General features: G+C 58.3%; 52 protein-coding genes (2 of these 52 cut by a window edge). 21 read left to right on the top strand and 31 right to left on the bottom strand.

Going from position 1 to position 56,749, the window contains the following annotated elements; translation table 11 throughout:
- The 3 genes from minD to VF694_RS05955 form a co-directional block, all read left to right on the top strand.
- Positions 1–468 carry the 3' portion of a septum site-determining protein MinD gene (gene minD / locus VF694_RS05965; protein WP_003803585.1) on the top strand. The gene continues 348 nt to the left of window position 1, outside the view, so 468 of the gene's 816 nt are visible here — the last part of the coding sequence; the start codon falls outside the window, past its left edge; its stop codon occupies positions 466–468.
- A gap of 1 nt (position 469) precedes the next feature.
- On the top strand, positions 470–748 hold the full coding sequence (minE, locus tag VF694_RS05960; RefSeq protein WP_003803586.1) for a cell division topological specificity factor MinE: 279 nt from the start codon (positions 470–472) through the stop codon (positions 746–748).
- A 258-nt stretch (positions 749–1,006) separates the two neighbouring features.
- Positions 1,007–2,155, top strand: a complete 1,149-nt coding sequence (locus VF694_RS05955) for an aromatic ring-hydroxylating oxygenase subunit alpha (protein ID WP_003803587.1) — start codon at positions 1,007–1,009, stop codon at positions 2,153–2,155.
- Positions 2,156–2,271: 116 nt separating this feature from the next.
- On the opposite strand, the gene VF694_RS05950 is transcribed toward VF694_RS05955, so the two are convergent.
- The 3 genes from VF694_RS05950 to ettA all read right to left on the bottom strand — a co-directional run bounded on the left by VF694_RS05950 (position 2,272) and on the right by ettA (position 4,845).
- The gene (locus VF694_RS05950) at positions 2,272–2,499 is read right to left on the bottom strand and encodes a glycine zipper 2TM domain-containing protein (protein WP_003803588.1); all 228 of its coding nucleotides are present in this window, start codon (positions 2,497–2,499) and stop codon (positions 2,272–2,274) included.
- Between the two features lie 113 nt (positions 2,500–2,612).
- Entirely contained in the window at positions 2,613–3,161 is a 549-nt protein-coding gene (locus VF694_RS05945; protein WP_003803589.1) for an isochorismatase family protein, read from the bottom strand.
- 10 nt (positions 3,162–3,171) lie between these two features.
- Positions 3,172–4,845 carry an energy-dependent translational throttle protein EttA gene (gene ettA / locus VF694_RS05940; RefSeq protein ID WP_003803590.1) on the bottom strand — a complete coding sequence of 558 codons (1,674 nt, stop codon included), beginning with the start codon at positions 4,843–4,845 and terminating at the stop codon, positions 3,172–3,174.
- A 162-nt stretch (positions 4,846–5,007) separates the two neighbouring features.
- Here ettA and VF694_RS05935 point away from each other — a divergent pair, with 162 nt between their 5' ends.
- Positions 5,008–5,535, top strand: a complete 528-nt coding sequence (locus tag VF694_RS05935) for a hypothetical protein (protein WP_440163912.1) — start codon at positions 5,008–5,010, stop codon at positions 5,533–5,535.
- 6 nt (positions 5,536–5,541) lie between these two features.
- Here VF694_RS05935 and VF694_RS05930 read toward each other — a convergent pair whose 3' ends face one another.
- Positions 5,542–6,465, bottom strand: coding sequence for a glycosyltransferase family 2 protein (locus VF694_RS05930; RefSeq protein ID WP_003803593.1), 924 nt, complete (start codon positions 6,463–6,465; stop codon positions 5,542–5,544).
- 258 nt (positions 6,466–6,723) lie between these two features.
- The gene (locus VF694_RS05925; protein WP_003803595.1) at positions 6,724–6,852 is read right to left on the bottom strand and encodes a hypothetical protein; all 129 of its coding nucleotides are present in this window, start codon (positions 6,850–6,852) and stop codon (positions 6,724–6,726) included.
- A gap of 225 nt (positions 6,853–7,077) precedes the next feature.
- Between VF694_RS05925 and uvrA the strand changes: the two genes are divergently transcribed.
- The 3 genes from uvrA to VF694_RS05910 are packed head-to-tail and all read left to right on the top strand — an operon-like array spanning position 7,078 to position 14,529.
- The gene (gene uvrA, locus VF694_RS05920; RefSeq protein WP_440163911.1) at positions 7,078–12,783 is read left to right on the top strand and encodes an excinuclease ABC subunit UvrA; all 5,706 of its coding nucleotides are present in this window, start codon (positions 7,078–7,080) and stop codon (positions 12,781–12,783) included.
- Positions 12,756–13,868: an aminodeoxychorismate synthase component I gene (gene pabB, locus VF694_RS05915; protein WP_003803597.1), complete on the top strand. Its 1,113-nt coding sequence runs from the start codon at positions 12,756–12,758 to the stop codon at positions 13,866–13,868. The genes uvrA and pabB overlap by 28 nt, the downstream gene beginning before the upstream one ends.
- Before the next feature lie 10 nt (positions 13,869–13,878).
- Positions 13,879–14,529, top strand: coding sequence for an aminotransferase class IV (locus tag VF694_RS05910; protein WP_003803598.1), 651 nt, complete (start codon positions 13,879–13,881; stop codon positions 14,527–14,529).
- Here the strand turns inward: VF694_RS05910 and VF694_RS05905 are convergent.
- Positions 14,506–15,306 (bottom strand): tRNA threonylcarbamoyladenosine dehydratase, encoded by an 801-nt coding sequence (locus VF694_RS05905; RefSeq protein WP_003803599.1) that lies wholly within the window; start codon positions 15,304–15,306, stop codon positions 14,506–14,508. The two genes, VF694_RS05910 and VF694_RS05905, sit on opposite strands and share 24 nt — an antisense overlap.
- Before the next feature lie 376 nt (positions 15,307–15,682).
- Between VF694_RS05905 and VF694_RS05900 the strand changes: the two genes are divergently transcribed.
- The 5 genes from VF694_RS05900 to purU all read left to right on the top strand — a co-directional run bounded on the left by VF694_RS05900 (position 15,683) and on the right by purU (position 19,631).
- Positions 15,683–16,354: a gamma-glutamylcyclotransferase gene (locus VF694_RS05900; protein WP_003803600.1), complete on the top strand. Its 672-nt coding sequence runs from the start codon at positions 15,683–15,685 to the stop codon at positions 16,352–16,354.
- 9 nt (positions 16,355–16,363) lie between these two features.
- Entirely contained in the window at positions 16,364–16,996 is a 633-nt protein-coding gene (pdxH, locus tag VF694_RS05895; RefSeq protein ID WP_440163910.1) for a pyridoxamine 5'-phosphate oxidase, read from the top strand.
- Between the two features lie 39 nt (positions 16,997–17,035).
- Positions 17,036–17,548 (top strand): flavin reductase family protein, encoded by a 513-nt coding sequence (locus VF694_RS05890; protein ID WP_003803602.1) that lies wholly within the window; start codon positions 17,036–17,038, stop codon positions 17,546–17,548.
- A gap of 87 nt (positions 17,549–17,635) precedes the next feature.
- A complete protein-coding gene (locus tag VF694_RS05885; RefSeq protein WP_440163908.1) occupies positions 17,636–18,751 on the top strand; it encodes an NAD(P)/FAD-dependent oxidoreductase in 1,116 nt (371 codons plus the stop codon).
- 25 nt (positions 18,752–18,776) lie between these two features.
- Positions 18,777–19,631 (top strand): formyltetrahydrofolate deformylase, encoded by an 855-nt coding sequence (gene purU, locus VF694_RS05880; RefSeq protein WP_201024875.1) that lies wholly within the window; start codon positions 18,777–18,779, stop codon positions 19,629–19,631.
- A gap of 306 nt (positions 19,632–19,937) precedes the next feature.
- On the opposite strand, the gene ggt is transcribed toward purU, so the two are convergent.
- Together ggt and VF694_RS05870 are read right to left on the bottom strand one after the other, a co-directional pair.
- Complete coding sequence (gene ggt, locus VF694_RS05875) at positions 19,938–21,683, bottom strand: gamma-glutamyltransferase (RefSeq protein ID WP_059318678.1); 1,746 nt, start codon at positions 21,681–21,683, stop codon at positions 19,938–19,940.
- On the bottom strand, positions 21,680–22,561 hold the full coding sequence (locus tag VF694_RS05870) for a LysR substrate-binding domain-containing protein (RefSeq protein WP_440163906.1): 882 nt from the start codon (positions 22,559–22,561) through the stop codon (positions 21,680–21,682). The genes ggt and VF694_RS05870 overlap by 4 nt, the downstream gene beginning before the upstream one ends.
- Before the next feature lie 290 nt (positions 22,562–22,851).
- Here VF694_RS05870 and VF694_RS05865 point away from each other — a divergent pair, with 290 nt between their 5' ends.
- Positions 22,852–24,045 carry an acyl-CoA dehydrogenase gene (locus VF694_RS05865; protein ID WP_003803610.1) on the top strand — a complete coding sequence of 398 codons (1,194 nt, stop codon included), beginning with the start codon at positions 22,852–22,854 and terminating at the stop codon, positions 24,043–24,045.
- A gap of 208 nt (positions 24,046–24,253) precedes the next feature.
- Here the strand turns inward: VF694_RS05865 and VF694_RS05860 are convergent, their stop codons facing one another.
- A complete protein-coding gene (locus VF694_RS05860; RefSeq protein ID WP_039943847.1) occupies positions 24,254–24,700 on the bottom strand; it encodes a MaoC family dehydratase in 447 nt (148 codons plus the stop codon).
- A gap of 218 nt (positions 24,701–24,918) precedes the next feature.
- Between VF694_RS05860 and VF694_RS05855 the strand changes: the two genes are divergently transcribed.
- On the top strand, positions 24,919–25,758 hold the full coding sequence (locus VF694_RS05855; protein WP_003803616.1) for an alpha/beta fold hydrolase: 840 nt from the start codon (positions 24,919–24,921) through the stop codon (positions 25,756–25,758).
- Positions 25,759–25,794: 36 nt separating this feature from the next.
- Here VF694_RS05855 and VF694_RS05850 read toward each other — a convergent pair whose 3' ends face one another.
- From VF694_RS05850 to purE, 3 genes are read right to left on the bottom strand one after another with little or no spacing between them, the layout of a single operon-like run.
- Positions 25,795–26,823, bottom strand: a complete 1,029-nt coding sequence (locus VF694_RS05850; protein ID WP_003803618.1) for an L-threonylcarbamoyladenylate synthase — start codon at positions 26,821–26,823, stop codon at positions 25,795–25,797.
- Positions 26,816–27,997, bottom strand: coding sequence for a 5-(carboxyamino)imidazole ribonucleotide synthase (locus VF694_RS05845; RefSeq protein ID WP_039943851.1), 1,182 nt, complete (start codon positions 27,995–27,997; stop codon positions 26,816–26,818). The genes VF694_RS05850 and VF694_RS05845 overlap by 8 nt, the downstream gene beginning before the upstream one ends.
- A 15-nt stretch (positions 27,998–28,012) precedes the next feature.
- Complete coding sequence (gene purE / locus VF694_RS05840) at positions 28,013–28,525, bottom strand: 5-(carboxyamino)imidazole ribonucleotide mutase (protein ID WP_003803624.1); 513 nt, start codon at positions 28,523–28,525, stop codon at positions 28,013–28,015.
- Positions 28,526–28,578: 53 nt separating this feature from the next.
- Here purE and VF694_RS05835 point away from each other — a divergent pair, with 53 nt between their 5' ends.
- Complete coding sequence (locus tag VF694_RS05835; RefSeq protein WP_157784356.1) at positions 28,579–28,737, top strand: hypothetical protein; 159 nt, start codon at positions 28,579–28,581, stop codon at positions 28,735–28,737.
- Between the two features lie 30 nt (positions 28,738–28,767).
- Here the strand turns inward: VF694_RS05835 and VF694_RS05830 are convergent, their stop codons facing one another.
- From VF694_RS05830 to VF694_RS05810, 5 genes are all read right to left on the bottom strand, one after another.
- Positions 28,768–29,649 carry a phosphoribosylaminoimidazolesuccinocarboxamide synthase gene (locus VF694_RS05830; protein WP_003803629.1) on the bottom strand — a complete coding sequence of 294 codons (882 nt, stop codon included), beginning with the start codon at positions 29,647–29,649 and terminating at the stop codon, positions 28,768–28,770.
- Between the two features lie 139 nt (positions 29,650–29,788).
- On the bottom strand, positions 29,789–30,853 hold the full coding sequence (fba, locus tag VF694_RS05825) for a class II fructose-bisphosphate aldolase (RefSeq protein ID WP_003803631.1): 1,065 nt from the start codon (positions 30,851–30,853) through the stop codon (positions 29,789–29,791).
- Between the two features lie 81 nt (positions 30,854–30,934).
- On the bottom strand, positions 30,935–31,564 hold the full coding sequence (gene mog, locus VF694_RS05820) for a molybdopterin adenylyltransferase (RefSeq protein ID WP_003803632.1): 630 nt from the start codon (positions 31,562–31,564) through the stop codon (positions 30,935–30,937).
- Between the two features lie 80 nt (positions 31,565–31,644).
- Positions 31,645–32,403 carry an SDR family oxidoreductase gene (locus tag VF694_RS05815; protein WP_003803634.1) on the bottom strand — a complete coding sequence of 253 codons (759 nt, stop codon included), beginning with the start codon at positions 32,401–32,403 and terminating at the stop codon, positions 31,645–31,647.
- A gap of 142 nt (positions 32,404–32,545) precedes the next feature.
- Complete coding sequence (locus tag VF694_RS05810) at positions 32,546–33,988, bottom strand: aldehyde dehydrogenase family protein (RefSeq protein ID WP_440163905.1); 1,443 nt, start codon at positions 33,986–33,988, stop codon at positions 32,546–32,548.
- Positions 33,989–34,063: 75 nt separating this feature from the next.
- Between VF694_RS05810 and VF694_RS05805 the strand changes: the two genes are divergently transcribed.
- Complete coding sequence (locus VF694_RS05805) at positions 34,064–34,906, top strand: NAD-dependent epimerase/dehydratase family protein (RefSeq protein WP_003803639.1); 843 nt, start codon at positions 34,064–34,066, stop codon at positions 34,904–34,906.
- A 110-nt stretch (positions 34,907–35,016) separates the two neighbouring features.
- Here the strand turns inward: VF694_RS05805 and VF694_RS05800 are convergent, their stop codons facing one another.
- From VF694_RS05800 to tkt, 3 genes are all read right to left on the bottom strand, one after another.
- The gene (locus tag VF694_RS05800) at positions 35,017–36,207 is read right to left on the bottom strand and encodes a phosphoglycerate kinase (protein ID WP_051010456.1); all 1,191 of its coding nucleotides are present in this window, start codon (positions 36,205–36,207) and stop codon (positions 35,017–35,019) included.
- Positions 36,208–36,269: 62 nt separating this feature from the next.
- A complete protein-coding gene (gap, locus tag VF694_RS05795; protein ID WP_003803641.1) occupies positions 36,270–37,283 on the bottom strand; it encodes a type I glyceraldehyde-3-phosphate dehydrogenase in 1,014 nt (337 codons plus the stop codon).
- A 12-nt stretch (positions 37,284–37,295) separates the two neighbouring features.
- The gene (gene tkt / locus VF694_RS05790; protein WP_003803642.1) at positions 37,296–39,341 is read right to left on the bottom strand and encodes a transketolase; all 2,046 of its coding nucleotides are present in this window, start codon (positions 39,339–39,341) and stop codon (positions 37,296–37,298) included.
- A gap of 195 nt (positions 39,342–39,536) precedes the next feature.
- Here tkt and VF694_RS05785 point away from each other — a divergent pair, with 195 nt between their 5' ends.
- On the top strand, positions 39,537–40,265 hold the full coding sequence (locus VF694_RS05785) for a 16S rRNA (uracil(1498)-N(3))-methyltransferase (protein WP_003803644.1): 729 nt from the start codon (positions 39,537–39,539) through the stop codon (positions 40,263–40,265).
- Between the two features lie 3 nt (positions 40,266–40,268).
- Here VF694_RS05785 and VF694_RS05780 read toward each other — a convergent pair whose 3' ends face one another.
- From VF694_RS05780 to VF694_RS05765, 4 genes are all read right to left on the bottom strand, one after another.
- On the bottom strand, positions 40,269–40,736 hold the full coding sequence (locus VF694_RS05780; RefSeq protein ID WP_003803646.1) for a barstar family protein: 468 nt from the start codon (positions 40,734–40,736) through the stop codon (positions 40,269–40,271).
- Positions 40,736–41,932 (bottom strand): patatin-like phospholipase family protein, encoded by a 1,197-nt coding sequence (locus tag VF694_RS05775; protein ID WP_003803648.1) that lies wholly within the window; start codon positions 41,930–41,932, stop codon positions 40,736–40,738. Before VF694_RS05775 ends, VF694_RS05780 begins: the two co-directional genes overlap by 1 nt.
- Before the next feature lie 8 nt (positions 41,933–41,940).
- On the bottom strand, positions 41,941–44,235 hold the full coding sequence (locus tag VF694_RS05770; protein ID WP_003803650.1) for an NADP-dependent malic enzyme: 2,295 nt from the start codon (positions 44,233–44,235) through the stop codon (positions 41,941–41,943).
- A gap of 227 nt (positions 44,236–44,462) precedes the next feature.
- On the bottom strand, positions 44,463–45,362 hold the full coding sequence (locus tag VF694_RS05765; RefSeq protein WP_003803651.1) for a hypothetical protein: 900 nt from the start codon (positions 45,360–45,362) through the stop codon (positions 44,463–44,465).
- 142 nt (positions 45,363–45,504) lie between these two features.
- On the opposite strand from VF694_RS05765, the gene VF694_RS05760 reads away from it, so the two are divergent.
- Positions 45,505–46,665, top strand: a complete 1,161-nt coding sequence (locus VF694_RS05760; RefSeq protein WP_003803653.1) for a pyridoxal phosphate-dependent aminotransferase — start codon at positions 45,505–45,507, stop codon at positions 46,663–46,665.
- Positions 46,666–46,725: 60 nt separating this feature from the next.
- On the opposite strand, the gene VF694_RS05755 is transcribed toward VF694_RS05760, so the two are convergent.
- Positions 46,726–47,565: a lytic transglycosylase domain-containing protein gene (locus tag VF694_RS05755; RefSeq protein ID WP_003803654.1), complete on the bottom strand. Its 840-nt coding sequence runs from the start codon at positions 47,563–47,565 to the stop codon at positions 46,726–46,728.
- 95 nt (positions 47,566–47,660) lie between these two features.
- On the opposite strand from VF694_RS05755, the gene ubiD reads away from it, so the two are divergent.
- Positions 47,661–49,205, top strand: a complete 1,545-nt coding sequence (gene ubiD, locus VF694_RS05750; protein ID WP_003803656.1) for a 4-hydroxy-3-polyprenylbenzoate decarboxylase — start codon at positions 47,661–47,663, stop codon at positions 49,203–49,205.
- 143 nt (positions 49,206–49,348) lie between these two features.
- On the opposite strand, the gene gloA is transcribed toward ubiD, so the two are convergent.
- Positions 49,349–49,756, bottom strand: a complete 408-nt coding sequence (gloA, locus tag VF694_RS05745) for a lactoylglutathione lyase (protein ID WP_240208985.1) — start codon at positions 49,754–49,756, stop codon at positions 49,349–49,351.
- A gap of 92 nt (positions 49,757–49,848) precedes the next feature.
- Positions 49,849–50,772 carry a LysR family transcriptional regulator gene (locus tag VF694_RS05740; RefSeq protein WP_230406254.1) on the bottom strand — a complete coding sequence of 308 codons (924 nt, stop codon included), beginning with the start codon at positions 50,770–50,772 and terminating at the stop codon, positions 49,849–49,851.
- 317 nt (positions 50,773–51,089) lie between these two features.
- On the opposite strand from VF694_RS05740, the gene VF694_RS05735 reads away from it, so the two are divergent.
- Positions 51,090–52,469, top strand: a complete 1,380-nt coding sequence (locus tag VF694_RS05735; RefSeq protein ID WP_003803661.1) for an MFS transporter — start codon at positions 51,090–51,092, stop codon at positions 52,467–52,469.
- Positions 52,470–52,711: 242 nt separating this feature from the next.
- Positions 52,712–53,146 carry a hypothetical protein gene (locus tag VF694_RS05730; protein ID WP_003803663.1) on the top strand — a complete coding sequence of 145 codons (435 nt, stop codon included), beginning with the start codon at positions 52,712–52,714 and terminating at the stop codon, positions 53,144–53,146.
- A gap of 66 nt (positions 53,147–53,212) precedes the next feature.
- On the opposite strand, the gene VF694_RS05725 is transcribed toward VF694_RS05730, so the two are convergent.
- The 4 genes in view from VF694_RS05725 to VF694_RS05710 are tightly spaced (at most 47 nt apart) and all read right to left on the bottom strand, a layout consistent with a single transcriptional unit that may run on beyond the window.
- Positions 53,213–54,523 (bottom strand): amidase, encoded by a 1,311-nt coding sequence (locus VF694_RS05725; protein WP_440163902.1) that lies wholly within the window; start codon positions 54,521–54,523, stop codon positions 53,213–53,215.
- Positions 54,504–55,676, bottom strand: coding sequence for an oxamate carbamoyltransferase subunit AllG family protein (locus VF694_RS05720; protein ID WP_440163900.1), 1,173 nt, complete (start codon positions 55,674–55,676; stop codon positions 54,504–54,506). Before VF694_RS05720 ends, VF694_RS05725 begins: the two co-directional genes overlap by 20 nt.
- A gap of 9 nt (positions 55,677–55,685) precedes the next feature.
- Positions 55,686–56,300, bottom strand: a complete 615-nt coding sequence (locus VF694_RS05715; protein ID WP_003803670.1) for a hypothetical protein — start codon at positions 56,298–56,300, stop codon at positions 55,686–55,688.
- Between the two features lie 47 nt (positions 56,301–56,347).
- Positions 56,348–56,749 carry the end of an NAD-dependent epimerase/dehydratase family protein gene (locus VF694_RS05710; protein WP_003803672.1) on the bottom strand. The gene runs 471 nt beyond the window's last position, so 402 of the gene's 873 nt are visible here — the last part of the coding sequence; its start codon lies beyond the right edge, outside the window; its stop codon occupies positions 56,348–56,350.

The following is a 56,749-nucleotide window of genomic DNA, read 5'->3' as shown; positions in this document are numbered from 1 at the left end:
ATTGTCTGCGACTCGCCTGCCGGTATCGAAACCGGCGCACTGATGGCCTCCTATTTTGCGGACGATGCCCTGGTAGTGACCAACCCGGAAGTATCCTCGGTGCGCGACTCGGATCGCATTCTGGGGATTTTGGCGGCCAAATCGCGACGTGGTGAGCAAGGCAAAGAACCGATCAAAGAATACTTGCTGTTGACCCGCTACAGCCCCAAACGTGTCTCGGATGGTGAAATGCTGTCCCTGCAAGACGTCGAAGATATCTTGCGTATCAAACTGATTGGCGTGACCCCGGAATCGGAAACCGTACTGCAAGCGTCCAACCAAGGAGTACCTGTTATCCATATCAAGGAAAGTGATGTGTCCCAAGCCTATCAGGACATCGTAGATCGTTACCTGGGTGAAGAGAAACCGTTGCGTTTTGTGGATTACGAAAAGCCAGGTCTGTTCAAGCGCCTGTTCGGAGGAAAGTAATATGTCTTTCCTGTCCTTCCTGCTCGGTCACAAGAAAACGTCGGCAACGGTCGCCAAAGACCGTCTGCAACTAATCCTCATCAACGAACGCGGTCAAGGTGGGGTTGCACCTGACTACTTGCCCCGCTTGCAAAAAGAGCTGGTGGAAGTCATTTCACGTTACGTGAAGATTAATCCCGATGACATCAAGGTGAACCTTGATCGCCAGGACTCGCTGGAAGTGCTGGAAGTCAAAATCGAAATGCCGCAGATCGATGCCAGTGCCATGGAAAACAAATAAAGCGCACCCGGCACACACCATCTTGCTGCTTGAAATGGCCATCCCCTGGGATGGCCATTTTCTTGGCTGTCTGCTTCGCACGGCAACGCGCGTAAAACCCGCCAAACGCCGTCCATCTTGCGGCTAGGTGGCTAATAGATAAGGTACAATTTCGCCTTGGTAATCGGCCAGTTCCGATTTTTCTTCGCGCCAGAGATGGTGGTTAAGGCCATCAAACGCCCATCCAGGCCTGGCTTATTGACCTATGCGGAGGGAATCATGACCGATCTCGGTCAGATGAAACGTCTTGTGCCCGCTCACCCCCAGCTTCCTGTTAGCGCCTATTTCGACCACGCTTTGTTTGAACGTGAACAAGAGCGCATTTTTCAACAGTCCGCCTTGTATGTCGGCCATGAAAAGCTCGTTCCCGAACCCGGCGACTGGCGCACCCTGATTCAGGAAAATGCTGCCCGTACCCTGATACGCAGCCAACACGGCGTAGAACTGCTCTCGAACGTCTGCAGGCATCGCCAGGCGCTGATGCTGGGTGGCATGCCCGGCCAGCCCAATCAGGCCAGCCACGGCTCCCTGAGCAGTACAGGCGGCCATATTGTCTGCCCCCTGCACAACTGGACCTACAGTGCCCAGGGTGATTTACTGGCCGCGCCCCGATTCAAGGACAAACCTTGTCTGAACCTGGAACGCTATCCTTTACGCGATTGCCACGGCCTCTTGTTTGAAGGGTCACGGGATCCGGCCCGGGATATGGCGGCCTTGTTCAGCCGGCCAGAATTCGACTTTCAGGACTACGTGCTCGATCATGTCGAAATTCACCAGTGCAACTACAACTGGAAGACCTTTATCGAGGTCTATCTGGAGGACTATCACGTCGCCCCGTTCCATCCCGGCCTGGGCCAGTTCGTCACCTGTGACGATCTGGAATGGGAGTTCAGTGACTGGTACAGCTTGCAGCGTGTGGGCATACACCAGGCCCTGGCCCATCCCGGTTCGCCCACCTACCGCCAATGGCACGACAGTCTGCTGGCTTACCGCCAAGGCGAAGCGCCAGATTTCGGTGCTGTCTGGGTCACTTATTTCCCCACCCACATGATCGAGATCTATCCCCATGTACTGGTACTGTCCACCCTGTACCCAAAGGGCCCACAGGAGACCTTGAATGTGGTGGAGTTTTACTATCCCGAAGAGATCGTGGCTTTTGAACGGGACTTTGTGCATGCACAGCGCGCGGCGTACATGGAAACAGCCGTGGAAGATGACGAGATTGCGGAGCGCATGGATGCCGGACGTCGCGCCCTGATGGAACGAGGAGTCTGCGAAGTGGGCCCCTACCAGTCTCCGCTCGAGGACGGGATGAAACATTTTCACCAGTGGTATAGATCCATGATGGATGAGGACGGCTACCGATAAAGCCTCGAGCTTTTGCTGCGTACCACATAAAAAAAGCCTCAAGGTCGGGATGGATTCTCAGTACCTTGAGGCTTTTGACGCTGGCGAGCGTTTCAGCTCGTCCGGCAAATTTGAGTTTAGCGGTTCTTGCCGATCTGATCGCCGATGACGCCGCCAATCGCAGCCCCACCCACGGTGCCCAGCACACCACCATTTGTAATGACCGCACCGGCCACACCGCCCAGACCCGCGCCCGTTACGGCGCCTTTTTGACGTTTGCTCATCCCATCCCAGGAAGAGCAGCCCGCCATCACGACGGCCAGAACCGTGGCCAAACCCACTTTAGTGATAGTCGTCATATTCATCCGTTAACCTCCGTGAAGTATCCGTGCTCGACACGGCATTAAAGTCTATCTTCACCCTGCGGAGCAAATTAGTCCAGATCCTATTGTTAGGCAACGCAACAGATGTAATTTCGCTAGGAATCCATTTTTTTGATCAGGGCCAGAACTGATTTGAAAGCCGGGTTGGCCGGTGTTTCCAGCCATTCAAACAGGGCCATTTCGGCGCTAACGCGCTCCAATCCATGCATCGCCCAGCGATCCCAGGCTGCCTGCCGGGACTCGGGATGACGCGAGCCCACACAATCGCCGACCAACACGGGTTCATACCCGCGCTCACTCAAACCCAGGCCAGTTTGTAACACACACACGTGAGACTCTGTACCCAGTAACAACACTCGTGGGCGGCCTACCGGCAAGGCAGGCAGGAAATCGGCCTCACGCGTGGCATCAAAGTGCGTTTTATGCAGCACTTTATCAATATGCGGTAGCAGGGAGGCGTCGGTCGGGCCGATTTTCTCAGCCCAATGCTCGGTTGCCAGAACCGGCACCCCTAAAAGGCGAGCCGCCTGTGCCACCTTCCCGGCACGTTCGACCAAGGCTTGGTGGTCTGCAATGGCGGGCAACAGACCCGTTTGCATATCAACAATCAAGACGACGGACTGATGGGCATTGAGCACAGGCATGGCACCTTCCTTATTTCAGGGATTTGTAGCGGATACGACGGGGCTTGGCAGCGTCCTCGCCCAGGCGTTTTTTCTTGTCTGCCTCGTATTCCTGATAGTTGCCGTCAAAGAATACAACCTGCGAATCGCCCTCGAACGCCAGGATATGGGTAGCGATGCGGTCCAGGAACCAGCGATCGTGGCTGATCACCATGACCGAGCCGGCAAACTCCAGCAGAGCATCCTCCAGCGCACGCAAGGTCTCCACATCCAGGTCATTGGAGGGTTCGTCCAGCAGCAACACGTTGCCACCCGCAATCAGCGTCTTGGCCAGGTGCAAACGACCACGCTCCCCGCCCGACAGATTGCCCACAATCTTGTTCTGATCAGCACCCTTGAAGTTAAAGCGCCCCAGATACGCACGCGATGGCATTTCAAAGCGACCCACGGTCAGCAGATCTGCCCCGTCAGCAATCGCATCGAAAACAGTTTTGTCATTTTCTAGCGCATCACGCGACTGGTCGACATACGCCAGCTTGACCGTCTGACCCAGCTTGACCGTACCCGAATCCGGCTGCTCTTTACCAGCCAGCATGCGGAACAAGGTGGATTTACCGGCACCGTTAGGGCCAATAATCCCAACGATGGCACCGGCTGGCACCTTGAAGCTCAGGTTGTCAATCAGCAGACGATCGCCATAGCCCTTGCTGACGTTTTCAAATTCAATCACTTCATTACCCAGACGCTCGGCCACCGGAATAAAGATTTCCTGGGTTTCGTTGCGCTTCTGGTATTCGTGCGAGGACAGTTCCTCGAAGCGGGCCAGACGCGCCTTGGCTTTGGCCTGACGCCCCTTGGGGTTCTGACGTACCCACTCCAGCTCTTTCTTGATGGTGCGCTGACGAGCACTTTCCGAAGCCTCTTCCTGCTTCAGACGATCGTCCTTCTGCTCCAGCCAGGAGCTGTAGTTGCCCTTCCAGGGGATGCCGTGACCACGGTCCAGCTCCAGAATCCACTCGGCGGCGTTATCCAGGAAGTAACGATCGTGGGTTACTGCCACAACGGTGCCGGGGAACTGGCGCAGGAACACTTCCAGCCAGTCCACGCTTTCCGCGTCCAGGTGGTTGGTTGGCTCGTCCAGCAGCAACATGTCGGGCTTGGACAGCAGCAACTGACACAGGGCCACGCGACGCTTTTCACCACCGGACAGGTTTGCAATGGAGGCATCCCAAGGTGGCAGACGCAGCGCATCGGCCGCAATTTCCATCTGGGTTTCGATATCGTCCGCACCGCTGGTCGCGGCGGCCGCAATAATGGATTCCAGCTCGGCCTGCTCGGCGGCCAGAGCGTCAAAGTCCGCATCGGGCTCGGCGTATTCGGCGTAGACCTGTTCCAGACGCTGGCGTGCCTCGAAAACCTGGCCCAGACCGGCCTGCACAGCCTCACGAACCGTGTGCTCTGGATTCAGCTGAGGTTCTTGTGGCAGATAACCGATTTTGATCCCTGCCATGGGGACGGCTTCGCCCTCGATCTCGGTATCTACGCCGGCCATGATCTTGAGCAAGGTGGATTTACCCGAGCCGTTCAGGCCCAGCACACCAATCTTGGCACCTGGAAAGAAAGACAAGGAGATATTGCGCAGAATCTGCCGCTTGGGCGGCACAATCTTGCCCACGCGGTTCATCGAATAAACGTATTGAGCCATATAAACCTAAAAAGGAAAAACAGGTCGTGTTCGGAAAACTGGGATTGTAGGCGTTTGGCGCCCAAAAGGCAGGCTTCTGTCGGACCCAGAACCAAACACCGGGCCTGAGTGCAGGCCTGTCTCGGGTAATATACTCACTTTTGCTGACAATCCAAAAACGCCATGCCCACATCTGACGCCCCCGAACTTGTATTTACCACGGAAGAGATCGAAACCCTGGGTCGCACGGCCGATGCGCTAAGCGCCTATCTGGGCCGGGCTGTGCTGGCCGAGATCGTGGGCGCAGAAGAAACCGGTTTTGAATGGGTCATCTTTGCCATGCCGCTGGACAAAGACGAAGACGAAAACGAATTCACGGTCGTGCAAATAGGCGGCGAACAGGCCCGTATCGTAGGCAACCGCGGTGGGCTGGCCCCACAAGACAAAGCCGTCTACGCCTGCCGCTATCTGTGGGCCATTCAGTTGAGCGATGCTGAGCCGGTGCGCTTTATCAAAGTGGACGAAGAGGGCGAAGAAGTGGCCTGGACCGAAACACTGGAAGAGCTCTTGCCCTTTGCGCTGGGCGAGGACGCCTTTGCCCCCGAAGACGACACCGAGGACGAGGACGAGGACGAGGACGAGGACGAGGACGAGGACGACGATGATGATGACAGCCCCGAGCCGGGCGTGCATGGTCACACCCTGCACTAATCGCGCTCAGGTCCGTCGCTTGTCACGCAGATAGAGCGCGGCCCCCACCGGCCACATCAGGGCCACCAGCAGATAGGACGCCAGCCCTTCAAGCCCATAGCCTGCTGGTGGTGTACGACCACTGGCCCGCAGGTGCAGCCCAAAGCGGGTGTAACGCGCAGCGGCCATCAAAAATGCCTTGGGTTCGTAGCGAAACCAGGGCAAGCATTTCACCACCGTATCCTGCGCCAGCAGCCACAAACCCAGTGCGTGCTGCTGGCTGGTCTTGCCTTGTACCGACAAAGAGTCGGGACTGTCGTGATAGACGCGGAACACGGTATTCACAAAGCGGTTCTTGTAGCCCGCACGGGCAATCGCCCGCCACACCAGACTTTCAGGTACAAAGCCATCAATTTGATCGGGAAAGGGAAACCTGCGCAGCACGGCGGTACTCAAGCAGCCGAACTTTTCGCCCCGCACGTGGTAGCGAAAGCTTATATCCAAGGCGCTGGCATCGAATACATCTTTGGGAAACATATCGCCCACGACCTTACCGTCAGGACGCACGCACAGGCCGGTAATGCCGGCATAACCTGCCCGCTCCTGCAGGGGAATATCAGCCCAGATCTGAGCCATATCGTAGAGCGCATTGACCAGCAAGGTGTCATCGCTGTCCAGCGCCACGACCAGCTCGCCTTGTGCCAGGGCCACCCCGTGATTGAAAGCGGCTTTCTTGTGACGGTTTTCCTGCCAAGCATAGCGAATCGGAAAAGGGGCCTGCTGCTGCCAGCCTTGCACCAGCTCCCGGGTGCCGTCAGTAGAGCCGTCATCAACCACCACCCACTCAAAATCCTGGCAAGTTTGTTCACATAAGGAACGATATACCCGCTCCAGCGTATGGGCGCGGTTATAACTCGGTGTCAGGACGGTGAATAAATGACGCCATTCCATGAGCGGATGTCCCCAAAAGATGCCATTACCTGTATTGATTAGGGTTGCAGGCAAGGTTTTATTTTTGCATCACAATGACACCATCATAAGCCAAGCGGGACACGGTGCCGTGCAGTATTCACACCGCCCTGCCCTGGCCGGAAGCAAAACCGGTCACGCACAAAAAAACCACAGGCACGCCTGTGGTTTTTTTGCTGCTGGCGGTGAATGCAGGAAGGAAAACCAGGTTTTCGTCTGCACACTGCCTACGTCAGGCACTTAGACGCGCTTGACTTTTTCCAGCATTTTGAAAACGCCCTTGGGTGCGCGCACAAACAGACGTTTGAATGCTTTACCCAGGCAACGACGCTCCAGCGTGTTGCGGCGAGTGCGTTTGATTTCCGCCATGGTGATCTCCGATCTTAATGTAAGCCCTGCCGGATGATCCCGACAAAAGCGCAATAGCTAACCAGAAATTCTACCGTAATCCGCGTTAAGATACAAAGGCTAGAGTGTGCATCCCCGGCAACACCCTGCTGACATGTACCGCTCCAACTGGCGCATGAGGCCTGTTTGCCAGGCCTTTCCCCTGCCGCTTCCTTACCCTGCCATCTCCAGAAAGCCGACCCTGCCATGAGCTCAGAAATCCGCATTTTTGGCGCCCGCCAGAACACTCTGAAAAATCTGAATGTACGTATAAAAACGGGCGAGTTACTGGTTATTACAGGCGTATCGGGGTCGGGCAAAAGTTCTTTGGCTTTCGACACCCTGTATGCCGAGGGCCAACGGCGCTACGTGGAAACATTTTCCCCCTATGCGCGCCAGTTTCTGGATCGCATGGACAAGCCCCAGGTCGATCGCATCGAGGGCATTTTGCCCGCCATTGCCATCGATCAGGTGAACCCGGTGCGCAATTCACGCAGCACGGTGGGCACCATGACGGAGCTGAACGATTACATCAAGCTCTTGTATGCCCGCCTGGGCGAGCTGTATTGCCGCCAGTGTGCTCAGCCGGTACGCCGCGACAATGCCGACAGCATCGCCAAGCAAATTCGCAAACTGGCAGCCGACCATGACGACCCTCGTCTGGTTTTGACCTTTGCGGTCAAGGTTCCCGCCAACTTCACGCAAGAAGAAATCGAAACCTTGCTGCATCAGCAGGGTTACACCCGCCTGCATCACGAGGAAACCCACACGGTCACCGCCAGCGGTGATGGCCCCAAGAAAGGCAAGAGTGCCAGAGCCACATCGACTGAACAGAAGCTTCTGTATGTCATTCAGGACCGCTTCCGTGCCAGCACAGTCGAACCTGAGCGTTTCATGGAAGCGATCGAGGCCGCCTTGCGCCATGGTCAGGGCAAACTGACTGTTTATGCCTCCGCCAGTGCAGAGGGTCCCGAGACCGCCTGGCGTTTCAGCCAGGGCCTGCATTGTGCCCAATGCGATATTGAATACAGTACCCCGGTTGCCAGTACCTTCTCGTTCAATTCGCCCTTGGGCGCGTGTGACACCTGCCGCGGTTTTGGTCGGGTGATGGGTATTGATTACGGATTAGTGGTTCCCGACCCCAGCAAAAGTCTGCTGGAAGGCGCGATCCGCCCGTGGCAGACGGCCAGCTACAAAGAATGCCAAGTGGAAATGGAGCGCTATGCACCGGCTGCTGGCGTGCGCCTGTCCGTGCCCTGGAAGGACTTGAGCCAGGAAGAACGCGACTGGGTGATTAATGGCACCCCGGACTGGAAGGGTGGCAATCAAGCCTGGAAAACCCAGTGGTACGGCGCCCAACGTTTCTTTGACTGGCTGGAATCACGCGCCTACAAAATGCATGTGCGTGTGTTGCTGTCCAAATACCGCAGTTACACCACCTGTCCGGCCTGCGCCGGCTCTCGTCTGAAACCCGAAGCCAGCTTGTGGCGTGTGGGCGATCAGGCCGCCCCCGCCGATTCCCGCTACCCACGTTTCATGCCCGTGCATTCCAACTGGCTGCGCGAACAACTGGATGCCATGCCCGGCCTGAGCGTCCCGGACCTGATGCGCCTGCCTATCGAGCACGTGCGCACGTTTTTCGGTGGCCTGCACTTTGGCGACGCACGCGATGCGGCCATCGACCTGCTCTTGAAAGAAACCCTGTCCCGTCTGGATTATCTGTGCGATGTGGGCCTGTCCTATCTATCCCTGGACCGCCAAAGCCGCACCCTGTCTGGCGGTGAAGTACAGCGTATCAACCTGACCACGGCGCTGGGCACCTCGCTGGTGAACACCTTGTTCGTGCTGGACGAGCCGTCGATTGGTCTGCACCCGCGCGACATGCACCGCATTATTGAAGTGATGCACCGTCTGCGCGGCAATGGCAACACGCTGGTTGTGGTCGAGCACGACCCACAAGTGATGGTGGCTGCCGACCGTATTCTGGATATGGGCCCCGGCCCGGGCGAGCGCGGTGGCCAGATTCTGTTTGATGGTTCGCCCCAAGCCTTGCGCGGCGCGGAAACGCTGACAGGCCGCTACCTGAGTGGCGAGCTGAGCATCGAATCGCCCCGCCCCATGCCGGTGGCCGACAATACCCCGCGCCTGCTGCTGGAAGATGTCAGTGCGCACAATCTGCGCCATATCTCCGTGTCCATTCCGCTGGGCCGTCTGGTCTGCGTGACCGGCGTTTCCGGTTCAGGCAAATCCACACTGATCCAGGACGTGCTCTACCCGGCCATCCTGAAACAACAAGGCAAACCGACAGAAGCCCCTGGTTCTTACGGCGCCCTGCTGGGCGCCGAGCAGATTGCCGAAGTGGTGATGGTGGACCAGACACCTATCGGCAAGACGGCACGCTCCAACCCGGCCAGCTATGTGGGCGCTTTTGACCCGATCCGCAAGCTGTTCGCCCAGGCTCCACTGTCCAAAGAACGCAGCTACACGCCGGGTACCTTCAGCTTCAATAGTGGTGATGGCCGCTGCCCGACTTGCGGTGGCACCGGTTTTGAACATATCGAAATGCAGTTCCTGTCCGATGTGTACCTGCGCTGCCCGGATTGCGATGGCAAGCGCTTCCGCCCCGAAGTGCTGGAAGTGCGTATTGAACACTTCGGACGCAGTGCCTCGATTGACGAGGTACTGGACATGACCGTGCATCAGGCCATGGAATTCTTCGAAGGCCTGCGCGACGTGCAAACGGGCCTGGCTCCCTTGGCCGATGTCGGTCTGGACTACCTGAAACTGGGTCAGCCCGTGCCCACGCTCTCGGGCGGTGAAGCACAGCGTCTAAAGCTGGCCGCCTATCTGGCCCAGGCCTCACGCACCCGCCTGAGCCAGGTAAAGGTCGCCAAAAAGGGCAATCTGTTCCTGTTCGACGAACCCACAACCGGCCTGCACTTTGACGACATTGCCCGCCTGATGCGCGCCTTCCGCAAACTGCTGGCCGCCGGTCACAGTCTGTTGATCATCGAGCACAATCTGGACCTGATCCGCGCTGCCGACTGGATTATTGATCTGGGCCCTGAGGGGGGCGAACACGGCGGCCAGTTATTGGGAGCAGGAACACCGGCCGACATCATGGCGCTGGCCCAATCGCACACTGGCCAGGCCCTCAAAGAGTACGAACACGCTATTCTGGGCACAGGCGCTGCCCTGTTTCAGGAACCCGAGGTAGATTACAAGGCCCGCTCAGGCGGCAGCAACGATGGCCAGATCGCCATTCTGAATGCCCGTGAGCACAATCTGAAAAACATCTCGGTTCACATCCCGCACAACACCTTCACGGTAGTGACAGGGGTGTCCGGTTCTGGCAAATCCACCCTGGCCTTCGACATTTTGTTTAATGAAGGTCAGCGCCGTTATCTGGAATCCCTGAACGCTTACGCACGCGCCATTGTTCAGCCAGCTGGCCAGCCTGATGTCGATGCGATTTATGGCATTCCGCCTACGGTCGCCATTGAACAGCGCACCAGCCGCGGCGGACGCAAGTCCACGGTGGCCACCATGACGGAAATCCACCACTTTCTGCGCTTGCTGTATGTGAAACTGGCCACCCAGTACTGCCCGGACTGCCAAGTCCCGGTCGCACCACAAACGGCCGAGCAGATCGCCGCCCAACTGTTGCGCGACCACAAGGGCGAGCATATTGGTTTACTGGCCCCGCTGGTGACCGCCCGCAAAGGCTATTACACCGACCTGGCCAAATGGGCTCAGGGCAAGGGCTATACTCATTTGCGCGTCGACGGCGAATTCATCCCCGTGACCCCCTGGCCACGCCTGGATCGCTACAGCGAGCACACGCTGGAACTGCCGGTGGCTGATCTGATTGTTGATCCGCGCCACGAGCTACAACTGCGTCAGGCTATCCGCGATGCGCTGGAACTGGGCCACGGCTCCTTTAGCGTGCTGGCCCCTTTGACGCCTTCGGGCAGCCTGTCGCTGGACGAGCGCCGCCAGGGCAAGCCACTGTCCAACGCCCGTCAGCAGCACTTCTCCGTCAAACGGGCCTGCCCCTGCTGCGGTACCAGCTTTCCCGAGCCGGACCCCCGGATGTTCTCCTACAACTCCAAGCACGGCTGGTGCAAGGACTGCTTCGGTACCGGCCTGAAACTGACCGGCTTCGATCAGGATCAAACCGGCGAAGAAAACAGCTGGAACAACGGTTATGAAGGCGAGGCGGTGGAATGCCCGAGCTGCCACGGTCAGCGTCTGAACCCCGTTTCCTTAGCGTTCAAATGGCGCGACCAGTCTATTGCCAAGCTGGCCGGCCTGCCTGTGGATGAGGCACAAACCTTTTTCGGCAACCTGAACCTGAGTGGTCGTGAAGCGGACATTGCCCGCGATATCCTGAACGAGATCCGCAGCCGTCTGGACTTCATGCATGAAGTGGGCCTGGGTTATCTGGCACTGGATCGTGCCGCCCCCACCTTGTCGGGTGGCGAGGCCCAACGTATCCGTCTGGCCGCCCAGTTGGGCTCGAACCTGCAAGGCGTGTGCTATGTGCTGGACGAACCCACCATTGGTCTGCACCCGCGCGACAACCAGATTCTGCTGAACGCCATGGCGCGTCTGGAAGGCAATGGGAATACTTTGGTGGTTGTCGAGCACGATGAGGACACCATACGCCGTGCCCAGCACATTATTGATATGGGCCCCGGTGCCGGTAAACGTGGCGGTGAAGTCATCGCCCAGGGTACGCTGGCAGAAATCGAGGCCAACCCCAATTCGCTGACTGGCCGCTATTTGCGCGAGCCGCTTAAACACCCCATGCAGGCGCGCCGTCCCGTTCAGGCCGATGCGCCCATGCTGACGGTGCACGATGCCAGCCTGCATAACCTGAACAAGGTCCAGGCCGGTATTCCGCTGGGCAAGCTCAGTCTGGTCACCGGTGTCTCGGGTTCCGGTAAATCCACCTTTGCCCGCGATGTGCTGCTGGATAATTTGCAGCGCGTTGTCGGCAGCAAAGAAAAGCCTGTGTGGCAGGGTTGCTCCAGCATCAGCGGCTGGGAAAGCCTGGACCGCGTGCTGGAAGTGGACCAGACCCCGATTGGCAAAACACCCCGCTCCTGCCCGGCCACATACATCGGCTTCTGGGATGAAGTACGCAAACTGTTTGCCAATACCAACGATGCCCGCCTGCGCGGCTGGAGCGCTTCACGCTTCTCCTTTAACACCGGCGATGGTCGCTGCCCCTTGTGCGAAGGCCAGGGCATGCGCACCTTGGAAATGAGCTTCCTGCCGGACGTGAAGGTGCCTTGTGACGCCTGTCACGGCCAGCGCTTCAATCCGGAAACACTGGCGGTGACCTGGCGCGACGTTTCCGCCGGCCAGCTGTTGCAAATGGATGTGGACGAGGCGGTTGAATACTTTGCTGCCCATCCTAAAATATTGCGCCCCCTGCAACTGATGCAAAGCGTGGGGCTGGGCTATCTGACTCTGGGTCAGCCCTCCCCCACTCTGTCGGGCGGCGAGGCGCAGCGCGTCAAGCTGGTCAGCGAACTGGTCAAGGCCCGCCTGGACGAAGGCATCACGCGTACAGGACGCGCCTACAAGGCCCCGCACACGCTTTATGTACTGGACGAGCCCAGCGTGGGCCTGTCCATGGCCGATGTGGAAAAGCTGATTGTGGTCTTGCACCGCCTGGTCGATGCAGGCCATACGGTGCTGGTGATTGAACATAATCTGGATTTGATTGCCGAAGCCGATTGGATCGTGGATCTGGGACCCGAGGGAGGTTCAGGCGGCGGCAGACTGGTGGTGCAAGGCACCCCCGATCAGGTCCAGGCCAACCGTGCCTCGCATACCGGCATGGCTCTGGCTCAATTTTTAAAGGAACACGGCGCATGTATGGCCGATTTGAAGACAGACTAAAAGGCTATGCGCTGGAAATGCAGGGCTATGTGGGCCATATCCAGGCCCGTAGCCCTGAAGAGCTAGGTCGTGCTTTTGAACAAATAGAACATGCCCGGCAAGCGGGACACTGGGTGGCTCTGGCCCTGGATTATGAGCTGGCCGAACTGTTCGAGCCGCGTCTGCCCGCCCGTGAACAAACCCAACATGCGCCGCTCAATGCCCTGGTATTCCAAGGCGCCCAGGAAGTCGATTTGTGGGACAGCCAGGTCGTGCCTGAACTGAGCGTCCAGTTGCAGCTCAGCCAGCAGAACTATCGGGATGCGCTCGCCCAGGTCCAGCAAGGCCTGCAAGCCGGGGATTTCTACCAGATCAACTACACCATGCCCCTGCGTATCCAGTCGGAGATGGTCCCACGCGATCTGTATACGGCTCTGGCCACTCGTCACCCTGTCGCCTATGCCGCCTACCTGGAGATCGGGGATCGCCATATTTTGTCGCTCTCGCCCGAACTGTTTCTGGAAAAACGAGGCAATATCGTGCGTACCCGGCCCATGAAAGGCACGCGCCCCCGCGATACGGACCCGGTTCAAGACCAGCAAAACGCCCAGGAACTGCAGCACAGCATTAAGGACCGGGCTGAAAACCTGATGATTGTCGATCTGCTGCGCAACGATCTGGGACAGGTCGCCCGCACCGGCAGCGTACAAACCACCAGCTTGTTCGATGTTGAGCAATACGCCTCGGTCTGGACCATGACCTCCAGCATTCAGGCTGAAGTAGACCCGGACTGCCGCCTGGAAACCTTGCTGCGAGCCCTGTTCCCTTGCGGCTCTATTACGGGCGCCCCCAAGCTGGCCGCCATGCAATGCATACGCAAGCTGGAACCACAGCGCCGTGGCATTTACTGTGGGTCAGTGGGCTACCTCAGCCCCGCAGGCGACCTGTCCTTGAATGTCAGCATCCGCAGCCTGGAGCTGGACATGCACGGCCAGGGCGTCTTTGGGGTGGGCGGAGGGATCGTACTGGACTCAGACCCGGACCAGGAGTGGCTGGAGTGCCTGTGGAAAGCACGGGTCCTACAAGCCCCTGTAACACTGACTTAAAGGCAGCACCATGAGCCAAAGCAAACCTGAGCTGATAGAAACATTGCGAGTAGACGCTGACGGCCAGATTCCCTTGCTGGAACTGCACCTGGAACGTGTCGCGCGAAGTTGTGCAGAGCTGGGCTACGACTGGGATGCGCAAACCTGGCTGCAAGCCATGCACCAGGCTCTGGGCCAGGCCCCCGCCCATACTCCCTTGCGCTTGCGCATACTCTGGAGTGCGCAGGCCAGCGCCCATGCCCAGGCCCAACCCCTGCCTGCACTGGAGGGGCCCTTGCAGTTGTGCCTGTCCCCCACCCCACTACCCGCACTGGACCCGCTGCTCTCGCACAAGACCACGCATCGGCCCTGGTATCAGGAAGCGAGTGCCCTGCTGGAACAAAACCCCCAGCTTTTTGATGTCATTTTTCTGGACACGCAAAATCGGGTATGCGAGGGCAGCCGCAGCAACATCTATATTCAGGATGAGCAGGGCCTATGGTGGACCCCTCCAGCCCACGGCTGGCTCTTGCCCGGTGTACAACGGCAGGCCCTGCTTAACAGCGGTCTGGCACGTGAAACCGAGATTTCCCTGGACGCCTTGCTCAACGCCCGTGCGATCCGGGTCTCGAACGCCCTGCGCGGCTGGCAGGATGCCTTACTGGTTCAAGATCCGGCTTAAGGCGTAATCGGCCGCAAGCATGCCCATGCTGGCCGTGATGGTCACCCCGGAGCCATAGCCCGCACAGGCCAACCCTTGCAACGCCCCATCCTCAGCCTGAGTCCAGTTTTGCGGCAGGCGGGTTTCCTGCTCGAACCACAGGCAATCCACTCCCATGCGAGGCACGCGCTTCAAGGCCCGTCCCTGTGCATCACTGCCTCGGGCAAAGCCATGCTGTTTGCGCAGAATCTGACGCAGCTTGCCAAGTAGGGCGTCATGGCGCGCCACCGATAAATCTCCCCGGCGCAAGCTCAAGGGATCGGTCTTGCCCCCGGCACCGCCACAACTGAGCAAGGGCACCTTGAGACGACGGGCCTGCAAGATCAGCGCGATCTTGGCACTGGCTTGGTCCGTACAATCAAGAAACACGTCAGGACGCTGCTCCATCAGGCTGGCCGCATTGTCCTCGGTCACGAAATCTTCAATCAACTGCACAACACAGTGCGGGTTGATCTGCCTGATGCGCTGGGCCATGGCGTCAATCTTGGCCATCCCCAAGGTGCTGTCCAATGCAGGCAACTGGCGGTTGATATTGGACTCGGCAATATTGTCCAGGTCGATCAGGGTAATCCGGCCCACCGCAGAACGGGCCAACGCCTCCACGGCCCATGTTCCCACGCCGCCGATGCCGGCCACCATCACATGGGCGGCAGCCAGACGCTCGCGCGCGCCGGCTCCATACAAACGATCCAAACCGCCGAAACGGCGTTCGGCATCCATGTTGTGCTGCTCTGTCATGCCCTCTGTCCATCACTGGCCGTTGCGACCAAACCCGTGCAGAACGCCAGCCTGCAGGCCAGCATGTCTCCACCACAAGGCAGGGGCGCCTGCGGCGCCCCATATCCCTCTTGCCTTGCTCGACCAGGCCATCAACAGCAAGGTCTGCACCAAGGCTAATGGATAATTCTACGTCTAATTTCGCCTGCACAGCCCGTGAAACAGGCCTTATGCCCTGGCGGCTTGACGGGTCCCTGCCAAATAGCAACACTCATATAAGCAAATTAGTATTTTTCCTTAGTTATCAGCGAGAAAGCCCGCTACAGTGGACTGTGCTTGTTCTACAATCGTCATAGGTTTCAAGCATCTGTGATTTTGGCTTTCCCCCTTTTTTGCCGTGAACATCGATTCTATTTCCGCCTCGCCTTCCGCCGTACCCACACCGTGCAGCTTCCGTGTCCTGACCGACGAAGAGCGCAACGCCTCTTTGCGTCAATCCCTGGAAGAGGTGCAGTGGTGTGAAAAGCAGGACCTGTGGGTCTATGGCTACGGTTCCCTGATCTGGCGTCCCGATTTTGAGTTCGCCGAACAACGCCAGGCCCTGCTGCGCGGCTATCACCGGGCGCTGTGCCTGTGGTCACGGATCAACCGCGGCACTCCTGAACAACCCGGTTTGGTGTTTGGCCTGGATGTGGGCGGATCGTGCCGGGGCATGGCGTTTCGTATTCCTGCTGAAAGCGTGCCCAAGGTATTCGATGCCCTGTGGCTGCGCGAGATGCCCAGCGGGGCATACATTCCCCGCTGGTTGCGCTGCCGCACCAGCCAGGGCGATATTCGTGCACTGGTCTTTACCATGAATCGCAAGACCGATGCCTACGTTCCCCGCATGCCCGACGAGCAACTGCGACAAGTGGTGTATTCGGCCCAGGGCACCAATGGCCCTTGCATTGAATACGTCATGGAAACCGCCTCGGCGCTGCAACGCTCTAAAATTCTGGATAAACGCCTGCAATCAGTGGTTCAATTGCTACAGAGTCACACTGCACTGCTTAATCCTCAACAAGCCTAAGAGCGCCCCATGTCCCTTGCCGATCTGCGTAACGAGTACGAACGCTTTTCCCTGAGCGAAGATGAACTATGTGCCGATCCTCGCCAGCAGTTCCAACGCTGGCTGGATCAGGCCATTGAACTGAAGGAAGTTGAACCCAATGCGATGACCCTGGCCACCGTAGGTGCCGACGGCCGCCCATCGGCGCGTGTGGTCCTGCTTAAAGCTTACGACGAACAAGGGCTGGTGTTTTTCACGAACTACACGTCTCGCAAAGGTACGGAGCTGGACCACAACCCATGGGCCAGCCTGTCCTTTTTCTGGCCCTCCATGCAGCGTCAAGTGCGCTTTGAAGGCCGTATCAGTCGTATCAGCGCGGCCGAATCGGACGAGTATTACCACAGCCGCCCTCTGGGCTCGCGCATTGGCGCCTGGGCCTCGCCACAAAGCCAGTCCATCAGCCGTGCCGAGCTGGATGCACGTGCCAAGCAGTACACTGAAAGCTTAGGTGAACATCCCGCCCGCCCTGAACACTGGGGTGGCTTCCGACTGACTCCAGACCACGTCGAATTCTGGCAGGGCCGCGCCTCGCGCCTGCACGACAGGCTGGTGTTCGACCGCAAGGACCCATCTGATTGGCAGGTGAGCCGACTGGCTCCGTAATGTACCCTTTGGGGGTGCCCTCCCGTCAGACTCGATGCAATGACTGTTTTTTCTTCTACTTTCGATAGTGATTTCTTCCGTTCGGCACTCGGCCGTTTCGCCACAGGCGTGACGGTCGTGACCGGCGCCAACAAAGACGTTCCAGGCCAGGCCGTTGGCCTGACCGTCAGTTCTTTCAACTCCGTCTCTCTGAACCCGCCTCTGGTCTTGTGGTCATTGGCCAAACGTTCTCAATCCCTGCCGCATTTTGTGCAGGGTGACGGTTACGTGATTCACGTTTTGGGGGCCAGTCAGCTAGCGCTGGCCAAGCGATTTGCCTGGGGAGAGCACGCTGAGCGCTTTCGGGATCACCCGCTCAAACGCTCACCGCGAGGTTTGCCCATGCTGGACGACGATCGTTGCAGCGCTTGGTTCGAATGCAAGCCCTATGCCGTCCATGAGGCCGGCGACCACCTGATCTTTATCGGTGAAGTTACCCACTGCGAGCGCAGCGCTCACCAGCCCCTGATCTACCATGCGGGCGACTTTGATCTGACCCCGTCCCTGGCGTGATAGGCTGTTGCAAAACGCGCCTGCCCGCCGCTTCAGGGCGGGAGTACACTACGCCTTTTGCTCTACTACGCCAATAAGGTATTAATCATGCCAAACGATGTCGACTGCATAGTGCTGGGAGCGGGTGTCGTGGGTTTGGCCTGCGTCCGGCAAATGGCCCGGCAAGGCATGGAGGTTTTGCTGATCGAGCAAACCGCCAGTATCGGCAACGGCGTCAGTTCGCGTAATTCGGAAGTCATACACGCGGGCATTTACTACACCCCGGGCAGCCTGAAGGCCCGGCTGTGTGTCGAAGGCAAAGACCTGCTGTATGACTATTGCCGGGATCACCATATCGATCACCAACGCTGTGGCAAGCTGATTGTGGCGGGCAGCGCTGAACAGGAAGCCGACTTGCGCAAACTGCAGGCCCAGGCAAGCGCCTGTGGCGTAAACGACTTGCAGTGGCTGGATGCCGCCCAGGCCAAGGCGCTGGAGCCTGCCCTGAGCTGCAGCGCCGCCCTCTTATCGCCCTCGACCGGCATTGTAGACACCCATGCCCTCATGCTGTCACTGCAAGGCGATGCAGAGAACCACGGCGCACAATTGGTGTTCAATACCCCCTTTATCCGTGCGCAGGTCCTGCCCGGCCAAGGTTTTGAGGTTCACGTGGGCGGGGCTGAGCCCTTCAGCCTGACCACCACACACCTGATCAATGCGGCCGGACTGGGCGCGGTAATGGCAGCACGACATATCGAGGGGCTGGACCCCAGCCATATTCCCCAGGCCTATCTGTGCAAGGGCAGCTATTTTTCATTGGCGGGCCGCTCCCCCTTCAAGCACCTGATCTACCCCATGCCCAATAAAGCCGGACTGGGTGTGCATCTGACCCTGGATCTGGCTGGTCAGGCCCGCTTTGGCCCTGACACGGAGTGGGTGCAGGATGAAAACTACGACCTGGACCCGCAACGCGGTCAATCCTTTTATGCCGCCGTGCGCGAATACTGGCCCGCTTTGCCCGATAACAGCCTGAACCCCGCCTACAGCGGTATTCGGCCTAAAATTGTGCCTGCAGGCCACGCGGCCGCCGACTTCGTTTTTTCGGGACCTGCCACCCACGGCATCCCGGGTTTGCTGAATTTGTTCGGCATCGAATCACCCGGCCTGACCGCGTGTTTAGCGATTGCACAACACGGCCAGCACGTTCTGGCCCAGGCAGCTTAAAAACTTTTCTGAAATCTTTACAATACTGTCGATGAACGATTACATCTTGACCCTATCCTGCCCGGATCGCACCGGCATTGTCCACAGCGTATCGGGCTGGCTGCTTGAGCAAAACGGCAACATTCTTGAAGCACAGCAGTTTGGCGATGCCGCCACCAACCGCTTTTTCCTGCGCATCCAGTTTTCCCTGCCTGAAACACAGGACGTCAGCGCTCTGCAAGCCAGCTTTGCCCCCATTGCTGAAAGATTCAGCATGGACGCCAATATTTACGACGCCCAGCGCAAAGCCCGCCTGCTGATTCTGGTCAGCCGCCAGGGCCACTGCCTGAACGATCTGCTGTTTCGCGCCCACAGCGGCCAGTTGCCCGTGGAAATCGCGGCTGTGGCCTCCAACCACACGGACCACGCCGGTCTGGCTTCCTCGTACGGCATTCCTTTCCATCACCTGCCGGTGACACCGGAAACCCGCCCACAACAAGAGCAGCAGATCATCGATCTGGCTCGTGATCTGAAAATTGATCTGGTCGTACTGGCCCGCTATATGCAGATTCTGTCCACCAATCTGTGTCAGTCCCTGTCAGGCCGGGCGATCAATATTCACCACAGCTTCCTGCCCAGCTTCAAGGGCGCACGTCCTTATCACCAGGCCCATGCCCGTGGTGTGAAAATTATCGGCGCCACTGCCCACTACGTGACTGCAGATCTGGACGAAGGCCCGATCATTGAGCAGGACGTGGAACATGTAACCCACGCTGTCAGCCCAGCCGAACTGACCCAGATCGGTAGCGATGTGGAGTCTCTGGTTCTGGCCCGTGCCGTACGCGCCCATGTGGAGCACCGGATTTTGTTGAACGATCAGCGCACCGTCGTGTTCCGCTAAACCGCACGATCAAGCCTGCCAGAAACCTTATAAAAAGCCCTCAATGCGTGGATCTCTATCCACCGCATTGAGGGCTTTTTTAATGACCAGCCGATTGGCTTCAGAGGGCAAAGCCAGAACATTGCTCGCTTTCTGTCAATGAGTCCTGTGGACCGTTGCTAACGACAGACTGTTCGCTGTACCAGTCTCTGTGCCAGAACACCACCGGCCTGTCGCCAAGACGGACGGCAGCCCCAAATGCATCATGAGCCATGCCTCGCCCGGCTCCCCGCAGATTGACCTCGGACCAAGCACCGCCACGCCGGTCTACTGCCCTAACGCCAATCCTTCCCGCCGAGGGTCTACCCCCGCTTCCAGCCCTTCCTGGGTCCAGCGTATGACATGCGTACCGCTGGGAAAAGGCTGCTCGCGTACCTCGTGCCCCATCGCCCTTAATGCCTGCGCCTGTTCCGTCACCGCGGTGCCGGCCTCCAGCTCTGTCGCCCAATTGCGGCTGCCATAGTGCGGCAGGCTGACGGCTTCTTGAGCATCCAAGTTCCACATCAGCATGCCCGTCAGGGCCTGGGCTACATAGGGAATAATGGCGCTGCCGCCGGGAGAACCCAGCGCGATCACAGGACGCCCATCCTGCATCACCATCATCGGAGCCATCGAACTGCGCGGGCGCTTGCCCGGTTCAACCCGATTAACAGACAAACGGCCCATCTCGTCTTTGGGGTTCAAGGCAAAGTCTGTCAGCTGATTATTCAGCAAGAAGCCACGAACCATGATCTTGCTGCCAAAGGCCGACTCCACCGAGGTGGTCATGGAAACCACCTGCCCCTTGGCGTCCGCCACCGACAGATGCGTGGTGGAGGGCAACTCGGGCGTGTTGTCAGTGGCGGCTTGTGCGTCAGCCAAAGGCTTGCCCGGCTGGGCATGACCCATGGATCGACCTGGCTGAATCAAGGCGGCACGGGATTTCAAATACGCCGGTGCCAGCAAAGCCTGCTGTGGCACAGACACAAATGCCGGATCAGCAACCCAGGCATCCCGATCTGCAAAGGCCAGACGCCCTGCTTCAGAGAAATAATGAATCGCTTCCACAGATTGCGGCTTCACGTCAGCAATAGGCGTGTGCTGCAAGATACCCAGCATCTGCATCACACTGATCGCCCCTGAACTGGGCGGTGCCATGCCACAGAGCGCCACCTGCTGCCAGTCCATACAGAGGGGCTCACGTCGCAGCGCCCGGTATTGCGTCAAATCGGACACCGTCAAGTCGCCCGCAATCGGGTCGGCGGCAACAGCAGCCACCATATCCTGGGCAAGTTCCCCTTGATAGAAAGCCTGGGCGCCCTGGCTGGCCAACAAGCGCAGCACCTGTGCATACTCCTTGTTCCGAAGACGGTGGCCAACCGGCCATGGTCTTCCCTGTCCGTCCAGAAAATAGGCACGCGCAGCCGCCTTGTCGGCCAGCTCGGGGTTGTCGGCAATCAAGGTGTGCAAGCGGGGGCTGACCTCAAAGCCATCTTCGGCCAGCTCAATGGCCGGTTCAAACAGGGAGGCCCAGGGCAGGACGCCACCGTCCTTGTGCATCAGCTCCAGGGCGCGCAACAAACCCGGCACCCCTACGGAACGTCCGCTATTGACTGCCTGCTTGAAAGACAGGGTTTGACCGTCCAGCTCAAAACGGTCCGGAGGGCTGGCGGCAGGCACGGTTTCGCGCCCGTCGTAACTCGTCAAACCCGACTCTGGCTGAAATAGCAAAACAAAGCCACCTCCACCAATACCGGACGACTGGGGTTCCACCAACCCCAAGACCAGTTGAGCGGCAATAGCCGCATCCACCGCACTGCCTCCCTGATCCAGCATACGTAAACCAGCCCGGCTTGCCAAAGGATGCGCCGTCACCACCATGCTTTTCTGAGTGACTAGCCTGTCACGTTGCATGACATTGCTGGCGGCTTCCGGATTCGCATGCTGACTCGCGGTTTGACTGGCCTGCGCGGGCAAGGCCAGCGACAAAGCTACAAGCGCCGACAGCAGTGCCGGCTTCCAATACACGCTCATGGATTCTCCTTTTCCTGATCCAGCAACCATTGCTCCAGCAACAGCACCGCTTCACTGGGTTGATTGGCGGTCGGATAACTAAAAAAATATGCCTCGCTCACGGGCATGGCATGGGGGAATGGCATGAGCAATTCGCCCTGCTCCAGCGCGGTCTGGATCAGAAAGCGTGGCATCAGCGCCATCCCCATCCCAGCCTGCACGGCAGCCAGAAGCAGGCTGAACAGCTCGTAGCGCGGTCCCGAACTGACACGCAGATCAGGCTCCAGACCCGCAGACCGATACCAGTGTAACCAGCTATCCGGACGCGTCGACATATGCAGGTGGACCAACTTTTGCCAGCTCCTGTCGACTGCAAGATGAGGTGAGCAGACCGGCACGAGCTCGCCTTCATCAAACAGTTTGATGCCTTCGGTTTGCGGCCAGAGCTGCCGCCCATGATAGATAGCAGCATCAAAGGGGTGGTCCCCGAACTGAAACGGTGTGGTACGAACCGACAGGCTGACCGTGATATCGGGGTAGCACTGGGCGAAACGGGCCAGACGCGGCATCAGCCAGACGGTGGACAAGGTCGGCAGCACAGCCAGATGAATGTTGCGGCCTACACCGGCCCGCGCAATCAGACTGAATGTGTCTTTACCGATCTGCTCCAGATGATGGCGAATGCGCGCCGCATAATCGCGCCCTGCCGCCGTCAAGACCAAACGCCGCCGCACCCGCGTCAACAAGGTGACACCCAGACGCTGCTCCAGGCCGCTCACCTGCCGATACACAGCGCTATGCGTCAAGGACAGTTCTTCCGCGGCACGGGAAAAGGTTCCCAGGCGTGCAGTGGCCTCAAAGGCCTGTAAGGCACCCAAGCTGGGCACACCTTGTCTCATTTGCTCCCCCTCTTTTCCTGACTGGCTACCTATCCTGCGGCGACATCGTTACGCCAGCACACGACATTGTGCAATTTTATCAATTGCCTTGTGCGCTTTATGCACACTATGCTGAGACTTTACAGGAATATCGTCGGCCCCTTGCCTTCTGAGAGCACAACAATGTGCACACCACGACTCCTCGTGGCTGCGGTCAGCGATGTTCAAACCGCTCTTTTTGTTTCTCAGACCGATGGCGGCCTTTCTGGCACCACCTGATTGACCCAATTTGCTTTTCCCGGAGTACCTCTATGTCTGCCAACCCCTCTTTCCATTGGGACGACCCCCTGCTGCTGAACCAGCAGTTGAGCGATGAAGAACGTATGGTGCGCGATGCGGCCCATGCTTACGCACAGGAGAAACTGCTGCCGCGCGTGTTGGAGGCCTTCCGCCACGAGCAGACTGACCCGGCCATCTTTGCCGAGATGGGGTCGCTGGGCCTGCTGGGCGCCACCATTCCGGATACCTATGGTGGCGCGGGGCTGAACTATGTCAGCTATGGCCTGATTGCCCGCGAAGTAGAGCGGGTGGACTCGGGCTACCGATCCATGATGAGCGTGCAGTCCTCCTTGGTCATGGTGCCGATTTTTGAATTTGGCAGCGAGGAGCAGAAACAGAAATATCTGCCCAGACTGGCCAGCGGTGAATGGATCGGTTGCTTTGGGCTGACCGAGCCCAATCATGGCTCGGACCCTGGAGCCATGGAAAGTCGCGCCCTCAAAGTGGACGGCGGCTATCGCCTGAGCGGCAGCAAAACCTGGATTACCAACTCCCCGATTGCCGATGTGCTGGTGGTCTGGGCCAAAGTCGTGGGCGGTGAAGACGACGGCAAGATCCGCGGCTTCATTCTGGAAAAAGGCATGAAAGGCCTGTCCACGCCCGCCATTCACGGCAAGGTAGGTTTACGCGCTTCACTGACCGGCGAGATTGTCATGGCCGATGTGGAAATCTCCGACAGCCAGATGCTGCCTCATGTTTCAGGCTTGCGCGGTCCCTTCACCTGCCTGAACTCGGCGCGCTACGGAATTGCCTGGGGCGCTCTGGGCGCCGCCGAATCCTGCTGGCATACCGCTCGTCAGTACACCTTGGACCGCAAGCAGTTTGGCCGTCCACTGGCTGCCAATCAACTGATACAGAAAAAGCTGGCCGATATGCAAACCGAGATCACTCTCGCACTGCAAGGCTGCCTGCGTCTGGGTCGAATGAAAGACGAAGGCACGGCAGCAGTCGAGATCACCTCCATCATGAAGCGCAACTCCTGCGGCAAGGCGCTGGACATCGCTCGTCTGGCACGCGACATGCTGGGCGGCAACGGCATCTCCGACGAGTTCGGCATCGCCCGCCATCTGGTCAATCTGGAGGTCGTCAATACCTACGAAGGCACGCACGACGTGCACGCCCTGATACTGGGTCGCGCACAAACCGGAATTCAGGCTTTCTTTTAAACCGAAGCCAACAGGGGCAAGACGGCTTGCCCCTGCCTCTTTGGGAGGTTGGGCGCGGGCGATTTCATACCCCATTACAAACCGCCGCTGCACGGACGAACAAGGCGCCCAGCTGCAAAAAGCATCCCCAACAAGGGGCTGCTCATCCCTAACAAGGTGTGAAGATTTGTCTCGCGAGAGAGTCGCGTCACCGCCGTGACGCTATTTATTATTCTTGTGAAGGCTTCAGTTCAAACATGCTGGTCGCATCCAGCTCCAGCACCAGTTCATCGCGCTGGTTAAATACATTCCAGTTCCAGCGGATGATGCCCAGATCCGAACGGCTGCTGGACACCCGTTTGGATGCAACCGTGGCTTCCAGACGAATGGAGTCTCCCGCCCGCACGGGCAAGACCCAACGCAGACGCTCCACCCCGGGCGACCCAAAGGATTCAGAGTCATGCAGGCTCGTATCTACTGCCATACGCATGGCTTTAGCACAGGTCAGCCAGCCGCTGGCAATCAGGCCGCCCCAATGGCCTTGTTCAGCCTGATTTTCATCAATGTGAAAAGACTGCGGATCGTACTTGCGGGCAAAATCCAGCATCTCTTCGCGCGTTACCGGTACGAGTGGATGCTTAATCAGCATGCCCACTTCAAATTCAGCAAATTTCATGTTGTGGCGCAACAAAAAAAAGATCGAGATCGCCACTCTACCATCTCTGCCAGAATTTGCAGCACCGCAGCCGAAGCAGCCATAAACAGCGGCAAAATGTCCACATCAAGGACCCGCATTGGCCTGCCTGTGCGCCCGACCTCAATCTATGGCATAAAGAGGGTTTTCCGATTACCTTTGCGCCCGGTCGGTTCAGGGCATCTGAAGATCACACGGCTATGACAACACTGGATTCATCTTTGCAATTTGCGAGTCTGACTCAAGGCACACAAGCCATTGAACTGGAATATCAACGCATTTACCCAGAACGGGAAACTGCCCCGCTACTGGTATTCCTGCATGAAGGGCTGGGCTCCATTGCCATGTGGAAGAACTGGCCAGCGCAGTTGTGTGAGCATACTGGCTGTAGTGGCCTGATGTACTCACGCTATGGCTATGGCCGCAGCACTCCGCGCCCCGACAACCGCCCCAAAACCCCCGACTACCTGCATGAGCAGGCCCTGGATGTCCTGCCTCAACTGCTCCAGCACCTGGGCGAGGACGGCCAGAAACGGCCGATTGTACTGGTGGGTCACAGTGACGGAGGCTCAATTGCCCTGTTGGCAGCCAGTGGTTTTGGCGAGAAACTGCAAGGTATCGTCGTGATGGCCCCCCACCTGTTTGTGGAAGATATTTCCTTGCGTGGCATTTTGGTGGCCCGTGAAGCCTATGAACAAGGATTTTTGCGTGAACGTCTGGCACGCTATCACGATGACGTGGAATCTGCCTTCTGGGGCTGGAACGCAACCTGGACGGAGCCCGAGTTCCGCGACTGGAACATTGAACAGGAGGTCAGCCGGATTCCGTGTCCGGTCCTGGCGATTCAGGGGGTCGATGATGAATATGGCACGCTGGAGCAAATCCGGCGCATCAAGCAGCTGGTGCCTCACACCGAGCTGCTGGAGCTGGAGCAATGTGGCCACCTGCCCTACCGGGACAAGGAAACGCAGGTCAACCAGGCGATTGCGGAGTTTTTGCAGCAAACAGCCCGCTCAACAGCAGACTCTCCCAGTTCCTGAGGAACTCACAACCCTCTGCAGTCATCCGCGGCTGATTTACTCAAAGGCCGCGGCTGCTCGACCCAGGCGGTCATTGACTGCCTGCCAGTCTGGCGTATCCGGGCAACGCTGCACCCAGATATGCTGGTACTGGCCTTGGTCCAGGCGACGCAACATGGCATAGAGGTCCTGGGCATAAGCCTGGGCATCCGAACTGCAGACATACCAGTCATGTACATCAGCCAAAAAAGGGGGCATAGCGGCAAAAGCCACAATGGCCTGCTTGCCCCCTTGAGCCAAAGCAGCCTGCACCGCAGGCACACTGCCTTCATCAAATAAAGACAAAGGGGTACGCGGCGCATAATGCGCTTTCAAGCTGCCCGACACCTGTGGAGCCTGTTGATCGGGGCTGGCCGGTTCGTAGCCAATGACCTCGGCAATCATGGCGGCGGTAATATGACCTGGACGCAACAGCACGGCACCTACGCCTTGGTGGGTTCGCGACACATCCACGATGGTGGATTCAATCCCCACTTCTGAGGGACCCGCTTCCACAATCAGCAACTGATCTGGCCCCATATCCACGAACTCATCGCGTACATGGCTGGCCGCTGTGGGCGATACCTGTCCAAACTTGTTGGCCGAAGGCGCCGCCACACCGGCCTGACCGCTGGGCTTGAGTTCCGCCATGCGCTTGAGCAGAGCCTGAGCCACCGGATGGGAAGGACAACGAATACCAATGCTGCTTTGACCGCCACTGACCGTATCCGGAATCGCCGGATTACGCGGCAAGATCAGCGTCAAAGGACCGGGCCAGAAGGCGTCGATCAATTGTTGCGCAACCGCGGGGATATCTTTCACCCAATAACGCAGATCGGCGCCAGGGGCCACATGCACAATCAGAGGATGATTGGCAGGACGGCCCTTGGCCTTGTAGATCAATTGCACGGCGGCCGGGTTCTCCGCGTCCGCACCCAAGCCATACACCGTCTCGGTCGGAAAGGCCACCAGCCCCCCTTGTGCCAGCACATGGGCGGCTTGCTCTATCTGCTGCTCGGAAGGGCCAGGGGTGGTGGTATCAGTCATGATCAAATGCAATGCGCAACGCGGCAGCGGCACGGGCAGTGCGCTCGCGCACTTGCTCATCCGATGCCCCCACAATATTGACGTGCCCCATCTTGCGGCCAACACGCGCCTCAGCTTTGCCGTACAAGTGCAGGGACACACCCGGCACCGCCAGCAAGGCGGCCCAATCCGGCTCACGCATCTGACCGTGTTCATCAAACCAGATATCGCCCAGGATATTGAGCATCATGGACGGACACAAGGCGCTCGTGTCACCCAGGGGCAGAGCCGCCATCACCCTGGCCTGCTGTTCAAACTGGCTGGTGACGCAGGCATTCATGGTGTAGTGACCGCTATTGTGCGGACGAGGGGCCACTTCATTGGCCAGCAAGCGGCCATCTTCCAGAATAAAGAACTCCACGCACAACACGCCCACGTAATTGAGCGTGCGGGCAATCGCGGCGGCCGCCTGACGAGCCTGTTCGGACAGAGCATCGTCCTGGAACTGGGCGCTGATCGTGGACACGGCCAAAATGCCATCGCGATGCTCATTGCGGGCACACGGAAAGGTTTTGACCTGATCGTCCAGACCACGGGCGAGCACCACCGAAATCTCAGACTTCAGGGGCTGCAGGGCCTCCAGCACACAGGCCTGAGAGCCAAATTCCTGGAAGGCGGCCAAGGCCTGATCGCGGTCTGCCACCCGTGCCTGCCCCTTGCCGTCGTAACCAAAGCGCGCCGTCTTCAGAATGCCGGGGAACAAGGCGCTGTCAGCGACGTGCAAATCATCCAGGCTTTCAATGGCGGCATAGGGGGCCACCGGCACACCGGCCTGCGAAATAAAGGCCTTTTCACGAATGCGATCCTGCACAATGCCCACGGCATCACCCGAAGGCGTGACCCGTGTATGTTGAGCCAGGGTCAGCAGGGACTGTGCAGGCACGTTTTCAAATTCGGTACTGACGGCCTGGCACAGCTCCCCCAGTTGAACCAATGCTTGCGCATCATCGTAGGCTGCACAAATATGCAGATCCGCGACCGCACCGGCCGGGCTATGAGTGTCCGGGTCGAGCACGGCCACCTTGTAACCGAGGCTTTGGGCGCTATGGCAGAACATGCGGCCTAGTTGGCCGCCTCCAATCATGCCCAGCCAGGAGCCAGGAACCAGAAGGGCAGCATCATTCATGGGGGTCATCATCACAAAATAAAATCAGGCAGTAACAGGAGGGACACGCATAGCGCGGGCAGCCTCGGTCTGGCGGGCACGGTACGCAATCAGTTTTTCAGTCAGCACCGCATCGTTGACGGCCAGATTGGCAATCACATGCAAGGCGGCATTGGCGGCACCGGCCTCGCCAATCGCAAAGGTGGCAACCGGCACGCCTTTGGGCATTTGCACAATCGACAAGAGGGAATCCTCGCCGCGCAAGTAACGCGACGGCACGGGAACCCCAAAGACAGGCAGGTGTGTCAGGGCAGCCAACATGCCAGGCAAGTGGGCCGCGCCACCAGCACCCGCAATAATGGCTTTCAGGCCACGGGCGGGCGCCTGGGCACCGTAATCCACCATATCGATGGGCATGCGGTGGGCCGAGACCACGCGGCATTCATGAGACACGCCAAATTCGTCCAGAATGGCGACGGCCTGGCTCATGACCTCCCAGTCGCTGGAGGAGCCCATCACAATGCCCACCACAGGGGCTACAGGAGTTTGTACGCTCATCAGAGATACGCCCTAAAAGGAAGAAGGCGCCATGCTGCCAGGCGCCTTGGTAAATGGAAAAACAGCAGGGCCCATCCAATGATGGGTTTTCAGACGGGGCAGGCTGTACGGTGCCCCTGGCCCGTCCCCAGAGCCCGGCTCCTCATCGCAGCGTCGTCCAACGAGCTGTCGTCGTTCACCACCCTGCTGATGACGATGAGGCGGCTCGCTGACGGCGAGCACCTGTCCGGGCTGCACACCGTTCACGCTGTCAGGCGCTCCAGTGCTTCGCGGTATTTCTCAGCGGTACGCTGGGCTACTTCAGCAGGCAAACGAGGAGCGGGTGGCGTCTTGTCCCAAACCTGGGTTTCCAGCCAGTCACGCACGAATTGCTTGTCGTAGGATGGGGGGCTGATGCCTTCGGCATAGCTGTCGGCAGGCCAGAATCGCGAGGAATCGGGGGTCAGCACTTCGTCCATCAAATGCAGCTGGCCCTGCTCGTCCAGGCCAAACTCGAACTTGGTATCGGCAATCAAGATGCCACGGCTGGCCGCGTAATCGGCGGCTTCCGTGTACAGACGCAGGGTCACATCGCGGATTTGCTCGGCCAACTCCTGTCCGACTTCCTTGACCACATGAGCGAAATCCACGTTCTCGTCGTGCGAGCCCATTTCTGCTTTGGCGGCCGGGGTGAACAGCACATGAGGCAGCTTGGCGGCCTGCTTCAGGCCAGCAGGCAAGGTAATGCCGCACACAGCGCCGGTTGCCTGGTAATCCTTCCAGCCAGAACCGATCAGATAACCACGGGCCACGGCTTCCACCATGATGGGTTTGAGGCGCTTGACCACCATGGAGCGACCTTCGACCTGCGCGCGCTCTTCAGGCGCCACGACATCGACCGGGTTAACGCCAGTCGTATGGTTGGGGATGATGTGTGCCAGCTTGTTCAGCCAGAACTCGGTCATCTGCGTCAAGACAGCGCCCTTGCCAGGAATGGGGTCGTCCAGAATCACATCGAATGCCGAAATGCGATCACTGGCCACAATCAACAACTTGTCCTCACCCACCGCATACATGTCCCGAACTTTGCCACGCGCCAGCAAGGGCAGGGAGCTCAGGCTGGATTGATGTAAGGGCTCTTGCACGATTTCATCCTTAAAACGAAAACATCCCGCTGACTATGGATGCAGGCGGGACGACAATCCCGGCGCCTGCGGCACCGGGCAAAGACGCGAAGACCGGGGCAGGCAGTCGTGCTGCCCACGCCGGCTTCACCTGACATAATTACTGAACGATCTGAGACAGCTCGCCGGTGCTGTACTGGCGGGCAATTTCCTGCAAAGGAATGGCCTTGATCTTGGATGCCTGACCCGCGGCGCCGAACTGCTGGTAACGGGCCACACACACTTTTTTGGCCGCTTCACGAGCAGGTTTCAGATATTCGCGCGGGTCGAATTTTTCTGGGTTTTCAAACAGGAAGCGACGGATGGCAGCCGTCATCGCCAGACGGATATCGGTGTCGATATTGACCTTGCGCACGCCGTACTTGATGGCTTCCTGAATTTCCTCAACGGGCACGCCGTACGTCTCTTTCATGTTGCCGCCGAACTGGCGGATTTCAGCCAGCAGTTCCTGAGGCACACTGGAGCTGCCATGCATCACCAGGTGGGTGTTGGGCAGACGACGGTGGATTTCTTTCACACGCTCGATGGACAGAATATCGCCGGTAGGCTTGCGGGTGAACTTGTAAGCGCCGTGGCTGGTACCAATGGCAATCGCCAGCGCGTCCAGTTGCGTGCGGCTCACAAACTCAGCCGCCTGCTCGGGGTCCGTCAGCAACTGATCCAGGGTCAGGACACCATCTGCACCGTGACCGTCTTCCTTGTCACCTTGCATGGTTTCCAGAGAGCCCAGGCAGCCCAGTTCGCCTTCTACGGTCACGCCCAGCTTGTGAGCCATATCGACCACTTTGCGGGTCACTTCCACGTTGTATTCAAAGTCGGCAATGGTTTTGCCGTCAGGCAGCAAGGAGCCGTCCATCATCACGCTGGAGAAACCCAGTTCAATGGCGCCCTTGCAGATTTCGGGCGACTGACCGTGGTCCTGGTGCATCACCACGGGGATGTGGGGGTAGGACTCGACAGCCGCTTCGATCAGGTGACGCAAAAAAGCCTCGCCGGCATATTTGCGGGCGCCCGCCGAGGCTTGCATGATGACGGGGCTATCCGTCTCCGAGGCGGCTTCCATAATGGCCTGGACCTGCTCCAGGTTATTGACGTTGAACGCTGGAATACCATAACCGTGCTCGGCCGCATGATCGAGCAGCTGGCGCATGGAAACTAGGGCCATGAGAAGACCTCCTGAAGACTAAAATAAGTGAAAAACTTGACTGGACACAGTCTGTGTCCAGCCCATTGTTGGTTGAGCCTGTTAACGGGCGCTCCGACGCGCCGACTTGGGGCGGAACGCTTGCACCACCTGCTCATGCGTTTGTGCGTAAGGTCCGCCAATCAGGTCGATGCAATACGGGACGGCTGCAAAAATACCGGGAACCAATACGTGACCGGTTTCTGAATCCCGTAATCCTTCCAGTGTTTCCTGAATGGCTTTGGGCTGCCCAGGCAGATTGATAATCAGAGCAGCGTGGTCCTGAATTTCTCGGATCACCGCAACTTGCCGCGACAAAATCGCTGTTGGTACGAATTTTAAACTGATTTGGCGCATCTGTTCACCGAATCCGGGCATTTCGCGTGTTCCTGCATCCAGAGTCGCCTCCGGGGTCACGTCGCGACGAGCCGGGCCGGTGCCACCCGTAGTCAAAACCAGATCGCAACCGGCTTCCACCAGCTCGACCAAGGTAGCGGTAATCAGGGCTCGCTCATCGGGAATCAGTCGCTCCAGATAGGCCGGCGCTACCGTCAAAGCGCTGTCAAGCCAGCGACGCAGCGCGGGAATGCCTTCATCCTGGTACTGTCCGCTGGAGGCGCGGTCCGACACCGACACCAAGCCGATACGCAACTGATCCGGATGCTCGCGGGGAGACTGTCGATTGAATGTCATGCTTTTCCTTGGAAGCGAAATAAACTACAGGCCCTGAACGGGCCTGCCAACAGCACGATTGTAACGAATCACAGTGGGGCTTAAATACAACGGCCGCCGTCTACCTCGATGCAGGTGCCGGTAATGAACTCAGCCTCGTCGGAGGCGAGATACAGAGCCGCCGCCGCCACATCCTTGGGTGTGCAAAAACGCCCCAGTGGAATTCCCGCCAGAAAACGGCTGCGATTTTCCGGCGTATCGGGCATGCCCATGAACTGTTCCAGCAAGGCGGTGTCCCCAATCACCGGATTGACACAATTCACGCGGATATTGTCTGGCCCCAACTCGGCCGCCATGCCTTTGCTGATGGTAACCACCGCGCCTTTGGTGCCGTTGTACCAGACCAGTCCGGGGCGCGGACGCAAGGCCGCCGTCGAAGCGATATTAATGAAGGAACCTGAACCCTGAGCCCGCAGATAGGGCACAAAATGTTTCGCTGTCCAGTAAATGCTTTTCACATTGACGGCATACACCAGATCGAACTCACTTTCGCTCACTTCCAGCAAAGGCTTGTTGCGATGCGTGGTGCCCGCATTGTTCACCACGATATGCAGCCCGCCGCACTCGCGCAGCGCAATGTCGAGCAAGGCCTGAACCTCGTCCCCTTGTGACACATCGCAAGCGGCAAAAATGGCTTGCCCGCCCGTCGCCTGAATCTGGGCCGCTGCCGCCCGCCCCTGCTCCACATTCAAGTCGGCAATCAGCACGCGCGCACCTTCACGTGCAAAGCGCTGTGCGATACCCAGGCCAAAGCCCGATGCGCCACCGGTCACGATGGCCACCTTGTCTTGCAATCGCATGTTTGTCTCCTTCTGTTATTTTTATTTCCATAAAAAGGGCGGCTCGATGCCGCCCTAAAGAAATGCTGTTTTAGCGTTCAAATGCCATGCTGCCAGAAAACCCCCAACACCACAGCCGCGCTAACCCCTACATTTCCTGGCATCACGCAGGGGCATGACGTAGCGCAACCGTTTTCAGGCTGGTCAGGGCGTACAGCGCTTCAAACCCCTTCTCTCGGCCAATACCAGACTGTCCGGTACCGCCAAACGGCAGTTCTACCCCGCCTGCAGCGCCATAATTGTTCACAAAGACCTGGCCGGCCCGTAGTTGTCTGGCCATGCGGATCTGACGCGCACCATCGCGTGTCCAGACCCCCGCCACCAGGCTGTAAGGCGTGCCATTGGCCAGGGTGACGGCCTCCTGCTCCGTACCGAAAGGTTGGGCAATCAGGACTGGTCCGAAAATCTCCTCCTGGGCCAGACGATGTTGGACAGGCACGTGATCGAGCAAGACAGGCACTTGATAGAAACCACCCGTCGGGGCCTTGGAGTCCAGCTTGCCTTTCGCCAGCACCACAATGCCATCCTCATCCAGATTCTCCAGATAAGAACGCACCCGAGCTTGCTGCTGCGCGCTGATCAGAGGGCCGCAATCCAGATTGTCGCTCGCTGCCCCCGTCAACAAGGCCTTGAAGCTTTCAGCCAGACGTTCCGTAAAGTCACTATAAATCGCACGCTGAATCAATACACGGCTGCCTGCCGAGCAGGTTTGGCCTGCGTTCTGCACAATCGCATTGACAATAACCGGCAGGGCCGCGTCCAGATCCGCATCTGAAAATACGATCTGCGGCGATTTGCCGCCCAGCTCCAGCGTGACAGGCACAAAATTCTGCGCGGCCTGCAAGGCCACCTGACGGCCCGTGGCAGGAGAGCCCGTAAAGGAAATATGGTTGATATCAGGATGCGCGGCCAGGGCCTGTCCGGCCTCACTGCCCAGGCCCGTACAAATATTCAGCACCCCGGCAGGCAAGCCCGCCTCGTGCAACAACTCCGCCACGCGCAGCAAAGAAAGACTGGCATCTTCAGCCGGCTTCACCACGCAGGTATTACCTGCGGCCAGGGAGGCCGCCACACTGCGTCCAAAGATCTGCAGGGGGTAATTCCAGGGAATGATATGCGCTGTGACGCCCAAGGGCTCGCGCAACGTAAAGGCCGTCATTTCCCAACCCAAGGGAATGGTTTGACCGTGCAGCTTGTCCACCGCACCCGCATAAAACTCGAAATAGCGGACAATGGCGTCAGCATCGGACTGGGCCTGGCGCAAAGGCTTACCCGTATCCCGCGACTCCAGCCGCGCCAACTCCTCGCGAGCATCGGACAGGGTTCGGGCACAACGCAGCAATAACTGACTGCGCTGCGCTGCGCTCAGGCGGCGCCACGTCCCCTGACTGGCACGCCTGGCGGCCTGCACGGCCCAATCAATATCCACCGCGGATGATTGCGCCAGTCGGGCAAAGGTTTCGCCTGTGGAGGGGTCGATCACCGGTAGCAAACCACCGCCCTCCGCGCCAAGTTGCTGTCCGTCAATCCAATTGCGACACTCCATGACCGCCTCCAATGCTATTGTTGTCTCAGCCAATCGAGCTTTGCTCGAGATCATTCTACTCAAGGACCTGCTGCTGTGGATTCTCAAAACTGTACTTTGCTCCTGGCGGGCGCTGGCGATCTGGGCACACGCACCGGAATGCTGGCCCGTCGTCATGAATGGCCGGTTATCGGCCTGCGCCGTCACCCCCCCTTGGACGATCACAGCGGCATAGAGTGGGTACAGGCCGATTTGAGCGAACCTGCGTCATTACGACTGAAACACCGCCCCATCACTCACGTCCTTTACGCGGTCTCCCCTGACCAGCGAAACCAGGCTGCCTATGAGCGCGTTTTTCTACAAGGTCTGGAAAATCTGCTCAACGAGCTGGACCTGAAAGCCCTGAAACGTTTTGTCTTTGTCTCCTCGACGGCGGTATATGGCCCCTCGACAGACTGGGTGGACGAAAACTCCCCCACGGAGCCCACCCAGTTCAATGGAAAAATCTTGCTGGAAGCCGAGCAAAGGCTTCATCACCGCATCCCCGCCCAGGCTGTGGTCATCCGCCCCAGCGGTCTGTACGGCCCCGGACGCACCCAACTACTGGATCGGCTGCGCGAAGGACGGGCCACCGTACCGGATGACCCGGAGCATTGGGCCAACCGCCTGCATATCGAGGATGCCGCAGCGGCCTGCTGGCATCTGCTACGCGCTCCTGCGCCCTTCCCGTGCTATATCGGCACCGACAGTCGGCCCTACCGGATTACCGAGCTATATGACGGGCTGGCCGATCTGCTGGGTGTGCCACACCCGGAACGACGCCCGTCTGCAGAAGGCGGCAAACGCCTGCGCAACCAGCGCCTGCTCGATAGCGGCTTCAAGCTGGAATGGCCCGATGCCATGCAGGGCTATGGACAACTGATTAAAGAGGGGGCGTAACCCCATCGCGTCCGGTCTTTACACAAAAGCAAAAGCCAGCCAACTTTCGTTGGCTGGCTTTCTGAGGCATGAACCAGTCTGAGGACGGGTCACGCGATAGGCGGCAAAACTTAAGCCTTGTCTTCCAGGGCAGCCACAGCGGGCAGACGTTTGCCTTCCAGAAACTCCAGGAATGCACCGCCGCCGGTGGAGATGTAATCCACCTCTTCACCAATATTGAATTGGGCAATCGCCGCCAGGGTGTCGCCCCCCCCGGCAATCGAGAAAGCCTTGGAATCGGCAATCGCGCGCGACAAGCTTGCCGTACCTTGTGCAAAGGCCGGGAATTCGAACACGCCCAGAGGGCCATTCCAGACAACCGTACCGGCCTTGGCAATGATGTCAGCGATCTGGCGCGCCGTTTCAGGGCCCACATCCAGAATCATGTCATCATCCTGAACCTGGTCAGCAGCCTTGATTTCAGCGGCAGCATCAGCCGCAAAAGACTTGGCGCATACCACATCGACGGGGATAGGCACGTCGGCACCGCGCTCTTTCATGATGCGGATCACCTCGCGAGCTTCTTCCAACTGGCTTTCTTCGACCAGTGACTTGCCCACGGACAAGCCGCTAGCCATCATAAAGGTGTTGGCAATGCCGCCCCCGACCACCAGCTGATCAACTTTTTCAGCCAAAGCGCGCAGGATGGACAGTTTGGTGGAGACCTTGGCCCCCCCCACAATGGCTACCAAGGGCCGCGCAGGCTGGTTCAAGGCACGCCCCAGAGCGTTCAACTCGGCTTCCAGCAAGGGGCCAGCGCAAGCCACCGGCGCAAAACGGGCGATCCCTTCCGTGGTGGCCTCGGCACGGTGAGCCGTACCGAAGGCATCGTTTACGTAAACGTCACACAAAGCGGCCATTTTGCGGGCCAACTCAGGATCATTCTTCTTTTCACCGACGTTGCAGCGGCAATTCTCCAACAAGACAAGCTGACCGGGCGACACCTGCACGCCATCCAGCCAATTGCGCCGCAGCTCAACCGGCATGCCCAGCAATTCGGACAGACGTTGCACCACGGGTTCCAGAGAATCCACGGGCTGGCACTCGCCTTCTTTGGGCCGCCCCAGGTGCGAAGTGACCATCACCGCAGCGCCGGCATCCAGCGCCATGCGAATGGCAGGCACCGAAGCACGGACTCGCGTGTCTTCGGTAATACGCCCGTCTTGCAAAGGGACATTCAGATCAGAGCGGATAAATACCCGCTTGCCTCGCAGCGCGTCCGTTTCGGCCAGCGCAGACAAGGTCTTGATGCTTGTAGACATGATTTTTTGTTCTGGGAATTAACGTGACAGGGGCGGGAAATCCCGCCCCTGCTATTCAGATCTTATTTGGCCGACATCAGTGCGATGGTGCTGTCGAGCATGCGAATGGAGAAAGCCCACTCGTTGTCGTACCAGGCAGCCACTTTCACCATATTGCCACCGGTCACTTTGGTCAGCAGGGAGTCAACCGTGCTGGAAGCGGTGGTGTGGTTAAAGTCGATGGACACCAAGGGCTCGGTGCAGTAGTCCAGGATGCCTTTCATGGCGCCTTCGGAAGCGGCCTTCAAAATGCCGTTCACTTCTTCAACCGTCGTGTTGCGGCTAGCCACAAAAGTCAGGTCAACCATGGACACGTTGATGGTTGGAACGCGCACAGCGTAACCGTCCAGCTTGCCATTCAGTTCTGGCAACACCAAACCTACGGCAGCGGCTGCGCCGGTCTTGGTGGGGATCATGCTGCTGGTGGCCGAACGGGCACGGCGCATGTCCTTGTGACGCACGTCCGTCAGGACCTGGTCGTTGGTATAAGCGTGGATGGTAGTCATCAGACCGCTGACCACGCCCAGTTCCTTGTGCAGGGGGGCAACCAGAGGAGCCAGACAGTTGGTCGTACACGAGGCGTTGGAGATCACCGTGTCGGTGCTCTTCAAAATGTCGTGGTTCACGCCATAGACAATCGTGGCGTCCACATCTTTGCCGCCGGGGGCGGAAATAATGACTTTCTTGGCGCCGGCCTGGATGTGCTCGCTGGCCTTTTCTTTGCTGGTGAAAGCACCGGTACATTCCAGTACCACGTCCACACCCAGCTCGGCCCAAGGCAAGGTCAGGGCATCGCGCTGGCTCAGCAGGCGGATGCGATCACCATTGACCACCAGATAGTCGCCGTCGAGCGACACATCGGCGTTAAAGCGGCCATGCACGGAGTCATAGCGAGTCAGGTGTTCATTGATCTCGGCACCGCCCGAGGCGTTGATGGCCACGATCTCGATATCGTGTTTTTTGCCGTACTCGTAGTGGGCACGCAAGATCATGCGGCCGATACGACCATAACCATTGATTGCGACGCGAATCGTCATGTCAGACTCCAATTACAAAATTTCTTGAACGGCCGCAGCGACTTTCTCTGCTGTCAGACCAAAATGCTTGAACAGGACGCCAGCCGGAGCCGATTCGCCGTAGGTATCAATCCCCACCACCGCGCCTTCCAGACCCACGTACTTGAACCACAGACCCGTCGTACCCGCTTCCACCGCCACACGCGGGATGCCCGGGGTCAGAACCTGATCGCGCCATTGCTTGTCCTGGGCATCAAACAGGTTGGTACATGGCATGGATACCACGCGGGTCGCAATTCCTTGCTGAGCCAACTGCTCCTGCGCCTGCAAGGCCAGACCGACTTCCGAACCGGTTGCCATGATGATGGCGCGCGCATCTGGCGCATCGCGCAGCACATAGCCACCACGGCGGATGTTCTGGATGGTTTGTGCATCGCGCTCCACGAATGGCAGATTCTGGCGCGACAACAGCAAGGCACTGGGGCCGCCGTCCTGCACATTCATGCCGATGCTGGCGGGACGCTCGATCGAGCAGGCCCAGGCTACGGCCGTTTCCGTGGTGTCGCAAGGACGCCAGACATGCAGGTTGGGGATCAGTCGCAGACTATTGGCGTGTTCAATGGACTGGTGCGTCGGGCCATCCTCGCCCAGACCGATGGAGTCGTGGGTAAAGACATGCACCACGCGCTGCTTCATCAGCGCTGCCATGCGAATGGCGTTGCGCGAGTAATCCGAGAAAGTCAGGAAGGTACCACCAAACGGCAGGTAGCCCCCATGCAGGGCCACGCCATTCATGATGGCAGCCATACCGAATTCCCGCACACCGTAGTTGATGTGACGACCAAAATGTACACCGTCGGCGTGAGCGCGCACTGCCTCGGCGCCCTTCCAGTCGGTAAAGTTGGAGCCGGTCAGATCAGCCGAGCCGCCCAACATTTCTGGCAGCACATTGACCAGCGCGCTGATTGCCAGTTGCGAGGCCTTGCGCGAGGCAATGGTTTCAGCTTTCTGAGCGGTTTCCTCAATAAAGGCCTGTACTTTAGCGCTGTAATCGGCAGGCAGTTCGCCTTTCAGACGACGGGCCAGTTCCGCGGCCAGTTCAGGATAGGCCTGGCTGTAGGCGTCAAAACGCGCTTGCCATTCCGCTTGCTGGACGCCCCCTTTTTCGCGGCAATCCCAGCCCTGGTAGACTTCCTGAGGAATTTCAAACGGGCCGTGGTTCCAGCCCAGCGCAGCACGGGTGGCGGCGATTTCCTCAGCACCCAGCGGAGCGCCATGGACCTTCTCGGAGCCGGCCGCGTTAGGCGCGCCCTTGCCGATCACGGTGCGACAGCAAATCAAAGTGGGGCCGGTGCCTTCTTTGGCGTTGCGGCGGGCCTGTTCAATCGCGTTGTGAATCGAGGCGGCGTCATGACCGTCAACAGCACGGATGACGTTCCAGCCATAGCTTTCAAAGCGGGCGGGCGTATCGTCACCGAACCAGTTCTCGACCTTGCCATCAATAGAGATGCCGTTGTCGTCGTACAGCACGACCAGCTTGGACAGCTTCCAGGTGCCGGCCAAGGAGCAGGCCTCGTGCGAGATCCCTTCCATCAAACAGCCGTCGCCTGCAAAAACCCAAGTCAGGTGATCTACCACCTCGTGGCCGTCACGGTTGAACTCGCGGGCCAACAAGGCTTCGGCCAGCGCAAAGCCAACCGCATTGCCCAGACCCTGGCCCAAGGGGCCGGTCGTAGTTTCCACGCCAGCCGTAATACCCACTTCTGGGTGGCCGGGGGTACGCGAATGCATCTGGCGGAAGTTGCGCAACTCGTCCAGAGACAGGTCGTAACCGCTGAGGTGCAACAAAGCGTAGATCAGCATGGAACCGTGGCCGTTTGACAACACAAAACGATCACGATCAAACCAGGCGGGGTCGGCGGGGTTGTGTTTCAGGTGCCGGGACCAGAGAACCTGGGCGATATCGGCCATGCCCATAGGCGCACCGGGGTGGCCCGAATTAGCTTGTTGCACGGCATCCATAGCCAAGGCACGGATGGCATTGGCTAGGGTTTTATCAGAGGCTGACGCAATATCCATTAGAAGCTCATTGGGGCGGCGGCGCGACAATTCCGGCTAGCGGACGGCTCACGGCCCTGATTAGTTTATAAAACGCGCTATTTTAGCATTGCTGGCGCTAAATCGCCCTCACTTGCGCTGCGGCCTTGCGCTTTCTTCCCCCAGCCCAGGTACGGTATGCTTGTGCGGTTTTTTTACCCTTGATGGTGTCCTGATATGGCAGCTCCCCGTTTTTATCATCCCTTTGCCCTGACGGCCCACACCGAGATCGCCCTGCCCGACGCCCTGGCGCATCACGCCATCCGGGTACTGCGTTTAAAAGATGGGCAGGACATCGTCCTGTTTGACGGACTGGGCACCCAATTTCCCGCTACCTTGCGCATCGAGGGCAAAAAAGGGTTTGCCAACCTGGGGGCGGCCGAAACACCCGTACGCGAACTGGCTGGCCGCATTACCGTCCTGCAAGGCATTGCCTCCAGCGACAAAATGGACTGGATTATCGAAAAAGCGGTGGAAATGGGAGTGAGCTGCCTGGTGCCGATTCGCGCGCAACGCAGCGTGCTGCAACTGAGCGCGGAACGGCAGGCCAAACGCATGGTCCACTGGCAGCGGGTCATCGAGTCAGCCAGCGAGCAGTGTGGCCGCAATCGTCTGATGGAACTGGCGGCGCCGCTGAGCTTGTCCGACTACTTTCGGGATGCCCGAACGGGTCTGCATCTGTTTTGTGACCCTGATGCGCCTCAGCAACTGGCACAAGCCATAAAGCCGCAGGACCAGGCCGTCACCATTTTGATTGGCCCCGAAGGCGGCTGGTCGCCCGAAGAACAAAAAGTGGCGCTGGCTGCCCAGGCGCAGGCCATTCGCTTCGGGCACCGCGTACTGCGAACCGAGACCGCTGCCTTGGCGCTGACGGCAGCGATCAGCGCCTTGCAAGGCTGGGAATAAGGCTTATTCCTCGTCCTGGCTGGAGTAGGAGGCAGGGGTCTCGCCTGGTTCCGGATCAGGATGCTTGCCGGCATGTAAAACAACACAGACAAAACGGCGCTCGTTGTTCGAGGCCCAGGCATGCACATCCTCACACACGCCCAAGATAGCCTGGGCGTCTTTTTCCAATGCGGGATCGCCACTGTGCAGGTTGTCCAGCCACAAGGCCAAACCAGCCTTTTGATCCAGTACGGTATCGCACAGGCAATCGTAGAGCGCATCCAGATTGCCACCAAAAAATTCAGGGTAATCAACAGCTTTGGCGACTGCTCGCAGCACAGCGGAGCGATTGCGCGCACGATCGCAACTTACTTCCAGGGCAGTGAGCCCCTGGTCCTGTGCCTGCTTCAGAAAATCAGCAGCCGTCAGGCCCGTTGCGTCGAGCACGCCGCCTTGTTGCAAAGCCTCTTGCAAAGTCAGGGATTGGCTCATCAGGACGCTTCCTTAAAAAACGCTAATACTTCTTCACGACGACTCATGGTATCGGTCTTTCCTAACTCGATCAGCTCTTGGGTGTAGCCGGACTCGAATAACAAATATGAAATTAATGCACCGCCTGTGGTCGGACCGGACTTTGAAGATACACCAAGTACTCGAAATAGGGTACGTGCAGCAGTTGGCATCTGATGAATATGCCGGGTGGCAATTTCATCCAGCGAGCGGCTGGGGGTGATGGCAAACGTGCTGACAGGACGCAGCGATTGGCTTTGTAATACATTTGCAGGCATATAGGCAAGCAATGTATTGATCCGCTCCATACGTTCAATATCCGTTGACACACTATCGAGGAATATGTTGGACAAGGCATAGCCACTGATCTGCGCCAAAGAGGGGTATGGCGGGTCTGCACATTCTTGCTCGTGGTACGTGTTGTCCGCATATCCCGTCCCCACAATCAAGACTTTATGGGCGCCCAGATGTATGGCCGGACTGATGGGGGCCAACTGACGCATAGTGCCGTCACCACACCATTGAGTTTGCTTACCCACTTGCAGTGACTGCGCCGGAAACATGAAGGGAATGGCGCTGGAAGCCATCAGATGGTCCACTCCGATGACGCCGGGAATGGCGCGACGCAGATTGCGTGTCCAGGGGCGAATGCGCTCATCCGACTGGTAAAAAGTCAGGTGCTCGCCAGTGGTGTAGGCGGCAGCGGTAATGGCCAGCGCCCCCACATGCTGCTGGGCCAGATTGCGTTGCAGGCGCTCAAAGTCCAGGCTCTGTTCCAGCAACTCGCGCAAGGGTGAGTTGTCCAGCATGGAGTGCGGCACATGATCGCGTAGACGGGGGGCCAGCCAGCCCAGGGCTAGCGTGGCTACCCAATGCGCACTGGTGGCCAGCAACTGCAAGGGGTCGGCATGAAAGATGTCATTGGTGCGCAAGGACCCCCACAGCTGTTGTATATGGTCGACAGCTTCGTGCGGTTTATCTGCGCGGCAGGCCAGACCGGCCGCATTGATGGAACCGGCCGACGAGCCGCAAATAATATCGAAAGGATTGCTGAACTGGGGGTTGCGCTCCGGGTCCAGCAGCTCCAGCAGGCCGGCCAGCACCCCGGCCTGATACGCGCCGCGCGCCCCGCCCCCGTTCAGGATCAAGGCCAGCGGGGCGGGTGAGCGCTGAATCATGATCCGTATCAGCCTTCAGTAGCGACGTTGGCATCCACCACCGTGACGGCCGTCATATTGACGATACGGCGCACTGACGAGGTCGAGGTCATGATATGAACCGGTGCCCGGGCTCCCAGCAGGAAAGGGCCAATTGCCACGTTACCACCCGCAGCCGTCTTGAGCAGGTTGTAGGCAATATTGCCCGCTTCCACGTTCGGGCAGACCAGCAGATTGGCCTCGCCGCTCAGGGCCGAGGTCGGCAGGATCTGATGACGGGCCTTTTCATCCAGAGCGCAGTCGCCGTGCATTTCACCATCCACTTCCAGGCTGGGGTCGAGCTGGCGCACGCGCTCCAGCGCACCGCGCATGGTGACCGCTGCGGGCGAATTATTGGTCCCGAAATTGGAACTGGACAGCAGAGCCACCTTGGGTTCGATATTGAACTGGCGCATTTTACGCGCTGCCGCCAGGGTGATCTCGGCCACCTGGTCCGAATCGGGATCGTGGTTAATGTGCGTATCGGTCAGGGCCACACTGCGCTCACTGAGCAATAAAATATTCATGGCAGCATAGGTTTTGACACCCGGTGCTTTGCCAATGACCTGGTCCACCAGTTCCAGGTGATTTTCGTAACGTCCCACTGTGCCACAGATCATGCCATCGGCATCGCCCAGATGCAGCATCATGGCCCCGATCAGGGTCGGGCGACGCCGCATTTCCACGCGAGCCATCTCTTTGCTGATACCGCGACGCGACATGATTTCCCAGTAACTGGTCCAGTAACGGTGGAAGCGATCGTCCTGTTCGGGGTTGGTCACCTCCACGTCAATGCCCAGACGCAGACGCAGACCATAACGTTCAATGCGCTGTTGCAAGACAGCGGGACGGCCCACCAAGATGGGACTGGCCAACCCCTCATCCACAATAATCTGTACGGCGCGCAGGACGCGTTCGTCCTCGCCTTCACTAAAGACCACACGGGATTTGGCACCATCTTGCACCAGCCCCCGAGCCAGTGAATAAATTGGCTTCATGAAGGAGCCGGATTTATAAACAAACTGGCGTAGCTGATAAATGTAGTTGTTCAAGTCCGCTATGGGACGGGTCGCCACGCCCTCTTCCATCGCCGCTTTGGCCACGGCCGGAGCAATACGCACAATCAGACGCGAATCAAAGGGACGAGGAATGAAGAAGGACGGACCGAAAGAGACCTCTTCCAGCCCATAGGCAGCCGCAACGCCCTCATCCTGCTCTTCGCGTGCCAACTGGCAAATGGCCTGCACAGCGGCTTTTTCCATGCCCCGCGTAATGGTGGTGGCCCCCACGTCCAGCGCCCCACGGAAGATGTAGGGGAAGCACAATACATTGTTGACCTGATTCGGATAGTCCGACCGGCCGGTTGCCATGACCACATCATCACGCACGGCGTGGGCGTCTTCCGGCAGGATCTCGGGATTGGGGTTGGCCAGAGCCAGAATCAACGGTCGGGCCGCCATCTTCTCCAGCATCTGGGGCTTGAGTACGCCACCGGCGGACAGCCCCAGGAATACATCGGCCCCCTCGATCACCTCACTGAGGGTACGGGCATCGGTCTGCTTGGCAAAACGGGCCAGTTCGGGCACAGGATTGCCGGAGCGACCTTCGTAGAGCACGCCATCAATATCCGTAACCCAGATATTTTCCAGTGGCAGCCCCATATCAATCATCAGGTCCAGGCAGGCCAGGGCCGCCGCACCCGCACCGGACGTCACCACCTTGACTTGCTTGATGTCTTTTTCAACCACGCTCAAGCCGTTCAGAAAGGCAGCGGTGACGCAAATGGCCGTGCCATGCTGATCGTCATGAAAAACAGGAATGCTCATGCGCTGGCGCAGCTTGCGCTCGACTTCAAAGCACTCGGGCGCCTTGATGTCTTCCAGGTTGATGCCGCCAAAGGTCGGCTCCAGACCCGCGATGATGTCGACCAGCTTGTCGGGATCGGTTTCATTGATCTCGATGTCAAACACATCCAGACCGGCAAAGCTCTTGAACAGCACGGCCTTGCCTTCCATGACGGGCTTGGAGGCCAGGGCGCCGATATTTCCCAAACCCAGCACGGCGGTACCGTTGGAGATGACGCCGACCAGATTGCCCCGCCCGGTATAGCGAAAGGCGTTTTGTGGGTCCTTGACGATTTCTTCACAAGCGGCTGCCACCCCGGGCGAATACGCCAGCGCCAGATCCCGCTGGTTCGATAATTGCTTGGTCGGCGTGACCGAAAGCTTTCCGGGCCTGCCCTGTTCATGATATTCCAGAGCTGCTTTCCGAAAATTGGCGTCCATGCTGTTACCCACTCAAAAATCCATTTAAAACGGACCGGGATCGCCTGAAAGCGGCCATTGTCTAACAGCGTCCATTCAAACAGACCTGCAGCCTGTTCAAACCGTCTGCCCTCATCTGCCCTGCTGACAGCCTCCATCCCGGTCGCCTTGCCGAGCCTTTGCGGCCCAGGCAGGAACCATTCTAGCCCTTGAGTTACATCAGGGGTCAAGCACGGGCCAGGACAAACTCACAGCATCTGGCCAGGATAAGAAAAGCGGTCGGTGGGATCAAACAGGGCCTTGATGCGGCTATCCACATCCTGGGCCTGCCACGGCTGCTCCTGATTGGGCCAGGACCAGTCTTGCGGGTCCGAGCCACTAAGCACGGTCTCATCCAGCACCAGCCACTCCACCCAGGCCAGATCACCACCGTGGCCCAACATCAGATGCGCCAGATTGATGCCATCGCCGTCACGTGGTTCGAGCGCATCCAGGCGGTAACGGCAGGGCCAATGCTCCTGACGCAGGGCCTGCGTGTCGGGCTCGCCCATCAAGCGAAACAAAGCGGGGATCAACTGCTGCATACGCAGGCTGTCCAGAGGGTTACGGTTGTCCTGTCCGAAGGGGCCCAGCGCCGCTTGTGTGTTGTCCGCCAGAATGACCGAGCAATGCAGAACACCCGACAACGCCGTACGACCACTGGGCCAATCATGCTGACGACGGTCAGCCAGCCAGGCGGCCACCGTCATGCCGGCAGGCGCAGTGGCAAGCCCCTGAAAGCCTTTGGCCTCCATCTCTCCGAGCAAACAACCCGGCTGAACAAACCAGCGATTGGAGTTGGGTTCCAGACGGTCGCAGCGTGCCATTTGTCGACCCGGAGCCAGAACAATCACCGGACCATCCGTCTCGCTAGCCTGCGGCACACCCTCCAGACACACCGTGACCCCATACTCGGCGGCCAGCGTCAACACCATATGCACGTCCGCGCTGGAAGCCGGCTCCAGGCGCGCCTGTTCATGATCCGGCTCCGCACTGAGCAAGGACCACTCGCCCTGAACCCGGGCTTTCAGACGCGAACAAAATGACTGCCAGGCCGTCTGGGGAGGACGACGACCCATCAAAAATGCACGCCTGGACGAAGAAACCATAGACTTTTCCTGCAACAAACCTACACTTGAGGCCAACTGGCCCGCCGGCTTGCACCCTTCTTGAGCATGCGCACCTGCCACAGCCACCTGACGCCCTTTTGAGCAAGGTCCTACAATACACTTTTTACCCGAGATTTGCCGTATGTCCCGCCTCGCCAGTCGTACCGAACACGTTCTTCCTTTTCATGCTGTTGAACTCTTCAAACAGGCCAATGCCTTAAAGGCCACGGGCCGCGACATTATCAGCCTGGGCATAGGTGAACCGGACTTTACCGCCCCGCAAGCCGTGGTCGATGCGCTGCATCAGGCCAGCAATCAAGGCCTGGGCCAGTACACCGCCCCAGCGGGCTTGAGCGCCTTGCGCGAGCGCATCGCCCTGTATTACGAACAGCAGTTCCAGGCCCGTGTCGACCCGTCTCGCATCGTGGTCACGGCAGGGGCTTCGGGCGCCCTGTCACTGGCGACCCTGGCCCTGATCAATCCCGGCGATGAAGTGCTGATGCCCGACCCCTCCTACCCGGCCAACCAGAACTTCATCATGGCAGCGGGCGGCACAGCCCGTCTGATCCCCGCCTCGGCAGAAGGACGCTTTCAACTGAGCGCCCAGCACATTCGCGATCATTGGGGTCCCAACACGCGCGGCGTGCTGATTGCCTCGCCCAACAATCCGACAGGTGCCACAATTTCCCGCCCAGCCCTGCAAGAGCTGATCAAGGAAGTGCGCGCCCGTGATGGCTTTATCATCATGGACGAGATTTATCTGGGTCTGTTTTACGAACAGGCGCCCCTCAGCGCCTTGACCTTGGATCAGGACATTATTGTTATTAACAGCTTTTCCAAGTACTTCCACATGACGGGCTGGCGTCTGGGCTGGCTGATCCTGCCCTCCTGGATGACCGAAGCCTGCGAGCGCATGGCCGCCAGCCTGGCAATCTGCGCCCCCTCACTGGCCCAGCATGCCGCCCTGGCCTGCTTTGAGCCGGAAACCATGGCGATCTACGAAGAACGCCGTCTGGCTTTCAAGCAACGGCGGGACTACCTGCTGCCCGAGCTGGAGCGTCTGGGTCTGCGCGTGCCTGTCCGCCCGGATGGCGCTTTCTATATCTATACGGATATCCGTGAATACAGCCAGGACAGCGATGCGTTCTCGCAGCAATTGCTGCACGAGGCCGGTGTGGCAGCGGTACCGGGCCGAGACTTTGGCACCGCTCACGCGCCCTATACCTTGCGCCTGTCCTATGCCACCGGCATGGACCGCCTGCAAGAGGCAATCAGTCGTCTGGGCCAGTTCCTGGGCCGCTAAGCCCCGCTCTGGGCCCGGCCCTCAGACGCCCAGACACTCGTTACCTCCCATCCGGACCGCCTAGCGTGTCCGGACCGGGATACCGGAGGCCAGGGCAATACGGCGACGCTCTGCCAGCACTTTGGCCCCGTAACCACCATCGCTGGGGCCGGTGGCCCCCACATAACAGGCTAGTCCCCCTTCAATGGAACCACGGCGACGGATACAGTCGGACAAAATCTGACCGCCCACCCGGATATTGGCCTCAGGGCTCAATACCGCCAGCGTGCCCTCCATATAGATATCAAACTTCTCTTTATGGACTTTAGTCATGACCTGCATTAGCCCTTGGGCCCCCACATGACTTTCTGCATAGGGGTTGTAACGTGACTCAATGGCGATGACGGCCAGAATCAGTTGCGGGTCCAGGTTCTTTTCCTTGCCCACAATAAAAGCCGTGTGGATCAGGGCCCCGGATACCGAGTAGGCGATCTTGTACTTGCGCGCCAGGTAGCTGCGCAAGGCCTGCTGCTGGGCGGCTGTCACGCCTGCGATGGGCTGCCCCGTCACCGAGGCACGCAGATTTTTCATAAAGCCCTGATAGGCAGAAACCGCCTGCTGCTGTTCCGTCTGGGTCAAATCCTGGCCATCTTCAGACAGGGCCGGCTGACTCGTGTCTGCCGGCCAGACCGCCAGACTGTACGCATCGTATTTCACCGCCTCGGGGCGCAGGGTTTGCACGAGACCGGTATAAAGCTGGTTAAACTGAGCACGCATGGAAGGTACAACCACACAGGCTGCAATCGTCACCAGTACGGCTATGCCCAGATACATGGCACACACATGTACAAACTCGCCGATGCGATACGTCAGGGTACGGGCTGAGCGACTAAGTACATAGTCCATATCTTGGAAGCCCATGGGTTCATCCTTAGTATTGCTAACTGCCCGATGTTAACCTTAGAACCTGTTCAAGGTCTTAACCAAAATATCTGCAAGCGGAGCCCCGTTCTTCTGTGAAATACCGTGACTTGAGAGACTTTATTGCCCAACTGGAAGCCAGGGGCGATCTGAAGCGGATTACGCAGCCCGTTTCCACCTCGCTGGAAATGACTGAAATCAGTGACCGGGTACTGCGTGCCGGTGGACCGGCACTCTTGTTTGAGAATGCCCAGCATCAAGGCGTCAAGGCCGCCATGCCGGTCCTGGCCAATTTGTTCGGTACGCCGCAACGCGTTGCCTGGGGGATGGGCGCGCAAGAGGTGTCGGCATTACGCGACACAGGCGAACTACTGGCCAATCTGAAAGAGCCGCAAGCCCCCACCGGCATGCGCGATGCACTGTCTAAAGTGTCCATGCTCAAATCCGCCTTGTGGGACATGAGCCCCAAGCACGTACGCTCTCCTGCCTGCCAGGAAGTCGTACTGGAAGGCAAGGATGTGGACCTGAACCAGATTCCCTTGCAACTGTGCTGGCCTGGTGACGTCGCTCCCTTGTTGACCTGGGGTCTGGTCATTACCAAAGGCCCACATGCCAAGCGCCAGAATCTGGGCATTTACCGCCAGCAACTGATTGGTCGCAACAAGCTGATCATGCGCTGGCTGTCCCATCGCGGCGGAGCACTGGACTTTCGCGACCACGCCCTGACAAATCCCGGCAAACCCTTCCCGATTGCGGTTGCTCTGGGGACAGACCCAGCCACCATTCTGGGGGCGGTCACACCTGTCCCGGACAGCCTGTCCGAATATCAGTTTGCCGGGCTGTTGCGCGGCTCACGCACCGAAGTTGCCAAGGCACTGGGCAGCGACTTGTCCGTGCCTGCCTGGGCCGAAATTGTGCTGGAAGGCCATATCCTGCCCAGCAATCACCCGGAGGCCCTGACACCCGACGTGCCTGAAGGCATGAAACCGCCTGCCGACAGCCACTACGAAATGGCGCTGGAAGGCCCTTATGGCGACCACACTGGTTACTACAATGAGCAGGACTGGTTCCCGGTCTTTACGGTCGAGCGCATTACCATGCGTCGCAACCCGATCTATCACAGCACCTATACCGGCAAACCACCTGATGAGCCTGCTGTTCTGGGTGTCGCGCTGAACGAAGTCTTTGTACCGTTGCTGCGCAAGCAACTGCCCGAAATCGTGGACTTCTATCTGCCACCCGAAGGCTGCAGCTACCGCCTGGCTGTGGTGTCCATACGCAAGCAGTACGCGGGCCACGCCAAACGCGTGATGTTCGGGGTCTGGAGCATTCTGCGCCAGTTCATGTACACCAAGTTCATCGTGGTCGTGGACGAGGACGTCAACACACGCGACTGGAAGGAAGTGATCTGGGCCATGACCACCCGCATGGACCCGGTGCGCGATACTGTGCTGGTCGAGAACACCCCTATCGACTACCTGGACTTTGCTTCGCCCGTCTCGGGACTGGGTGGCAAGATGGGCATGGATGCCACCAACAAGTGGCCGGGAGAAACCCAGCGCGAATGGGGCACACCGATCAAAATGGATGAGTCCACCAAAAAGAAAGTGGATGATATGTGGGGCTCGCTAGGGCTGTAAGGCAGAGCGCGCGTTTAGCCCGTACGCATCAAACGCAACAAAGACCATCACCGCAACGGTGCATGGTCTTTGTTTTATTGGGTGCATTAAGCCGGCACACCAAGCAGGCCGGCCGCCTGGCCTTCCCAATGCGCCGGTCAGGCCTAAGCCAGCGGCTCCACCAGCTCAATCAGGTAGTCGTCGGGATCAAATACGAAAGCAATCGTACGTTTGCCATGACTCATCTGCTTGGGTGGGGTTTTGATTCTGACCCCCTGCTCCTGCAGATAATCCACTGCCTGATGCACGTCCCTGACCATCAGGGCCAGATGACCGAACGCCCCGCCTTTTTCATAAGGTTCGTCTTGATCCCAGTTCCAGGTCAGTTCCAGGCTGGACTGCGTGCTCGGGTCAAAGCTGAGAAAGACATTGGTGAAACGGCCGGATTCATAATCCGTGTGACGCACTACCTGCATGCCCAGAACATCGCGATAAAAAGCCAGCGATCGGTCCAGGTCCAGCACACGTAGCATGACGTGATCCAGGCCAAACTGTATTGTGGAAGTACTCATAGCAGGGGACGGGTTTAAAAACTGCACTGTAGCAAAACAGCCCGCCCTGCATCATGACCGCTCATCAAGGGTCCATGAGAAATACTCAAGCCTCAGGCTCGCGCCGTCATCAGCTCCGAGGTAATGGTCTGGATGAATAAAGGCACGCAAGGATTGGCATTGCTTTCCTGCCACATGATGTTGATAAAGGATTGCGGATGCTGCCCGGACAAATCCAGATCAATCGCCACCAGATCACGGTGTACATATTTGCGCAAGGATTGCGACAAAATGGCGATGCCAATATTGGCCGCCACCATGCTCATGATGCCGGTAATAGTGCTGGCTTCCTGCACAGAGTTGGGGTGAAAACCGGCATGTCGGCACAATGAATAAAAGTAGCGGCGCCAGACCTGCCAGTGTGTCTTGCTGCCCACCACAAACCGCTCATGGGCCAGCTCGACCAAGGGGATGGACTTTTCCCGGGCCAAGGGATGATCGCTTTGCAACAGCACAATCGGGTCATCATGACACACAGGCTTCCACTGCACGCCCAGCTCTTCGGGATCATCCGAGAAGGCAAAGCCAAAACCCAGGTCCAGACTGCCTTGCTGCAAGCCCTGAATTTGCTGCTGCGTGGGCATATATAACAAATCGGTTGTGATGTTTGAATATTGCTGCTTGAAATGTTCCAGCGTTCTGGGCAGCACGTCCTGCACCGCATAGTCATTGTAGGCAATGATCAGATGCCCAATATCGCCAAACTTGGCTTTCTGAGCCAACTCGATGCCGCGCTCCAGATGCACGAACACCTGTTCAATTTCCTGCAGCAGCAAAAAACCAGCCGCCGTGAGCCGGACCTGGCGGGTGCTGCGCTCAAACAGATCCACCTGCAAATCATCTTCCAGCTTTTTGATGATGCGCGTCAGCCCCGGCTGCGTGATATGCAGCAGCTCGGCCGCCTTTTTGAAATGCAACTGTTCGGCCACCGTTTTAAAGGCCCGCAGATGATGCAAATCCAGGCGTGCGGGAATCATGATTTTGCTCATATTTTAGATTGATAACATCGCGGTCAATAATAGTGCGTGAATAGTGAATGGACAAGCGATTGGCAGAGGATTAGCTTATCTAGCACGCACTGGATGGCGCTTTGCAAGCAGGCCAGGACCGGATGCCCAGCCCTACAAAAAGGAGGAACTCATCCTGTTGCAGCCGGTGCTCTGATCGAGCATCCAACCAATACCAATACGAATAAAAGACAGCCACACACGCCAGTAAATAATAAAAAACCAGCTACCCCCACAGGGTTTGATTTCAAAAAACAGATAGTCCCAATACTTGAGGAGACATAAGTATGCAAAGGGCAAACACGGTGGCCGAATCGGAACATACCGAGACCGGTCACATTAAAAAAGTAATGATGGGTTCAGCGGCCGGCACGATCGTTGAATGGTTTGACTTTGCCTTGTTCGGCTATATGGCCGTTTACATTGCACAGAACTTCTTCCCTTCGGAAGACAAGATGGCCGGCTTGCTGGCCACCTTTGCGGTATTCCTGGTGTCCTTTATTGTGCGGCCTCTAGGCGGCATCTATTTCGGCAGACTGGGCGACCGGATTGGCCGCAAGAAAATCCTGGCCCTGACCGTCTTGCTGATGTCCGGCTCGACCGCGGCCATTGGCATGATTCCAACTTATGACAGTATTGGTATCTGGGCACCGGTTTTGCTGATTATCATCCGCTGTATCCAGGGGCTGTCGGCCGGTGGCGAATACACAGGCGCCACCATCTACACGGTTGAGCACAGCCCCATGAACAAGCGTAATTCCTACGCCTGGGCCATGTCTGGCGCCACGTACTTTGCATTTGCGCTGGCTGCCGGTATCAGTGCCGGTCTGGCTGCGATTGTGGGTACCGACGCCATGGGTGACTGGGGCTGGAGGATCATCTTCCTGCTGGCCATCCCCATGGGTATTGTGGCCTTCTTCATCCGCGATCATCTGGCCGAATCGCCCGAGTTTCAACAGATGCGTGCAGAGAAGAAAGGGCAGCTCAGCTACAGCGCCTCCCAGGTATTCAAGGCAGAGGGTTCCAATATTGTGAAGCTGGGCGGCTTCATTGTGCTGTACGCCCTGTCTTTCTATATCTTCTCCACCTACATGAACACCTTTTTGCGCACGGTCATTGGCTTGTCCTCGGTCCAGTCCCTGACCGCGAACATGGTGGCCCTGCTGTTTGTCACCGCCCTGACCCCCATTGCCGGCGTGATCTCGGACCGGGTGGGCCGCCGTCGCATGATGCAGTTTGCCGCTGTCTGGCATGCGCTGTTCACCATACCGGCCTACATGATCGTCAGCAAAGGAGCGTCCCTGGAAGCGGCCATTTTCGGCATGCTGATCATTGGTATCGGGCAGGTGGCCGCCAGTGTCGTGGCCGTGACCTTGCTCTCGGAGATGTTCCCCACCGACATGCGCTATACCGCCTCCAGCATGTGCTACAACATCACCTTCGCCATTTTTGGCGGTACGGCGCCCTACCTGGCCATCTGGCTGACCACCCAGACTGGCAGCTACCTGGCTCCGGCTTTTTACGTCACGATCGTCGCGGTATTGTGCTTTTTCTGGGTTACGGTTCTGATGCCCGAAACGGCCAACAAGCCGCTACGTCGCTATCACACCGAACCGGCCCATGATGCCAAACCGGCTATCAACATGGGCAAGGCAAGCGCCAGCTAGGCTTTCCCTCTTTCTGCCAGCTTTCCGCTATCAACAGCCCTGCTTTGCAGGGCTGTTTTTTTACGAAACAATTTGATTTACATTAAAAGCCAGTCTTCTCAAGGTGATTCTATCTATACCTAAAGCCATATTCCCATGCCAGCTTCTATAGAATAGCCTGTTGAAGCGCGCATCAAATATAGACTGAGTCCTTGCCCTAAGCAGACTGAAAAGCGCGTTTGCACTGCCAAGGAATTTGCACCATGACCACTGTCAGCCTGACCAACGTAACTGTAAGCAGCGACCCCGCCTCGCACGTCCAAGGGTGGCTGACGGTGCAGTTCAGCAACGGCTACAGCATTCAGGCCTACTGTCCGGACAGCCAGGACAACTGGGCGCAAGGAGCCCGGACACTGTGCGAACTGGGGAACAGCAATGGTTTGGCCCCCACCCCGGTCGACACGCTTCTGTTGCAGGCAGGCCCGAATGGCAACTATCTGGTCCTGCAGGCGGACTTGCCCAGGCCTTCCATTCCCATGACCTACGCGCGACCCGCTAACGAACACATCTATATGGAACTGGCCGATAAGGAACAAAGTGTGTTCAGCGCCGACTTTCTGGCCATTGCGGCGATTATCGGCGGAGCACTCTACGGTTTGAAGTGCTTATTGGAAAAATACTTACTGCCTAAACTGTAAAAGCGCAGCGTCAAAAAAAACGCTCTGTTTTTACAGAGCGTTCAAAAGAAAAAAGAAAACAGGAAATTACACGGCCAGAACCGAATCCGTACTTAGAAAATGTTGCTGAAACTGCAGCGCCTGCAGCAGCAAATCATCATCCTGATGCGGCTTGCCGATCAACTGCAAGCCCATCGGCATTTTCTGGGCATAACCCAAAGGCAGGGAGACCACGGGCAAGCCCAACAGTTGCCAGGCCCGGCTCATGAATGGCACCCCGGTGCCCTCGGTTTTACAAGGCGCTATCCCTGCTGCCGCAGGTGCCAGGATGAAATCCGCCCCTGCCTGTTCGAACCAGTCCAGCAGCCGCTGTTTGAGTGTATCCGCCCGCCGCAAGGCCGCGATGTAGTCCTTGTAGGGAAAAGCCAGTCCCATACGAATCAAGGACTGCACATGGGCACTCAAGCTGTCATGGTGCTGTTGTTCATACACCAGATTGCGCGCCACCTCGTAAGCCATGATCTGGGCGTGCAATGACGTCAGCTCAACAATGCTGTCCTGCAAGGGAAAATCCACACACTGATGCCCCTGCCCGATCAGATCCTGCTGGCAGGCCTGGAGGGTCTCCAGCATCTTGTCTTGAACCTCGCCCAGTGCCTGGCCGGTAAACATCGTGAACACACTGCTGCTCTGGGTGCCTGGCGCCGCCAGATTCAACGGTTTGTGCAATAGCAGATTACGCAGCAAAAGCGTATCCAGCACATCATTGCTGAGTATCCCCAGCGAATCCAGCGACTGCGCCAAGGGCTGAATATTGCGTAAGGAAAACTCATTGCGGGTGCCTACATAGCCTGTGCAACCGCAATAAGAGGCGGGTCGTATGACCGAGGCCGCCGTCTGTGTGCCAAAGGCGACCGGCACCATGAAATCAGCGACAGCGGCAGCAGAGCCGCTGGACGAACCACCGGGTGTGCGCTCGGCATCATGCGGGTTGTTTGTCTTGCCTGCCTGAAAGTAAGCAAACTCGGTCGTGACCGTCTTGCCCATCAAGATGCCGCCTGCCGCTTTGATTGCGGTAACACAGGAAGCATCCATGTCTGGAATCCGATCCTGGTGAATGGCCGATCCCATGCTGGTGGGAATGCCCGCCGTGTCAATCACGTCCTTGACCGCAAAGGGCAGGCCCATCAAGGGCGAGGCCTTGTAAAAATCGCTGCGACTTTCGTATTCGGCCAGATAGTCTTCTTGATCAATCAAATACTGCCAGGCGCCGATCTTGTCATCACGTAGGGCGATACGCTCATAGAACGAGGCCACGATCTCGGGCAGACTGGCCTGACCCGAATGCAGAGCATGCAGCAATTGATGCAAAGGCAGCTTAAACCACTGTCGTTTCATTGTGCCACTCCTTGAGAGCCTGCAATAAAGAGGCGTCCACCGTCGCCACCCCGCCGCCAACACGACCACGCTCGCCAGCACCGTCAATCATGCCCAGCAGCACCAACGGTCCGGTATCGCTGGCCATCACTTGCGCAAAATCGGTAATGCCGGGGCGTCCGGCCAGAAAAGGCAAGCGAGTCTTCAAGAACAAACTTTGACGCGTCAGATAATCCGAGGGCAGGAATGCCTGCAGATTTCTGGCACTGATACTGGCCAGATCCAGACACTGACCACCCAGTCCCACAAAATCCACCACGGCACTGTCACCCAAGGCACCCAGTGCGTTCGCCTGCTCATGGCCGGGCTCTTTATTGCCCGCAATGACAGGAGCATCCGTCACCAACCAGCTCGTGGAGCCGGCCAGCTGCAAACCAAAACGCAAACCATTGCCCCCCACTTTAACAATGGCGTTAGCGCCATCGGCAGGTGTCTGATATGCCAGGATCAGCGCGCTGGCCGCCATCCAGTAATTCAATGCCCAGGCCATCGCGCCATGCAGGAAAGTCTGACTGGCCTCATCATTGATGCCCCAGGAGACAATAATGTCGGCCAGTTGCCGGGAAGCATGCAGGGTCCGCGCATGGCCATCATCACCATTTAGCAAGGACGCCTGAACGATGGGTGCCAGTTCTACCGGCCCCTGGAACTGCGCGGCCAGCCGTGCACCCAAATCCTGATGCAGCCAACGCAGATGCAGCACCATCTCATCAGCAAAAATACCCAGTCGGGTGCACCACTGCATGCCCTCATTGAACACCGAGTATTTTTTGTTCTCGGGCCGATTGCTGTCGCTGACCTCGATCAGGCACATGGACGGTGTCGCAACGCCGGCCAGCGGCACGACCACCCCATAATCCTGAGCGGGGGCCAGCTGCACGCCGCCCGCCTCCAGCAAGGCTTGCGCCTCTTGCTTGCTCGTGGCCCACCCCTCGTACAGTATGCCAATCAGGACCGAGTTTCGTATCGCAGCAGGCAGTTCCTGCGCATCCCGAAACGGTGGCCCGGCATGCAAGACCAGGCGGTCTTGCGAAGGCAAAATGGATTGCAGGGACCGCACCCCCGTCCAGGCTGGCATCACGGCCAGAGCCTGTGTCTCTACATGCTGAGCCATCTCGTCTCCTTATGCCACACGCACCCAGGTCTCGCTGTTCGCCAGACTGGCGGACTGCGCACGCGAGCCGTTAAAGTCACGCTCGATGGTGTTGCCCGGCAAGGCCGTGCCATTGATCAGCACCTTGGCTTGCTGCGCCGGGTGAAACACACACATCATTTCGTGCTTCTGGGTTTGGGTCTGGCTTTGCGGCAGATCCACGCAAATAGCTGGTTGCGTCATTTGATGCCATTGCAACTCCACCGTCAGACCAGCACGGGCGGAGGTCACAGACTCGCTGACCAGTTCCGGGAAACGGTTCACCGTCTGAAAAACGCCGTCATCAAACACCTGCAACCTGTCCAGCGCCACCGCCTTGCGAAACAGGCCGAAATGGCGCACAAAATCCTGCACCAGATAGTGGGCCAAGGGCTGGTTGTCCGTGATCAGCAAACGCGCGTCATTGTCCTGTCCGTCCTCGTAGGGCTTGTCCAGAACCAGAATGGCCTGGCCGCTGCCATAAGCCGAGCTGGCAATGCGAAAATACAGGGACAAGGACGACCAATCCTGCTCAGGGTCGGTCTTTAAATAAATAAAAGGGTTGTCGCCTGTCCAATCCAGCGTACCGGTTTTAATACCCGTCATGCTCAAGTCTCCGTGTTCAAATTATTCATCATGGGTACCTGGGCCCGTCAGGCCAGGTCTTTTTCCACCGCGTATTGCTCACGCAGGTGCTGGAAATCCGTACTTGGCTGCCATCCCAGAATTTCCTTGGCGGCCTGGCTGCTGAAAATAGAAGCACGAGGATTGTTCTGATACCAGCGCGGGTTCTTGATTTCAGGCACAGGACCAATAATCTGCTGATACCAGTCTGTCGTTGCCAGGGGGTGGGAACTATCGTCTGCGCTGATGAAAAACACGCCGTAGCGCAGACCTTGCAGATTCACGGCCGCCTCAAAGGCGCGTGCCAAGTCCGCTGCCCAGATGTAATAAAACAGCCAGTTACGGTCGGGGCTGTCCACAAACTGGATATATTCGTGAATGGTTTCGGGCAACACCACGGCCAGCGGACGCAGGCAGATAATCTCCATATC

The organism is Alcaligenes sp. Lyrl_28, assembly GCF_051948705.1.
Classification (GTDB): domain Bacteria; phylum Pseudomonadota; class Gammaproteobacteria; order Burkholderiales; family Burkholderiaceae_B; genus Alcaligenes; species Alcaligenes ammonioxydans.
This window is presented reverse-complemented; position numbering and strand designations above follow the sequence as displayed.

What these genes read in the sequence shown, in the direction of transcription:
- VF694_RS05765 (WP_003803651.1), bottom strand. Translation starts at nt 45,362, where the DNA reads ATGGTTTCTTCGTCCAGGCGTGCATTTTTGATGGGTCGTCGTCCTCCC.
- gloA (WP_240208985.1), bottom strand. Translation starts at nt 49,756, where the DNA reads ATGAGTACTTCCACAATACAGTTTGGCCTGGATCACGTCATGCTACGT.
- VF694_RS05890 (WP_003803602.1), top strand. Translation starts at nt 17,036, where the DNA reads ATGACTGTTTTTTCTTCTACTTTCGATAGTGATTTCTTCCGTTCGGCA.
- VF694_RS05725 (WP_440163902.1), bottom strand. Translation starts at nt 54,523, where the DNA reads ATGAAACGACAGTGGTTTAAGCTGCCTTTGCATCAATTGCTGCATGCT.
- VF694_RS05870 (WP_440163906.1), bottom strand. Translation starts at nt 22,561, where the DNA reads ATGAGACAAGGTGTGCCCAGCTTGGGTGCCTTACAGGCCTTTGAGGCC.
- VF694_RS05735 (WP_003803661.1), top strand. Translation starts at nt 51,090, where the DNA reads ATGCAAAGGGCAAACACGGTGGCCGAATCGGAACATACCGAGACCGGT.
- VF694_RS05775 (WP_003803648.1), bottom strand. Translation starts at nt 41,932, where the DNA reads ATGATTCAGCGCTCACCCGCCCCGCTGGCCTTGATCCTGAACGGGGGC.
- tkt (WP_003803642.1), bottom strand. Translation starts at nt 39,341, where the DNA reads ATGGATATTGCGTCAGCCTCTGATAAAACCCTAGCCAATGCCATCCGT.
- VF694_RS05760 (WP_003803653.1), top strand. Translation starts at nt 45,505, where the DNA reads ATGTCCCGCCTCGCCAGTCGTACCGAACACGTTCTTCCTTTTCATGCT.
- VF694_RS05860 (WP_039943847.1), bottom strand. Translation starts at nt 24,700, where the DNA reads ATGAAATTTGCTGAATTTGAAGTGGGCATGCTGATTAAGCATCCACTC.
- VF694_RS05955 (WP_003803587.1), top strand. Translation starts at nt 1,007, where the DNA reads ATGACCGATCTCGGTCAGATGAAACGTCTTGTGCCCGCTCACCCCCAG.
- VF694_RS05910 (WP_003803598.1), top strand. Translation starts at nt 13,879, where the DNA reads ATGAGCCAAAGCAAACCTGAGCTGATAGAAACATTGCGAGTAGACGCT.
- VF694_RS05930 (WP_003803593.1), bottom strand. Translation starts at nt 6,465, where the DNA reads ATGGAATGGCGTCATTTATTCACCGTCCTGACACCGAGTTATAACCGC.
- VF694_RS05845 (WP_039943851.1), bottom strand. Translation starts at nt 27,997, where the DNA reads ATGACCCCCATGAATGATGCTGCCCTTCTGGTTCCTGGCTCCTGGCTG.
- VF694_RS05935 (WP_440163912.1), top strand. Translation starts at nt 5,008, where the DNA reads ATGCCCACATCTGACGCCCCCGAACTTGTATTTACCACGGAAGAGATC.
- VF694_RS05715 (WP_003803670.1), bottom strand. Translation starts at nt 56,300, where the DNA reads ATGACGGGTATTAAAACCGGTACGCTGGATTGGACAGGCGACAACCCT.
- VF694_RS05780 (WP_003803646.1), bottom strand. Translation starts at nt 40,736, where the DNA reads ATGAGCCAATCCCTGACTTTGCAAGAGGCTTTGCAACAAGGCGGCGTG.
- VF694_RS05815 (WP_003803634.1), bottom strand. Translation starts at nt 32,403, where the DNA reads ATGCGATTGCAAGACAAGGTGGCCATCGTGACCGGTGGCGCATCGGGC.
- pdxH (WP_440163910.1), top strand. Translation starts at nt 16,364, where the DNA reads ATGTCCCTTGCCGATCTGCGTAACGAGTACGAACGCTTTTCCCTGAGC.
- VF694_RS05855 (WP_003803616.1), top strand. Translation starts at nt 24,919, where the DNA reads ATGACAACACTGGATTCATCTTTGCAATTTGCGAGTCTGACTCAAGGC.
- VF694_RS05755 (WP_003803654.1), bottom strand. Translation starts at nt 47,565, where the DNA reads ATGGGCTTCCAAGATATGGACTATGTACTTAGTCGCTCAGCCCGTACC.
- VF694_RS05730 (WP_003803663.1), top strand. Translation starts at nt 52,712, where the DNA reads ATGACCACTGTCAGCCTGACCAACGTAACTGTAAGCAGCGACCCCGCC.
- VF694_RS05925 (WP_003803595.1), bottom strand. Translation starts at nt 6,852, where the DNA reads ATGGCGGAAATCAAACGCACTCGCCGCAACACGCTGGAGCGTCGTTGC.
- gap (WP_003803641.1), bottom strand. Translation starts at nt 37,283, where the DNA reads ATGACGATTCGCGTCGCAATCAATGGTTATGGTCGTATCGGCCGCATG.
- VF694_RS05740 (WP_230406254.1), bottom strand. Translation starts at nt 50,772, where the DNA reads ATGATTCCCGCACGCCTGGATTTGCATCATCTGCGGGCCTTTAAAACG.
- VF694_RS05800 (WP_051010456.1), bottom strand. Translation starts at nt 36,207, where the DNA reads ATGTCTACAAGCATCAAGACCTTGTCTGCGCTGGCCGAAACGGACGCG.
- minE (WP_003803586.1), top strand. Translation starts at nt 470, where the DNA reads ATGTCTTTCCTGTCCTTCCTGCTCGGTCACAAGAAAACGTCGGCAACG.
- fba (WP_003803631.1), bottom strand. Translation starts at nt 30,853, where the DNA reads ATGGCCCTAGTTTCCATGCGCCAGCTGCTCGATCATGCGGCCGAGCAC.
- VF694_RS05770 (WP_003803650.1), bottom strand. Translation starts at nt 44,235, where the DNA reads ATGGACGCCAATTTTCGGAAAGCAGCTCTGGAATATCATGAACAGGGC.
- VF694_RS05810 (WP_440163905.1), bottom strand. Translation starts at nt 33,988, where the DNA reads ATGGAGTGTCGCAATTGGATTGACGGACAGCAACTTGGCGCGGAGGGC.
- ettA (WP_003803590.1), bottom strand. Translation starts at nt 4,845, where the DNA reads ATGGCTCAATACGTTTATTCGATGAACCGCGTGGGCAAGATTGTGCCG.
- pabB (WP_003803597.1), top strand. Translation starts at nt 12,756, where the DNA reads ATGTATGGCCGATTTGAAGACAGACTAAAAGGCTATGCGCTGGAAATG.
- VF694_RS05885 (WP_440163908.1), top strand. Translation starts at nt 17,636, where the DNA reads ATGCCAAACGATGTCGACTGCATAGTGCTGGGAGCGGGTGTCGTGGGT.
- VF694_RS05720 (WP_440163900.1), bottom strand. Translation starts at nt 55,676, where the DNA reads ATGGCTCAGCATGTAGAGACACAGGCTCTGGCCGTGATGCCAGCCTGG.
- mog (WP_003803632.1), bottom strand. Translation starts at nt 31,564, where the DNA reads ATGACATTCAATCGACAGTCTCCCCGCGAGCATCCGGATCAGTTGCGT.
- VF694_RS05785 (WP_003803644.1), top strand. Translation starts at nt 39,537, where the DNA reads ATGGCAGCTCCCCGTTTTTATCATCCCTTTGCCCTGACGGCCCACACC.
- purE (WP_003803624.1), bottom strand. Translation starts at nt 28,525, where the DNA reads ATGAGCGTACAAACTCCTGTAGCCCCTGTGGTGGGCATTGTGATGGGC.
- uvrA (WP_440163911.1), top strand. Translation starts at nt 7,078, where the DNA reads ATGAGCTCAGAAATCCGCATTTTTGGCGCCCGCCAGAACACTCTGAAA.
- ggt (WP_059318678.1), bottom strand. Translation starts at nt 21,683, where the DNA reads ATGAGCGTGTATTGGAAGCCGGCACTGCTGTCGGCGCTTGTAGCTTTG.
- VF694_RS05945 (WP_003803589.1), bottom strand. Translation starts at nt 3,161, where the DNA reads ATGCCTGTGCTCAATGCCCATCAGTCCGTCGTCTTGATTGTTGATATG.
- VF694_RS05835 (WP_157784356.1), top strand. Translation starts at nt 28,579, where the DNA reads ATGGAAAAACAGCAGGGCCCATCCAATGATGGGTTTTCAGACGGGGCA.
- VF694_RS05865 (WP_003803610.1), top strand. Translation starts at nt 22,852, where the DNA reads ATGTCTGCCAACCCCTCTTTCCATTGGGACGACCCCCTGCTGCTGAAC.
- VF694_RS05850 (WP_003803618.1), bottom strand. Translation starts at nt 26,823, where the DNA reads ATGACTGATACCACCACCCCTGGCCCTTCCGAGCAGCAGATAGAGCAA.
- VF694_RS05950 (WP_003803588.1), bottom strand. Translation starts at nt 2,499, where the DNA reads ATGAATATGACGACTATCACTAAAGTGGGTTTGGCCACGGTTCTGGCC.
- VF694_RS05905 (WP_003803599.1), bottom strand. Translation starts at nt 15,306, where the DNA reads ATGACAGAGCAGCACAACATGGATGCCGAACGCCGTTTCGGCGGTTTG.